The sequence below is a fragment of the Aliiroseovarius sp. PrR006 genome (assembly GCF_010500215.1).
GTDB lineage: Bacteria > Pseudomonadota > Alphaproteobacteria > Rhodobacterales > Rhodobacteraceae > Aliiroseovarius.
The window spans coordinates 934733-991857 of sequence record NZ_JAAGOY010000007.1 but is presented as its reverse complement, the minus strand read 5'-3'; the positions used below and the strand labels follow the sequence as shown (position 1 = coordinate 991857).

55 protein-coding genes (2 of these 55 running past the window's edge) are annotated in these 57125 nt (G+C 58.2%); 29 read left to right on the top strand and 26 right to left on the bottom strand.

Annotated elements, in window-relative coordinates; translation table 11 throughout:
• From hemH to G0Q00_RS13325, 4 genes are all read left to right on the top strand, one after another.
• Window positions 1-443, top strand: the 3' portion of a protein-coding gene (hemH, locus tag G0Q00_RS13340; protein ID WP_163040088.1) for a ferrochelatase. The gene continues 592 nt to the left of window position 1, outside the view; 443 of the gene's 1035 nt are visible here — the last part of the coding sequence; its start codon lies beyond the left edge, outside the window; it ends in the stop codon at window positions 441-443.
• Between the two features lie 99 nt (window positions 444-542).
• The gene (hslV, locus tag G0Q00_RS13335; protein ID WP_163040086.1) at window positions 543-1100 is read left to right on the top strand and encodes an ATP-dependent protease subunit HslV; all 558 of its coding nucleotides are present in this window, start codon (window positions 543-545) and stop codon (window positions 1098-1100) included.
• The gene (hslU, locus tag G0Q00_RS13330; protein WP_163040084.1) at window positions 1097-2404 is read left to right on the top strand and encodes an ATP-dependent protease ATPase subunit HslU; all 1308 of its coding nucleotides are present in this window, start codon (window positions 1097-1099) and stop codon (window positions 2402-2404) included. Before hslV ends, hslU begins: the two co-directional genes overlap by 4 nt.
• Before the next feature lie 231 nt (window positions 2405-2635).
• Window positions 2636-3553 (top strand): alpha/beta hydrolase, encoded by a 918-nt coding sequence (locus tag G0Q00_RS13325; protein WP_163040082.1) that lies wholly within the window; start codon window positions 2636-2638, stop codon window positions 3551-3553.
• Here G0Q00_RS13325 and G0Q00_RS13320 read toward each other — a convergent pair.
• From G0Q00_RS13320 to G0Q00_RS13310, 3 genes are read right to left on the bottom strand one after another with little or no spacing between them, the layout of a single operon-like run.
• Complete coding sequence (locus G0Q00_RS13320; protein WP_163040080.1) at window positions 3550-4152, bottom strand: Smr/MutS family protein; 603 nt, start codon at window positions 4150-4152, stop codon at window positions 3550-3552. The two genes, G0Q00_RS13325 and G0Q00_RS13320, sit on opposite strands and share 4 nt — an antisense overlap.
• A gap of 1 nt (window position 4153) precedes the next feature.
• On the bottom strand, window positions 4154-5182 hold the full coding sequence (locus G0Q00_RS13315; RefSeq protein WP_163040078.1) for an MltA domain-containing protein: 1029 nt from the start codon (window positions 5180-5182) through the stop codon (window positions 4154-4156).
• The gene (locus G0Q00_RS13310) at window positions 5182-5841 is read right to left on the bottom strand and encodes a Tim44/TimA family putative adaptor protein (RefSeq protein WP_163040076.1); all 660 of its coding nucleotides are present in this window, start codon (window positions 5839-5841) and stop codon (window positions 5182-5184) included. The genes G0Q00_RS13315 and G0Q00_RS13310 overlap by 1 nt, the downstream gene beginning before the upstream one ends.
• A gap of 105 nt (window positions 5842-5946) precedes the next feature.
• Here G0Q00_RS13310 and G0Q00_RS13305 point away from each other — a divergent pair, with 105 nt between their 5' ends.
• Window positions 5947-6450 (top strand): FxsA family protein, encoded by a 504-nt coding sequence (locus G0Q00_RS13305; RefSeq protein WP_163040074.1) that lies wholly within the window; start codon window positions 5947-5949, stop codon window positions 6448-6450.
• Here G0Q00_RS13305 and idi read toward each other — a convergent pair.
• A complete protein-coding gene (gene idi / locus G0Q00_RS13300; RefSeq protein WP_163040073.1) occupies window positions 6430-6951 on the bottom strand; it encodes an isopentenyl-diphosphate delta-isomerase in 522 nt (173 codons plus the stop codon). The genes G0Q00_RS13305 and idi overlap by 21 nt on opposite strands.
• A gap of 104 nt (window positions 6952-7055) precedes the next feature.
• Here idi and secB point away from each other — a divergent pair, with 104 nt between their 5' ends.
• Window positions 7056-7547, top strand: coding sequence for a protein-export chaperone SecB (secB, locus tag G0Q00_RS13295; protein WP_163040071.1), 492 nt, complete (start codon window positions 7056-7058; stop codon window positions 7545-7547).
• Window positions 7548-7559: 12 nt separating this feature from the next.
• Here secB and dnaQ read toward each other — a convergent pair whose 3' ends face one another.
• The 4 genes from dnaQ to G0Q00_RS13275 are packed head-to-tail and all read right to left on the bottom strand — an operon-like array spanning window position 7560 to window position 10309.
• A complete protein-coding gene (gene dnaQ, locus G0Q00_RS13290) occupies window positions 7560-8291 on the bottom strand; it encodes a DNA polymerase III subunit epsilon (protein WP_163040069.1) in 732 nt (243 codons plus the stop codon).
• A complete protein-coding gene (coaE, locus tag G0Q00_RS13285; RefSeq protein ID WP_163040067.1) occupies window positions 8284-8880 on the bottom strand; it encodes a dephospho-CoA kinase in 597 nt (198 codons plus the stop codon). Before coaE ends, dnaQ begins: the two co-directional genes overlap by 8 nt.
• Window positions 8877-9713 carry a shikimate dehydrogenase gene (locus G0Q00_RS13280; protein ID WP_163040065.1) on the bottom strand — a complete coding sequence of 279 codons (837 nt, stop codon included), beginning with the start codon at window positions 9711-9713 and terminating at the stop codon, window positions 8877-8879. The genes coaE and G0Q00_RS13280 overlap by 4 nt, the downstream gene beginning before the upstream one ends.
• Window positions 9710-10309: a Maf family nucleotide pyrophosphatase gene (locus tag G0Q00_RS13275; protein ID WP_163040063.1), complete on the bottom strand. Its 600-nt coding sequence runs from the start codon at window positions 10307-10309 to the stop codon at window positions 9710-9712. The genes G0Q00_RS13280 and G0Q00_RS13275 overlap by 4 nt, the downstream gene beginning before the upstream one ends.
• A gap of 393 nt (window positions 10310-10702) precedes the next feature.
• On the opposite strand from G0Q00_RS13275, the gene G0Q00_RS13270 reads away from it, so the two are divergent.
• The 7 genes from G0Q00_RS13270 (at window position 10703) to G0Q00_RS13240 (ending at window position 18065) form a co-directional block, all read left to right on the top strand.
• Window positions 10703-11152: a CopD family protein gene (locus G0Q00_RS13270; protein ID WP_163040061.1), complete on the top strand. Its 450-nt coding sequence runs from the start codon at window positions 10703-10705 to the stop codon at window positions 11150-11152.
• A 125-nt stretch (window positions 11153-11277) separates the two neighbouring features.
• Complete coding sequence (gene rho / locus G0Q00_RS13265; RefSeq protein ID WP_163040059.1) at window positions 11278-12549, top strand: transcription termination factor Rho; 1272 nt, start codon at window positions 11278-11280, stop codon at window positions 12547-12549.
• A 28-nt stretch (window positions 12550-12577) separates the two neighbouring features.
• Complete coding sequence (gene mnmE, locus G0Q00_RS13260) at window positions 12578-13867, top strand: tRNA uridine-5-carboxymethylaminomethyl(34) synthesis GTPase MnmE (RefSeq protein ID WP_163040057.1); 1290 nt, start codon at window positions 12578-12580, stop codon at window positions 13865-13867.
• A 27-nt stretch (window positions 13868-13894) separates the two neighbouring features.
• Window positions 13895-15763: a tRNA uridine-5-carboxymethylaminomethyl(34) synthesis enzyme MnmG gene (gene mnmG, locus G0Q00_RS13255; protein WP_163040055.1), complete on the top strand. Its 1869-nt coding sequence runs from the start codon at window positions 13895-13897 to the stop codon at window positions 15761-15763.
• A complete protein-coding gene (gene rsmG / locus G0Q00_RS13250) occupies window positions 15760-16380 on the top strand; it encodes a 16S rRNA (guanine(527)-N(7))-methyltransferase RsmG (protein WP_163040053.1) in 621 nt (206 codons plus the stop codon). The genes mnmG and rsmG overlap by 4 nt, the downstream gene beginning before the upstream one ends.
• Window positions 16373-17164 (top strand): AAA family ATPase, encoded by a 792-nt coding sequence (locus G0Q00_RS13245; RefSeq protein ID WP_163040051.1) that lies wholly within the window; start codon window positions 16373-16375, stop codon window positions 17162-17164. Before rsmG ends, G0Q00_RS13245 begins: the two co-directional genes overlap by 8 nt.
• 13 nt (window positions 17165-17177) lie before the next feature.
• Window positions 17178-18065 carry a ParB/RepB/Spo0J family partition protein gene (locus tag G0Q00_RS13240; RefSeq protein WP_163040049.1) on the top strand — a complete coding sequence of 296 codons (888 nt, stop codon included), beginning with the start codon at window positions 17178-17180 and terminating at the stop codon, window positions 18063-18065.
• On the opposite strand, the gene hemW is transcribed toward G0Q00_RS13240, so the two are convergent.
• The 3 genes from hemW to rph are packed head-to-tail and all read right to left on the bottom strand — an operon-like array spanning window position 18062 to window position 20530.
• Window positions 18062-19219: a radical SAM family heme chaperone HemW gene (gene hemW / locus G0Q00_RS13235; protein WP_163040047.1), complete on the bottom strand. Its 1158-nt coding sequence runs from the start codon at window positions 19217-19219 to the stop codon at window positions 18062-18064. The genes G0Q00_RS13240 and hemW overlap by 4 nt on opposite strands.
• Window positions 19212-19820 carry an RdgB/HAM1 family non-canonical purine NTP pyrophosphatase gene (gene rdgB / locus G0Q00_RS13230; protein ID WP_163040045.1) on the bottom strand — a complete coding sequence of 203 codons (609 nt, stop codon included), beginning with the start codon at window positions 19818-19820 and terminating at the stop codon, window positions 19212-19214. The genes hemW and rdgB overlap by 8 nt, the downstream gene beginning before the upstream one ends.
• A complete protein-coding gene (gene rph, locus G0Q00_RS13225) occupies window positions 19820-20530 on the bottom strand; it encodes a ribonuclease PH (RefSeq protein WP_163040043.1) in 711 nt (236 codons plus the stop codon). The genes rdgB and rph overlap by 1 nt, the downstream gene beginning before the upstream one ends.
• Window positions 20531-20600: 70 nt before the next feature.
• Between rph and hrcA the strand changes: the two genes are divergently transcribed.
• A complete protein-coding gene (hrcA, locus tag G0Q00_RS13220; RefSeq protein ID WP_163040041.1) occupies window positions 20601-21662 on the top strand; it encodes a heat-inducible transcriptional repressor HrcA in 1062 nt (353 codons plus the stop codon).
• Between the two features lie 81 nt (window positions 21663-21743).
• Complete coding sequence (locus G0Q00_RS13215; protein WP_239058459.1) at window positions 21744-22247, top strand: nucleotide exchange factor GrpE; 504 nt, start codon at window positions 21744-21746, stop codon at window positions 22245-22247.
• A gap of 53 nt (window positions 22248-22300) precedes the next feature.
• Here the strand turns inward: G0Q00_RS13215 and mutS are convergent, their stop codons facing one another.
• Window positions 22301-24922: a DNA mismatch repair protein MutS gene (gene mutS / locus G0Q00_RS13210; RefSeq protein ID WP_163040405.1), complete on the bottom strand. Its 2622-nt coding sequence runs from the start codon at window positions 24920-24922 to the stop codon at window positions 22301-22303.
• Between the two features lie 95 nt (window positions 24923-25017).
• On the bottom strand, window positions 25018-26028 hold the full coding sequence (gene galE / locus G0Q00_RS13205; protein ID WP_163040037.1) for a UDP-glucose 4-epimerase GalE: 1011 nt from the start codon (window positions 26026-26028) through the stop codon (window positions 25018-25020).
• Window positions 26029-26260: 232 nt separating this feature from the next.
• On the opposite strand from galE, the gene G0Q00_RS13200 reads away from it, so the two are divergent.
• From G0Q00_RS13200 to G0Q00_RS13190, 3 genes are all read left to right on the top strand, one after another.
• Window positions 26261-28522, top strand: a complete 2262-nt coding sequence (locus G0Q00_RS13200) for an NADP-dependent malic enzyme (RefSeq protein WP_163040403.1) — start codon at window positions 26261-26263, stop codon at window positions 28520-28522.
• A gap of 150 nt (window positions 28523-28672) precedes the next feature.
• Entirely contained in the window at window positions 28673-29641 is a 969-nt protein-coding gene (locus tag G0Q00_RS13195) for a glutathione S-transferase family protein (RefSeq protein ID WP_163040035.1), read from the top strand.
• A gap of 42 nt (window positions 29642-29683) precedes the next feature.
• A complete protein-coding gene (locus G0Q00_RS13190; RefSeq protein WP_163040033.1) occupies window positions 29684-30547 on the top strand; it encodes a hypothetical protein in 864 nt (287 codons plus the stop codon).
• Window positions 30548-30599: 52 nt separating this feature from the next.
• On the opposite strand, the gene G0Q00_RS13185 is transcribed toward G0Q00_RS13190, so the two are convergent.
• Both G0Q00_RS13185 and G0Q00_RS13180 read right to left on the bottom strand, forming a co-directional pair.
• A complete protein-coding gene (locus tag G0Q00_RS13185; RefSeq protein ID WP_163040031.1) occupies window positions 30600-32816 on the bottom strand; it encodes an NADP-dependent isocitrate dehydrogenase in 2217 nt (738 codons plus the stop codon).
• A gap of 171 nt (window positions 32817-32987) precedes the next feature.
• A complete protein-coding gene (locus G0Q00_RS13180) occupies window positions 32988-34004 on the bottom strand; it encodes an isocitrate/isopropylmalate dehydrogenase family protein (RefSeq protein WP_203564984.1) in 1017 nt (338 codons plus the stop codon).
• A 174-nt stretch (window positions 34005-34178) separates the two neighbouring features.
• Here G0Q00_RS13180 and G0Q00_RS13175 point away from each other — a divergent pair, with 174 nt between their 5' ends.
• Window positions 34179-35051 carry a ribokinase gene (locus G0Q00_RS13175; RefSeq protein ID WP_163040030.1) on the top strand — a complete coding sequence of 291 codons (873 nt, stop codon included), beginning with the start codon at window positions 34179-34181 and terminating at the stop codon, window positions 35049-35051.
• Window positions 35052-35057: 6 nt separating this feature from the next.
• Here the strand turns inward: G0Q00_RS13175 and G0Q00_RS13170 are convergent, their stop codons facing one another.
• From G0Q00_RS13170 to G0Q00_RS13160, 3 genes are all read right to left on the bottom strand, one after another.
• Entirely contained in the window at window positions 35058-35345 is a 288-nt protein-coding gene (locus G0Q00_RS13170; RefSeq protein WP_163040028.1) for an SCP2 sterol-binding domain-containing protein, read from the bottom strand.
• Between the two features lie 76 nt (window positions 35346-35421).
• Window positions 35422-36669 (bottom strand): argininosuccinate synthase, encoded by a 1248-nt coding sequence (locus G0Q00_RS13165; protein WP_163040026.1) that lies wholly within the window; start codon window positions 36667-36669, stop codon window positions 35422-35424.
• A 139-nt stretch (window positions 36670-36808) separates the two neighbouring features.
• Window positions 36809-37606, bottom strand: a complete 798-nt coding sequence (locus G0Q00_RS13160) for a hypothetical protein (RefSeq protein WP_163040024.1) — start codon at window positions 37604-37606, stop codon at window positions 36809-36811.
• Window positions 37607-37826: 220 nt separating this feature from the next.
• Between G0Q00_RS13160 and ilvA the strand changes: the two genes are divergently transcribed.
• On the top strand, window positions 37827-39074 hold the full coding sequence (gene ilvA / locus G0Q00_RS13155; RefSeq protein ID WP_163040022.1) for a threonine ammonia-lyase IlvA: 1248 nt from the start codon (window positions 37827-37829) through the stop codon (window positions 39072-39074).
• Here the strand turns inward: ilvA and G0Q00_RS13150 are convergent.
• The gene (locus G0Q00_RS13150) at window positions 39071-39385 is read right to left on the bottom strand and encodes an Hpt domain-containing protein (protein ID WP_163040020.1); all 315 of its coding nucleotides are present in this window, start codon (window positions 39383-39385) and stop codon (window positions 39071-39073) included. The two genes, ilvA and G0Q00_RS13150, sit on opposite strands and share 4 nt — an antisense overlap.
• Window positions 39386-39602: 217 nt before the next feature.
• Here G0Q00_RS13150 and G0Q00_RS13145 point away from each other — a divergent pair, with 217 nt between their 5' ends.
• Window positions 39603-40838 carry a PP2C family protein-serine/threonine phosphatase gene (locus G0Q00_RS13145; RefSeq protein WP_370458572.1) on the top strand — a complete coding sequence of 412 codons (1236 nt, stop codon included), beginning with the start codon at window positions 39603-39605 and terminating at the stop codon, window positions 40836-40838.
• Here G0Q00_RS13145 and G0Q00_RS13140 read toward each other — a convergent pair.
• The gene (locus G0Q00_RS13140) at window positions 40820-41263 is read right to left on the bottom strand and encodes an NUDIX hydrolase (protein ID WP_163040016.1); all 444 of its coding nucleotides are present in this window, start codon (window positions 41261-41263) and stop codon (window positions 40820-40822) included. The genes G0Q00_RS13145 and G0Q00_RS13140 overlap by 19 nt on opposite strands.
• Window positions 41264-41333: 70 nt before the next feature.
• Between G0Q00_RS13140 and G0Q00_RS13135 the strand changes: the two genes are divergently transcribed.
• From G0Q00_RS13135 to G0Q00_RS13115, 5 genes are read left to right on the top strand one after another with little or no spacing between them, the layout of a single operon-like run.
• Window positions 41334-42335 (top strand): Hsp33 family molecular chaperone HslO, encoded by a 1002-nt coding sequence (locus tag G0Q00_RS13135; protein ID WP_163040014.1) that lies wholly within the window; start codon window positions 41334-41336, stop codon window positions 42333-42335.
• Window positions 42319-42924, top strand: a complete 606-nt coding sequence (locus G0Q00_RS13130) for a CoA pyrophosphatase (protein WP_163040013.1) — start codon at window positions 42319-42321, stop codon at window positions 42922-42924. The genes G0Q00_RS13135 and G0Q00_RS13130 overlap by 17 nt, the downstream gene beginning before the upstream one ends.
• Window positions 42921-44066, top strand: coding sequence for a CCA tRNA nucleotidyltransferase (locus tag G0Q00_RS13125; protein ID WP_163040011.1), 1146 nt, complete (start codon window positions 42921-42923; stop codon window positions 44064-44066). The genes G0Q00_RS13130 and G0Q00_RS13125 overlap by 4 nt, the downstream gene beginning before the upstream one ends.
• A complete protein-coding gene (locus G0Q00_RS13120) occupies window positions 44063-45286 on the top strand; it encodes a class I SAM-dependent RNA methyltransferase (protein WP_370458571.1) in 1224 nt (407 codons plus the stop codon). The genes G0Q00_RS13125 and G0Q00_RS13120 overlap by 4 nt, the downstream gene beginning before the upstream one ends.
• 34 nt (window positions 45287-45320) lie before the next feature.
• Entirely contained in the window at window positions 45321-45815 is a 495-nt protein-coding gene (locus tag G0Q00_RS13115; protein WP_163040009.1) for a murein L,D-transpeptidase family protein, read from the top strand.
• Between the two features lie 51 nt (window positions 45816-45866).
• Here the strand turns inward: G0Q00_RS13115 and G0Q00_RS13110 are convergent, their stop codons facing one another.
• The gene (locus tag G0Q00_RS13110) at window positions 45867-46361 is read right to left on the bottom strand and encodes a CAP domain-containing protein (RefSeq protein WP_239058438.1); all 495 of its coding nucleotides are present in this window, start codon (window positions 46359-46361) and stop codon (window positions 45867-45869) included.
• Between the two features lie 169 nt (window positions 46362-46530).
• Between G0Q00_RS13110 and G0Q00_RS13105 the strand changes: the two genes are divergently transcribed.
• The 3 genes from G0Q00_RS13105 (at window position 46531) to G0Q00_RS13095 (ending at window position 49515) form a co-directional block, all read left to right on the top strand.
• Window positions 46531-47133 (top strand): L,D-transpeptidase, encoded by a 603-nt coding sequence (locus tag G0Q00_RS13105; RefSeq protein WP_163040005.1) that lies wholly within the window; start codon window positions 46531-46533, stop codon window positions 47131-47133.
• Window positions 47134-47481: 348 nt separating this feature from the next.
• Entirely contained in the window at window positions 47482-47943 is a 462-nt protein-coding gene (locus G0Q00_RS13100; RefSeq protein WP_163040003.1) for a hypothetical protein, read from the top strand.
• Window positions 47944-48912: 969 nt separating this feature from the next.
• Complete coding sequence (locus G0Q00_RS13095; RefSeq protein WP_163040001.1) at window positions 48913-49515, top strand: prolipoprotein diacylglyceryl transferase family protein; 603 nt, start codon at window positions 48913-48915, stop codon at window positions 49513-49515.
• Window positions 49516-49766: 251 nt separating this feature from the next.
• Here the strand turns inward: G0Q00_RS13095 and trxA are convergent, their stop codons facing one another.
• The 5 genes in view from trxA to G0Q00_RS13070 are tightly spaced (at most 33 nt apart) and all read right to left on the bottom strand, a layout consistent with a single transcriptional unit that may run on beyond the window.
• On the bottom strand, window positions 49767-50087 hold the full coding sequence (gene trxA, locus G0Q00_RS13090; protein ID WP_163039999.1) for a thioredoxin: 321 nt from the start codon (window positions 50085-50087) through the stop codon (window positions 49767-49769).
• A 33-nt stretch (window positions 50088-50120) separates the two neighbouring features.
• Window positions 50121-53489: a double-strand break repair helicase AddA gene (addA, locus tag G0Q00_RS13085; protein WP_163039997.1), complete on the bottom strand. Its 3369-nt coding sequence runs from the start codon at window positions 53487-53489 to the stop codon at window positions 50121-50123.
• Entirely contained in the window at window positions 53486-56431 is a 2946-nt protein-coding gene (addB, locus tag G0Q00_RS13080) for a double-strand break repair protein AddB (RefSeq protein WP_163039995.1), read from the bottom strand. The genes addA and addB overlap by 4 nt, the downstream gene beginning before the upstream one ends.
• The gene (locus tag G0Q00_RS13075; protein WP_163039993.1) at window positions 56424-57107 is read right to left on the bottom strand and encodes a nucleotidyltransferase family protein; all 684 of its coding nucleotides are present in this window, start codon (window positions 57105-57107) and stop codon (window positions 56424-56426) included. Before G0Q00_RS13075 ends, addB begins: the two co-directional genes overlap by 8 nt.
• On the bottom strand, window positions 57092-57125 hold the final stretch of the coding sequence (locus G0Q00_RS13070; protein WP_163039991.1) for an aminoglycoside phosphotransferase family protein. It continues 959 nt past the right edge of the window; the window shows 34 of its 993 coding nt (coding positions 960-993); its start codon lies off the right edge, out of view — the gene reads right to left on this strand; its stop codon occupies window positions 57092-57094. Before G0Q00_RS13070 ends, G0Q00_RS13075 begins: the two co-directional genes overlap by 16 nt.

Here is a 57125-nt window from a genome sequence, read left to right as displayed (position 1 = left end):
ATACCGCGATGGACAAGAAACCCGATCTGCTGGTCGTGTCCTATCACGGGATGCCGGAACGCTATCTGCAGCAGGGCGATCCCTATCACTGCCAATGCCAGAAAAGCACTCGTCTGCTGAAAGAGCGTCTGGGCTGGGATGAAAGCGAAATCACCACGACCTTCCAGTCGGTCTTTGGCCCGGAAGAATGGCTGAAACCCTACACGGTCGAGGAAGTCGCGCGTCTGGCCAAAAGCGGCAAAAAAAACATCGCGGTCATCGCGCCTGCGTTCTCGGCCGATTGCATCGAGACGCTGGAAGAAATTCAGGAAGAAATCCAAGAGGCCTTTATCGAGGCTGGTGGCGAAAGCTTCACCTATATTCCCTGCCTGAATGACGACGACGCCCATATCGACGCGCTGATCGGCGTGGCCGAACGCAATCTGGGCGGCTGGCTAGGCTAATCAGCCGTAAATCCGCAAGAACATCTACTTCGCGCAGGCCCAAGCTTGTGCGCCGTGTCGCCCGTGTCCATATAGGATGAAACCGAATTTGGAGGCGACATGGCAGAGAACGAATTTCCCGGCTGGCATGGCACGACGATTATTGGCGTGCGCAAAGGTGGCAAGGTTGTGATTGCAGGCGACGGGCAGGTCAGCTTGGGTCAAACCGTGATCAAGGGCACCGCGCGAAAAGTGCGCAGGCTGTCCCCCGGCGGGTTTGATGTCGTGGCTGGATTTGCCGGATCGACCGCGGATGCGTTTACGCTGCTGGAACGTCTAGAAACCAAGCTGGAAGCCACACCCGGCCAACTGGCCCGTGCCTCGGTCGAGCTGGCAAAGGACTGGCGCACCGACAAATATCTGCAAAAGCTGGAAGCGATGCTGATCGTCACCGACGGCAAGGATCTGTTCGTGATCACTGGCGCGGGCGACGTGCTGGAACCGGAACATGATGTGGCCGCCATCGGGTCGGGCGGAAACTTCGCGTTGGCCGCCGCACGCGGCTTGATGGAGGGCGACTTAGACGCCGAAACCATCGCCCGCAAAGCCATGGCGATTGCTGCCGATATTTGTGTCTATACCAACGGAAACCTGACGGTTGAGGAGATCAGCCAATGACCGATCTGACCCCGCGCGAGATTGTCTCGGAACTTGACCGTTTCATCATCGGCCAGAACGACGCCAAACGCGCCGTCGCCGTGGCGCTGCGCAATCGCTGGCGCCGCAAACAGCTGGCGGATGACCTGCGCGATGAAGTCTATCCGAAAAACATCCTGATGATCGGACCCACTGGCGTGGGAAAAACCGAAATCAGCCGCCGCTTGGCAAAACTCGCCCGCGCGCCGTTTCTGAAGGTTGAAGCCACCAAATTCACCGAAGTCGGCTATGTGGGCCGTGACGTTGAACAGATCGTGCGCGATCTGGTAGACGCCGCCATCATCCAAACCCGCGAGCATATGCGCGAAGACGTGAAGGCCCGCGCCGAAGAAGCCGCCGAAGATCGCGTGATCGAGGCCATCGCCGGCACCGACGCCCGCGACGCCACCCGCGAGATGTTCCGCAAGAAACTGCGCACCGGAGAGCTGGACGACCACGAGATCGAGCTGGAGGTTGCCGATACCTCGAATCCGATACCGATGATGGATATTCCAGGACAGCCGGGGCAGGGCATGGGAATGCTGAACTTGGGCGACATGTTTGGCAAAGCATTCGGACAGCGCACCGTGACGAAAAAACTGACCGTGCGTGACAGCTATGAGGTGCTGATTTCCGACGAAGCCGACAAGCTTTTGGATGACGAAACAGTCACTAAATCAGCGCTAGAAGCGGTCGAGCAGAACGGAATCGTCTTTCTGGACGAGATCGACAAGGTCTGCGCGCGCACCGAAAACCGGGGCGGCGATGTCAGCCGCGAGGGCGTTCAGCGTGACCTGCTGCCGTTGATCGAAGGCACGACCGTTTCGACTAAGCACGGAGCAGTGAAAACGGACCACATTCTGTTCATCGCCTCGGGCGCATTCCACGTGGCAAAGCCCTCGGATCTGCTGCCGGAACTTCAGGGTCGCCTGCCGATCCGCGTTGAATTGCGCGCGCTGACGGAAGAGGATTTCGTCCGCATCCTGACCGAAACCGACAACGCGCTGACCCGCCAATACACGGCCTTGATGGGGACCGAGGATGTGACGGTTAGCTTCACCGATAACGGCATCGCGGCCTTGGCCAAGATCGCTGCCGAGGTGAACCAAAGCGTGGAAAATATCGGTGCGCGGCGGCTTTACACCGTGCTGGAACGTGTGTTCGAAGAACTCAGCTTCTCGGCCCCGGATCGTGGTGGCGAAGAGGTTGTCGTGGACCAAGCGTTCGTCGACAAACATCTGGGCGCGCTGATGACCTCGACCGACGTCAGCCGCTACGTGCTTTAATCTAGGCAGGGGCAGTCCCGTCGGCTATCCAATAGGTGTGTCCGAGGAGACTGCCCCGTGCGATTTTTAGTTTTATCAGTTGTTTTAGTCCTTTCAGCCTGTGCCCCGCGCGGCACCATCACTTATTTTCCCGGCGCCGGAGAAATAGGTGATCTGCAAAGCATCTTCGTCGCCTCCACCCGCGAACTTGATGAAGATGGTGCACCTACGAGCAATCGAGGTGGCGCGCTTTTGTTTGGGCGTGTTGGAGTTTCGATCCCCGAAACCCGCGAACCCGGCGAGGTCAATTGGCCAGGACGCCAAACCCCCGATCCCGCGAAACACTTCCTTGTCGACAATTACGAACAGTACACCTCTAGCCGGGCATTCGAGGCCGCAATGTCGCGCGCCCTGCGCGGGCGACGCGGGGAAGGGCGCACGGCAACTGTATTTGTGCATGGCTTCAACAACCGGTTTTCGGAAGGGCTGTATCGTTTTGCTCAGCTGAACGCGGATCTGGATCTGCCTTTCCTGCCAGTTCATTACTCCTGGCCCAGCGCGGGGCATCCGCTTGGATACGGGTATGACCGCGACTCGATGCTGTATGCCCGCGATGGGCTTGAGGCGACGCTGCGATCCGTATCTAAATCTGGCGCGGACGAGGTTTTGTTGGTCGGCCACTCGATGGGCGCCCTTCTGTCGATGGAGGCCTTGCGCCAGATGGCCATTGCCGATGGACAAAAAGGACTTTCAAAGATCGGCGGCGTCGTCTTGATCTCGCCAGATATTGATCTGGACCTGTTCCGTCAGCAGGCAAAACGCATCGGCAAACTGCCGCAACCGTTCTTTATTTTCACGTCTTCCCGTGATCGGGCGTTGCAGCTGTCTGCCCGACTGACGGGCCAGACCACACGGCTTGGCAACAATACCGATGTGGAGGAATTGGCCGAACTGGACGTTACGCTTGTTGACTTGTCGGCCTTTACCGATGGCGTGGTGGATCACAACGTGGCCTTTGCCTCGCCTGCGTTTCTGCGGTTGATCAACAGCATACCAAACCTTTCGGCCGCGATCAGCTCCAGCCCAACCGTTCAGCCTGGCTTGTTGCCGGGAACGATCTTGGTGGTTCAGAACGCAACACGCTTGGTGATCCCGAACGGCACGCCTTAACGCTGTCTGCGCAGATAGACATAATAGGCGCCTTGTCCGCCATGCTTCAGATGGGCCTCGGTGATTTGCAGGACATGCTGGCGCAGAGGGGCGGTGTTCAGCCAATGCGGCACTTGGTGGCGCAACACGCCGTGGCGCACCGGGATGGGGCCGCCCTCGTCCTTGTGTTTTCCCTTGCCGGTGATCACCAGAACCAAACGTCGATCCGCGTCAATCGCATTCAGAATAAACCGCGTCAGCATCGGATGCGCCTGCGCGATTGTCATGCCGTGCAGGTCGATTTTGGCTTCGGGCGACAGACGGCCTTTCTTCATCTTACCAAAAGTTTTGCGATCCATCGCCACCGGATGCGTGGCAAGGTGATCGCGCATGGATGGCGCCAAATCGTTCGGGTTTCCGGGTTTTTTTGCCCGCTCGCCCACGCGGAACCTCGGGTGCTTTACCTTGACCGGTTTGGGCGGCTGTTGGATGGGTTCGGCGGGAATAGTCTCTGTTTTCTCACGCGACGGCTTGGGTTGGCGCAGCCGGATCGTGCTGTCCGCCACCTTCTGCCACAGCACCTTATCATCATCGCTCAGCTTTTTGGGTCGCTTCGCCATGTCACTGATCCTCGGGCAACAGTGCATAGGCGCGTTGGATGGGAAGCAGCACATACATGCGCCCGTCATCTTTGATTTTGCCCGCCAACTTTCCGGCCTGATCGCCAGTGCCCCAGAAGATGTCCGCCCGCTGCGCGCCCTTGACCCGAGACCCGGTGTCCTGCGCGACCATCAACCGGCGAAATGGCTCGGCCCCGTCTTTTTCGAGCCAGATCGGCGCACCCAGCGGCGTGTATTTCGGGTCAACCGCCAGCGACCGGTGCGCCGTGATGGATCGGTTCATCGCGCCAAGCGGACCTTTGCTGGCGGAAACATCTCCGATCTTGCGAAAGAACACATAGGACGGGTTGGACATCAACAGGTCATGCCCTGCTTCAGGATTGCGCCGCACCCAGTTCTTGATCACCGCCTGCGAGACTTGATGTTCGTTATAAACACCGCGCCGGACCAGCTCTTTCCCCAGCGACATGAAACTGTGCCCGTTCGATCCGCCGTAGCCCAGCCGGATACTGCCGCCATCTGGTAGACGAATACGGCCCGAGCCTTGGATTTGCAGGAATTGAAGGTCTACAGGGTCCGCAACCCACGCGATTTCCAGCCCGCGCCCCCTTAGGGCGCCACCTTCTTCGATGCTTCGACGCGGTAGCCACACCCGCCCCGTGGCCTCGCGCGGCTTAGCATAAACTGGATAGCGATAGACCGAGGTCTGAACCCGCGAGCCTTTCAGCTCGGGTTCGAAATATGCAGTAAACAGGGGGGTGTTGCCGTCCTCGATCAGCAGGGGACGAAAGAACAGCTCGAAAAAGGCTTTTCCGTCGTCCTGCGTTTTTGCCAAGGCACAGATCGGACGCCATTGCGGGTCGTCCAGATCGCGGCAGGTGTCCAGAAACACGCGCAGCGCGTCTTGATGGTTGTCGTCGTTCCAACCATCAAGTTCTTCAAAAGGAACAAGAGTTACGCGCGCGTCATCCAGACCCGCATAGGCAGGCATGGCCAAAAGGGCCAGCGCACATGCCAGCCCCCGAAGCATCAGCCACCCGTGGCGACAAGTTGCCAGTTCGGGTTGTCCGAGCCCATGATGCGGGCGAAGGTCCAAACGTCTTTCTGACGTTTCACCTCGTTCGGATTACCCTCGATGATGTCGCCGCCTTTGTCACGTACAACCGAGGTCAGCTCGCCCACGAATTTCACCGTGATCTCACCTTCGCGAGTGGTGGTGTCAAACGCGGCTTCTTCCAGCTTCAGCTCGCGGACACCAACAAAATTGGCCTCGACCGACAAGCCTTGTGCTTCACGTGCTTCAACAACACTGGCGAAGGTTTCGTACACCTCTTCGGACAGGAAGGGCTGGATTTTGGACATCTCGCCCGCCTCGAACCCCATCAGGATCATTTCATAAGCACCGCGCGCGCCGCCCAGAAACTCACCAACATTAAAGCTGGGCTCGTTGGTTTTCATCGCAGCAAGCGCCAGCGCCGAGGGGCTGCCCTCTTCGGCGTGATCTAGAATATCCCGATCCGGGCCACCCTCGATCACTTCAAGGTTGCTGCGGTCCAGTCGCCGATTGTCCTGACGCGGCACAACGGGCTTCTCGAACCCCTCGCGCGTGCCAAGCACATCGCGCAGGCGCAAAATCAAAAACAGGGCAATACCGGCCAGTACAAGAAGCTGGATCAGGGAAGAGCTCATGGATACCTCTTTTCAAGCGCCATATGGAAACGCGTTCATCGGTGACATATGTAGGTGCAGTACCGGGCCAAGTCCACCGGTCACACGAAAAGGAGATCGCTTGCCATGTGGCTTTTTGCACTGTTCATCGCCGTTCCGCTGATTGAAATCGCCCTGTTCATTCAAGTTGGCGGTGCGATCGGGTTGTGGTGGACCCTTGGTATTGTTGTTTTGACCGCGATTGTCGGCACCCAATTGATGCGCGCACAGGGGGCACTTGCGATGTCTCAACTGCGTGACAGCTTCGGGCAGTTGAATGATCCGACCGAGCCTTTGGCCCACGGTGCCATGATCCTGTTCTCCGGTGCGCTTCTGCTGACGCCCGGCTTTTTTACCGATTTCGTGGGCTTTGCGCTTCTGGTTCCCGGTGTTCGCAGCGCCGTGTTCAACTGGGCCCGGTCGCGGGTGAAGGTTCAGACGTTCTCGATGGGGGGAGTGGCGGGTGAAGAAATGCACCGCCAGCCGCGTCCGGATGAAGACGTGATCGACGGGGATTTCACCGACGTGGCCCCCGAGAAACGCCCGAACCATCGCAGTGTTGAAGGCCCGTCAGGCTGGACCAAACACTGAGGTCGAATGCTTCGACATATAAATCTGTAGCCACGGGGTGAACTGATCGGGAGTTTCTGCGATTTTCGTCTCTAACTCTGCGCGATCAAGCCAATCCACCGCCTGAACCTCGTCCGGGTTCAGGTCCATACCGGGGCGGGTGTAGCAGTGAATGACGAACAGGTCGACGACCTCGTGTTCGATCAGGCCTCCGCCCACATCGGCGCGATATTCAAGGTTCTCGACCCAGACCGGATCAACGCCTTTGATCCCCAACTCTTCCTCCAAACGGCGGATCGCACAGAAACGCGGGTCTTCCCCCCAGTATGGATGGGTGCAGCAGGTGTTCGCCCACAGGTTCGGAGTGTGATACTTCCCCGCCGCGCGCTGCTGGATCAGCACCTGACCATCGCAGATCAGAAACACGGACACGGCTTTGTGCCGAAGCCCTTTCACATGTGCTTCAAGCTTTTCGACCGGGGTCAGGGTGCCGTCCACCCAAGTGGGGATCATTGTCGTCATGGGGCGCTGATAGCGTCAAATTCGCTCTGACGAAACCCTTTGTTGAGGGTCCCCTCCCAACCTGATAAGGACATTTCCGACAGATTTTCCTGAAGGAGATAACCATGGCCGACGAAGCCACCCCACAGACTCCCCCCACTCCGCCTAAGATGCAGGTTCTGGGTCAGTTCATTCGCGATATGTCGTTTGAAAACATTCTGGCGCAAAAAGGCATTCAGGGCGAAGTACAGCCCGACATCAGCGTCGAAGTTGCGCTGGACGCCAAAAAACGCCCGACGGATCACCAGTTTGAAGTGATCACGAAATACACAATCGGCTCGAAAAACAAGGCAAGCGGCGAACAGCTGTTCCTGATGGAGCTGGAATATTCGGGCATTTTCCACGTGGAAAACGTACCGGAAGAGCAGCTGCACCCGTTCCTTATGATCGAGTGCCCGCGCATGCTGTTCCCGTTCGTGCGTCGCATCGTGTCGGACGTCACCCGTGATGGTGGCTTCCCGCCGCTGAACTTGGATACCGTCGACTTCCTGGCCCTGTACCGTCAAGAAATCGAGCGCCGCGCTGCGGCCGAGGCGGCTGAAGCTCCCGTTAGCTAAGCTGCCAAGAAGTTACTGAAACTTCTTCCAAATTGCGCCGTCGCCCAGCTTTTCCACAAAAGCATCATGGGCGGCGGTTTCTTTTTCATGGATTCGAGGTGGCAGCGGTTCCGGACGCGGGCGCGGGCGCCAATCGTCATTCGCACCACCAGAACCCGAGGTCGCCTGATTTCCCGCCAGAACAAGGTCAGGCTGACGACCCCCGATCAGCTCCAGATAGACCTCGGCCAGAATTTCACTGTCCAAAAGTGCGCCGTGCAGCGTCCGGGACGTGTTGTCGATTGCATAACGGCGGCAGAGTGCATCCAGTGACGCGGGCGAGCCGGGAAATTTGCTGCGGGCCATCGCCAGCGTATCCAAAGCGCGCTCCCACGGGATCAGCGGCAGGCCCATCCATTTCAGCTCGGCATTCAGGAATTTCATGTCGAAGCTGGCGTTGTGGATCACCAGCCGGGCGTCGCCGATGAAATCGAGAAAGGCCTGTCCGACCTCTTTGAAGATCGGCTTGTCTTTCAGGATCACCTCGCCCGGTTCGGCAGGGCGGGGGCTGGCCAACAGGTCGGGGCCAATACCGTGCACGCCAAACGCCTCGTCCGGCATGCCGCGTTCTGGGTTGATGTATTGGTGATACGTCCGCCCGGTCGGCATGTGGTTCATCAGCTCGAGGCACCCAATTTCCACAATCCGGTCGCCGCTTTGAGGATCAAAGCCGGTGGTTTCGGTGTCGAGGACGATCTCACGCATCCAACTGCTCCTTCACATGGGCGATAACCTCGTCCACTGCGGCGCGCGCGCCGTCCAGTGTTTCGGTCGGAATGATCACATCTGCGCGGGCGCGTTTGTCGGCATCTGGGACCTGTTTGGCCAGAATAGTCTCGAATTGTGCTTCCGTCATGGTGCCGCGCGCCAAGACGCGTTCGCGCTGCAATTCAGCGGGGGCCGAGACAACGACGACCAGATCCACATGTTCATGCGCGCCGATTTCAAACAGAAGCGGCATGTCCAGAAGAACGATGGGGGAAGTGCTGTTGGTCAGAAATTCGGCGCGATCCTGTGCGACCAGTGGATGCACGATCTCTTCCAGTTTTTTTAAGGCACCTGTTTCTTTCGACATCCAGTCTTTCAGCGCATCGCGGCTGACTGCTCCGTCGATGATCGCGTCGGGACAGACGTCGCGGATCGGCTCGACCGCTGCGCCGCCAACGTCATAAATCCGATGCACCGCTGCATCCGCGTCCCAGATCGGAACGCCAGCATCGGCAAACATTTTCGCGGTGGTGGATTTCCCCATCCCGATCGAGCCAGTCAGCCCGATGATAAACGGCCCGCTCATACGCTCAGAACCGCGTGGCGGAGGGCGTAATCGACGATGGGGCGTGTGCCGAACCAGCGTTCGAAGCCGGGAACGGCTTGGTGCAACAACATTCCAAGCCCATCGACAACGTGACAGCCGGCATCCTCGGCCTGTTGCAGGAAATCGGTTTTCAGCGGCGAGTAAACCAGATCGTTCACGACCGCGCCGGGCTTCAGCCCATCCAGCGGCACGCGAAACTCGGGTTTGCCGGTCATGCCCAACGACGAGGTGTTCACCACGGTAACCGCATCGTCCAGCATGTTGCCCGCCTGAACCCAGTCATACACCACGATCCGGGCGCCAAATTCCGCGCGCAACGCATCCGCGCGGGCGCGGGTACGATTGGACAGGCGGATTTCGGGCACACCCAGTTCAATGAGCGACGCCAAAATAGCGCGCGCGGCGCCGCCTGCTCCGAAAACAGCGGCGGGTCCGGTTTCCGGTGCCCAGTCCGGTGCAGATTGGCGCAGGTTCTGCGTAAACCCATAACCATCCGTATTATCTGCATGGATTTTTCCATCTTCGCGGAAAATAAGCGTATTCGCTGCCCCGATCAGCGCCGCGCGGTCGGTGACGATGTCAGCCAGCTTCAACACGGCTTCTTTGTGGGGGATCGTGACGTTCAGACCGACAAACCCGGCCTTTGGCAGCGTCCGAATGACCGTTTCCAAGTCATCCTGTTCGACCCGCATCGGGATATAGTGACCCGCGATCCCCATCGTGCGCAACCAGTGGCCGTGCAACCGGGGGGACAGAGAGTGCTCGATCGGGTTTCCAATGACGCCCGCCAGGGGAATTCGTGTGTCGCTCATATCTTCAGATCTCCTCGCACGATCAGATATGACAGAAGCTCGGTCAGGGGCAAACCCAACACGTTGAAATAGTCGCCGTCCACTTTGGCAAACAAACGCACGCCTTCTTCTTCCAGCTTATAGGCGCCGACCGAGTGGCGGATGCTGTCCCAGTTTCGGTTCACATAATCCTCGATGTAGTCGGTAGACAGGTCGCGCATTTTCAGGCGCACCAAACCCACATGACGCCAAATCGGCTTGCCGTCTTCATAGAGCACAGCGGCGGACAGCAGCCGATGCACTTTGCCGGACATCGCGACCAGCTGAGCGCGGGCCTCTTCTTTGTCTTTCGGCTTGGACAGCACGTTCTGCTCCAACTCAGCCACCTGATCACAGCCCAAGACCAGAGACCCAAAATGTTTCTCGCTGATCTTGCGGGCTTTGAACTCGGCCAGCGCATCGGCCAGATCCCGCGGGCTGGCGCCTTCGGCCTCTAATGAGGCGCGGATCATTTCTTCGTCGATGCGGGCGGGGATGATGGCGAAGTCGATACCTGCGTTTCGCAACAGATCGGCGCGGATTTGCGAGGCGGACGCCAGGATCAGGGAAGCGGTCATGTGATAACCCTGTGGAAAAACTCTGTGTAATCCTGTTCTGGAATCGGCAGATAACTCGGCTCTCGCCAGAACAGCTGGATAAGTCCCACCTTTACTAAGGTGATTTTCACAGTTCTTCCACTGTTGGTTTTTGCCAAACGCACCCCGTGGGCGAATCCTCCACGCGCTATTTCATCCCTGCACTTATCCCCAGATGGAAAATGCGCAGAGACCCCTGAAACAAAGGCGAGAAGATTCCATCCAGAATCCCAGTCCCCAATTGTCCACCTGTGGACAAGTCACGGGACAGATCAATAATCCCCGTTATCCACAGGCCTAACAACAACTACATCTTTTCTTCTTCTTTATATTAATTATGAAGATCGAAGCGGCATCGCATGTAAGGGGCTTAGAATGGGTGACTTTCTGTCAGACGCGTATTTCTGGACGAAATCGCTGCACATCGTATCGGTGATCGCATGGATGGCGGGCCTGTTCTATCTGCCGCGCCTGTTCGTCTATCATGTCGAGGTCGTGGGATCGGGCAATGAAACGGATGATCTGTTCCAAACGATGGAGCGCCGGCTTCTGAAAGCCATCATGAATCCAGCCATGATCAGTTCGTGGATCTTCGGTCTGTGCCTTGTGGCAACGCCCGGCGTAGTGGACTGGTCGCTGATCTGGCCCTGGACCAAGGGGATCTCGATCATCGGCATGACATGGTTTCACATGTGGCTGGCTGCGCGACGCAAGGATTTCATGTCGGGTACCAATACGCTGACTGGTCGGCGCTATCGCATGATGAACGAGTTGCCGACGCTTTTGATGATCGTCATCGTCTTCTCGGTCGTGTTCAAATACTGATTTTGTTGACTCGCGGGCGTCCAGCGCGTATCTGACCTGCCAAGCAGGCCGTCCGGCCATGTGTTTTTCCCAACTTGACATAGACCGCGTGTAAACGCCGTCGTGATCTATTTCCGAGATATTCCATGTCTGAAAACCGTCTGAACCTGTCCGATCTGAAAGCCAAAAGCCCGAAAGAGCTGGTGACGATCGCTGAAGAGCTCGAGATCGAGAACGCCTCGACCATGCGTAAAGGGGACATCATGTTCTCGATCCTGCGTGAACGTGCGGATGAAGAGTGGATCATCGGCGGGGACGGGGTGCTGGAAGTGCTGCAAGACGGCTTTGGCTTCCTGCGCTCGCCCGAGGCAAACTATCTGCCCGGTCCCGATGACATCTATGTTTCGCCTGACATGATCCGCCAGTATTCGCTGCGCACCGGTGACACGGTAGAGGGCGTCATTCAGGCCCCCGGCGAGAACGAAAACTATTTCGCGATCACCAAGGTCGAAAAGATCAACTTCGGCAACCCAGAAGATGCCAAGCATAAGGTTGCGTTCGACAACCTGACGCCGCTTTACCCGGACGAGCGTCTGAAGATGGAGATCGAAGATCCCACCATCAAAGACCGTTCGGCCCGCGTGATCGATCTGGTCGCCCCGATCGGGAAAGGCCAGCGTTCGCTGATCGTGGCCCCACCGCGTACGGGTAAGACGGTGATCCTGCAAAACATCGCCCACTCGATCGAAAAGAACCACCCGGAATGCTATCTGATCGTGCTGCTGATCGATGAACGCCCGGAAGAGGTGACGGACATGCAGCGGTCGGTGAAAGGCGAGGTTGTGTCCTCGACCTTTGATGAACCCGCGACCCGTCACGTTGCTGTGTCCGAGATGGTGATCGAGAAAGCCAAACGCTTGGTCGAACACAAACGCGACGTTGTGATCTTGCTGGACTCGATCACCCGTCTGGGTCGCGCGTTCAACACGACCGTCCCGTCCTCGGGTAAGGTTCTGACCGGTGGTGTGGATGCCAACGCGCTGCAGCGCCCCAAACGTTTCTTCGGGGCCGCCCGTAACATCGAAGAGGGCGGTTCGTTGACCATCATCGCAACCGCGCTGATCGATACCGGATCGCGCATGGACGAAGTGATCTTTGAAGAGTTCAAAGGTACCGGCAACAGCGAGATCGTGCTGGATCGTAAGATCGCCGACAAGCGCGTTTTCCCGGCCATCGACATTCTGAAATCCGGTACCCGGAAAGAGGATCTGCTGGTCGATCCGAAGGACCTGCAGAAAACCTATGTCCTGCGCCGCATTCTGAACCCAATGGGCACCACGGATGCCGTCGAGTTCTTGCTGTCGAAGCTGAAGCAGACCAAGTCGAATTCGGAATTCTTCGACTCGATGAATACGTAATATATAACTAAAACAATAGGTTAGTCCAATGGACACAATCTATGCTCTTGCCAGTTCCCGCGGGAAAGCGGGTGTCGCAGTGGTCCGGATTTCCGGGCCACATGCGTTTTCGGCGGCCCGTGCGTTGGGCGGAGACCTTCCTGCGCCGCGCCGTGCCGGATTGCGCCGCCTGACAAACGCGGACGGAGCGCTGTTGGACGAGGCCTTGGTGCTGGTGTTTGAAGCGGGTTCCAGCTTCACGGGCGAAGACGTGGTTGAGCTTCAGTTGCACGGGTCCACCGCCGTCGTCCGCGCGGTGTTGGCCGAGCTGTCCAAGCAGGATGGGGCACGCCCGGCAGAGCCCGGAGAATTCACCCGACGCGCGCTGGAAAACGAATGCCTCGACCTGGCGCAGGTAGAGGGCTTGGCGGACCTTCTGGACGCCGAGACCGAGGCACAGCGCAAGCAGGCCGTGGGCGTCCTCTCTGGCGCTCTGGGCGACCTTGCAGAGGCATGGCGCACCGACCTGATCCGCGCTGCGGCTTTACTGGAAGCCACCATCGATTTTGCAGATGAAGACGTGCCCGTCGACGTCTCGCCCGAGGTGAACGCGCTGCTGGACACCACGCTGGAAAGCCTCGAGCGCGAGACCGCTGGCACCCGAATTGCCGAGCGTATCCGTGAAGGATTTGAAGTCGCCATCGTCGGCCGTCCCAACGCCGGGAAGTCCACTCTTCTGAACGCTCTGGCGGGGCGTGAGGCGGCAATCACTTCGGACATTGCGGGCACCACCCGCGACGTCATCGAGGTCCATATGGAGCTTGCAGGGCTTCCTGTGACCGTGCTGGATACGGCCGGGGTTCGGGATACTGAAGATCAAGTTGAAGCCATCGGCGTCGCCCGTGCGCTTGAGCGTGCACAGGCGGCTGACCTGAGGGTCTTCCTGCTGGAAGGGGCCGATGATCAGCCCGCGATGGACCCGCTGAATGACGACCTTGTGGTGCATGGAAAAGCCGATCTGGGCGCCTCTGGTGATCTGCTTGTCTCGGGAAAGACCGGGCAGGGGATGGACTTGCTGGTGCAAAAGATCTCGTCCGTGTTGGAAACTCGTGTTCAAGGGGCAGGGATCGCCACACGCGAACGGCATCGCATCGCGATGGAGCGTGCGCTGTTCTCTTTGGAAGATGCGCGAATCGAGGTACAACACGGCCCCGAACGCGCCGAATTTGCCGCAGAAGAAATCAGAACTGCCATCCGGGCCCTTGATAGTCTTGTCGGCCATGTCGATGTAGAGCATCTGCTGGACGAGATCTTTTCCAGCTTCTGTCTGGGAAAATAGCGTGTGCGTAGCGAAGGAGTGTTTCACGTGAAACATCTGGATTTCGATGTAATTGTTGTTGGGGGCGGGCACGCGGGTGCCGACGCCGCCCATGCTTCTGCGCGTATGGGCGCGAGGACCGCGCTGATCACTTTGCGCAAGGAAGACCTTGGCGTGATGTCCTGCAACCCCGCTATCGGTGGGCTTGGTAAAGGCCACTTGGTGCGCGAGATCGATGCGCTTGACGGCTTGATGGGCCGTGTCGCGGATCAGGCTGGCATCCAGTTCCGCCTGCTCAATCGGCGCAAAGGCCCCGCTGTTCAGGGCCCCCGTGCGCAAGCAGACCGTGCAATCTATCGCAAAGCCATGTCTGCCGAGATCCTATCAACCGAAGGCCTGACCCTGATCGAAGGCGAAACGACGGACCTGATCATGGATGGCAACCGCGTCAGTGGTGTCGTACTCCAAGATGGATCGCAGTTGCATGCGGGCGCTGTCGTGCTGACCACAGGAACGTTTCTGCGCGGAATTATCCATATCGGCGACAAGCAAAGTCAGGGTGGCCGGATGGGGGATCGTCCATCGGTCAAACTTGCTGAACGCATCGATTCCTTTGGTCTTCCGCTCGGTCGCCTGAAAACTGGCACTCCGCCGCGTCTGAATGGGAAAACCATTAATTGGGACATTCTGGCGTCGCAGCCCGGCGATGATGATCCTGCGATGTTTTCCTTTATGAATAGGGCGCCCATTGCGCGGCAGATTTCCTGCGGGATCACCCATACAAACGCGCAAACGCACGAAATCATTCGGGCTAATCTGGACCGCTCGGCCATGTATGGCGGGCATATCGACGGTGTTGGCCCGCGCTATTGCCCGTCGATTGAAGATAAAATCGTGCGCTTTGCGGACAAGGAAAGCCATCAGGTGTTCCTCGAGCCGGAAGGTCTGGACGATGACACGGTCTATCCGAACGGGATCAGCACCTCTCTGCCGGTTGAAGTGCAGGAGGACTATGTGCGCTCCATCGTCGGGCTTGAGAATGTTGAGATTCTTCAGCCCGGCTATGCCATCGAATATGACTACGTCGATCCACGGTCTTTGACGGAAACGCTGTCTCTGCGCGATGTTCCGGGGCTGTATCTGGCAGGTCAAATCAACGGAACCACCGGCTATGAAGAAGCTGCTGCGCAAGGTTTGGTCGCTGGCACCAATGCTGCGCTGGCGGTGCAGGGCAGGGACCCCGTAGTTTTCTCGCGCTCGAATTCGTATATCGGTGTGATGATCGACGATCTGATCACGCGTGGCGTGACCGAGCCCTATCGCATGTTCACCTCGCGCGCCGAGTATCGCTTGTCGCTGCGTGCGGACAATGCGGATCAGCGCCTGACGCCTTTGGGGATCGAGCTTGGCTTGGTAAAAGACGCGCGAAAATCGGCGTTCGAGGCCAAGCGTGACGCCCTGTCGCGTGCGAAAGAGCAGCTGAGGGAGACTACGTACACCCCACAAGATCTTGTGGGTCTTGATCTAAACGTACGTAAGGATGGTACCCGCCGCACCGCTTACGAGCTTTTGGCCTTCCCCGATATGAGCTTTGAAAAGCTGGTTCAACTGGACGCCGCATTGGATCAGATTGACGATGAAGTGAAGCTTCAGGTCGCACGCGATGCGCTTTATGCGAACTATATCGAGCGTCAGCAAAAGGATGTTGAGGCCCTGAAGCGGGACGAGGCACACGTGATTCCCGAAGATTTCGATTATTCTGCGCTCAGCGGTCTGTCGAACGAGCTTGCTTCGAAGCTTCAGGCCGCGCGCCCGCGCACTTTGGCCCACGCTAGCCGTGTCGAGGGAATAACTCCGGCCGCCCTGACTCTGCTTTTGTCGAAGATTCGCCAGTTCGAGCGGAAGCGCACAGCATGAATCACGCCGAATTTCAGCGTCACATCGATGTTTCACGTGAAACATTCGAGCGACTCGAGGCCTATGTCGCTCTGATGAAGAAGTGGAATTCGGCGATTAATCTGGTTTCGCCCAGTACGATCTCTGAAATCTGGACGCGCCATATTCTTGATTCGGCGCAGATATATGGCCTTGCGCCAGAGAATCCCAATATATGGTGTGATCTGGGATCGGGCGGGGGGCTTCCGGCTTTGGTCGTCGCGATCATGGCGAAGGAAGCTAATCCGGATCTTTCTGTAATCTGCATCGAAAGCGATTTGCGTAAGGCGACCTTTTTGCGGACCGCCGCACGCGAGCTGGATCTGAACTTATCTGTCCGGTCTGAGCGAATCGAAAAAACCGAGCCACAAGACGCGGATGTGCTTTCAGCCCGTGCTTTGGCGTCTCTTGATGCACTTTGTGGCTTTGCTGAGCGCCACTTGAAGCCGGGAGGCGTTGCCATTTTCCCCAAGGGTGAAAACTATCAGCAAGAAATCGACGAAGCCCTTGAAAACTGGTCGTTTCAGCTTGATACATATTCCAGCAAGACCCATCCACACGCCGTTATTCTGAAGATTAAGGAAATCTCACGTGTCTGACCCATTCCAAGTACGCGGGCCGAAGATTATTGCCATCACCAACCAGAAAGGCGGGGTTGGAAAGACAACCACAACAATCAATCTGGGCGCAGCGCTGGCGGAAACTGGAAAGCGCGTTCTTCTGATTGATTTGGATCCTCAGGGCAACGCGTCGACCGGTTTGGGCGTTTCCGCCGATGACCGCGATATGAGCACCTATGATCTTCTTTTGGAAGAGGCGTCAGTTTTGGATGTCATCCAAGAAACCACCATCGACAATCTGCTGATCTCGCCCGCGACGACGGACCTGTCGTCGGCAGATATCGAGCTGGTCTCGAACGAAAAGCGCAGCCATCTTCTACGCGATGCATTGCGAGATGTAGCGTTGGCGCAGTTGAACATCGACTATATCTTGATCGATTGCCCGCCTTCTTTGAACCTTCTGACCGTCAATGCGCTGGTCGCGGCCGACAGTGTTCTGATCCCGCTGCAAAGCGAATTCTTCGCGTTGGAAGGTTTGTCACAGCTTCTTTTGACGGTGCGCGAAGTGCGCCAAGCAGCGAATCCTGACCTGCGAATCGAAGGTGTTGTGTTGACCATGTATGACAGCCGCAACAACTTGTCCCGTCAGGTTGAGGCGGATGCGCGCGAGAATCTTGGCGAACTGGTTTTCGAGACCATGATTCCGCGCAATGTCCGCGTCAGCGAGGCGCCCTCTTTCGCGCTTCCTGTGTTGATGTATGATCCGACGTCCAAGGGCAGCCGCGCCTATCGCAATCTGGCCGCGGAACTGATCAAACGATAATCGGAGGCGAGTAATGAGCAAACCAACCAAAAATCGCGGCCTGGGCCGTGGCTTGTCGGCCCTGATGGCGGATGTTGTTGTCGAGGAAACGCCCAAGGGGGCCACGTCCGAACCGCGCCGCGCCGACATGATGGTTCCGATTGAAAAGATCAAACCGAACCCCGAACAGCCGCGCCGTACCTTTACGCAGGAACAGCTGGATGATCTGGCGGCCTCGGTGAAGGAAAAAGGGGTTATCCAGCCCCTGATTGTGCGTCCGCGCCCCGGTGTGGAAGACGAATACGAGATCGTCGCTGGCGAACGCCGCTGGCGCGCCTCGCAGATGGCGAAGCTGCATCAACTTCCTGTGGTCATTCGAGAATACTCCGATACCGAGGCGCTGGAAGTCGCGATTATCGAAAATATTCAGCGCGCTGACCTGAACGCGATTGAAGAGGCGGCTGGATATCGCGATCTGATGGATCGGTTTGGCCACACGCAAGAGAAAGTCTCGGAAGCGCTGGGGAAAAGCCGTTCGCACATTGCGAACCTTCTGCGTCTTCTGAACCTGCCTGATGATGTACAGGCCTTTGTGCGGGACGGACAGCTGACAGCTGGCCACGCGCGAACCTTGGTTACGGCGGACAATCCCTCGGCCTTGGCGCGCGAGATCATCAACAAAGGCTTGTCGGTGCGCGCGGCAGAGAAGCTGGCGAAGGGGCCCACCCAAAGCAAACCTCGCGCGGCAAGCCCGAAGGCCGAGAAAGACGCCGACACCAAAGCGCTGGAAGGCGACCTGTCGGCGACGATGGGCATGAAAGTTCAGATTGACCACAAAGCCGGGGGCGAGGCCGGGACAGTCACAATCCGCTACCAAAACCTGGATCAGCTGGACGATATCTGCGGAAAACTGTCCGTTTAGTCCGGCAAAAGCTCTCGCAAAATACCATTCAAAACGGGGCGGCCATTTTTGGTCGCCCTAAGTATTTTCTGATCGATAGAAACCAGATCCAGTTCGATTAAGTCTTTGATTTTATTTGTATTTAGTTGGGTATCGAACTGGGTCTTTAGCCGCTCTAGGTCGATCCCTTCGACGGTACGCAAACCCATCAAAAGGTATTCTGTTACCTGTTCCGACGGGGGAAGAGGTGCTCTCTCGCGTCGGTCAGCGTCCCCCAGTGCGTTCTCTAACCATTTGCTCGGTGAGAGAGGGGTTTCCGTTCCCCACCTGTTCCCCCCAAAGGACAGACGTCCATGTGCGCCGGGACCGATCCCGATCCAGTCGCCGCTGCGCCAATAGATCAAATTGTGCCGACTTTCTTCGCCAGAGCGCGCGTGGTTCGACACTTCGTAGGCGGGCAGGCCGGCGGCTTCGGTGGTTTCCTGCGTGTGGAAGAACATGTCGACGGCCAGTTCTTCTTCGGGTAGGCCGGATAGTTTTCCGGCCTCGAAGCGTGCGCCGAAGGCGGTGCCGGGTTCGATGGTCAATTGGTAAAGCGACAGGTGATCCGGCGCAAAGCTGAGCGCGCGGTCAAGCTCGGCTTGCCAGTCGGATAGGCTTTGATCCTGCCGCGCATAGATCAGGTCGAAATTCACGCGGTCGAAATGGGTGCGGGCAATGTCGAGCGCGCGCAGGCCTTCGTCGACCGAATGCATGCGACCGAGTTTTCGCAGGTCGGCGTCATTCAGCGCTTGAAACCCCATCGACACGCGATTTACGCCAGCCTCACGATAGCCCGCGAAGTTTTGTGCCTCGATCGAAGTTGGGTTGGCTTCCAGCGTGATCTCGATGTCGTTGGCGAACGTCCACAGATCAGCCGCCTTATCGATGATCGCGCCGACCGTTGCGGGGTTCATCAGGCTGGGCGTGCCGCCGCCGAAATAAATCGAGGACAGCGTGCGTCCCGGCGTCTCGGCCCCGTAACGCGCCAGATCCTTCAGATAGGCCGCCGCCCATTCATCTTGGTTAATGGTTGCCGAGACGTGGCTGTTGAAATCGCAATAGGGGCATTTGGCGGCGCAGAAGGGCCAGTGGACATACAGCCCAAAGCCCCCGATTTGCCAATTCTCAAGCAAAAGCGCCCTTCACCAGCTTGGCAAACGCGTCGGCGCGGTGGCTCATCTGGTGCTTCTTGTCGGGGTCCATTTCGCCAAAGGTGATGTCAAAGCCTTCGGGCACGAAAATCGGGTCATAACCAAAGCCTTGATCTCCGCGCATCGGCCAAGTCAGCGAACCTTCGACTTTGCCCTCAAAGACTTCATCATGTCCGTCAGGCCAGGCCAGACACAGGGTGCAGCAAAAGCGTGCGGTGCGGGGCAGGGGGGCGGATTTTTCTTCCAAAAGCGTCCAGGTTTTCTCCATCGCCATGGGAAAATCGCGCCCGTTCGGCGTTTCGGCCCAGTCTGCGGTGTAAACACCCGGCGCGCCGTCCAAAGCGTCAACCATAATGCCACTGTCATCCGACAGCGCTGGCAGACCGCTTTCTTTGGCGGCGAAGTGTGCCTTGATCCGGGCGTTGCCGACGAAGGTGTCTTCGGTCTCTTCCGGTTCTTCCAGTCCCAGCTCGCCAGCCGAGGTGACGGCGATGCCAAAAGGCTCTAACAAGGCGGAAATCTCGCGTAATTTGCCCGCATTGTGGGTCGCGACCACCAGTTTATCGCCGTCAAACTTCCGCATTACGATGTGGCCTTAATCTGGGCAGCGTCCAGCTCGGACACGCCTTTGTCGGCCAGATCCATCAGCTGGTTCATTTGATCACGGGTAAAGGTCGAACCCTCGGCAGACATCTGTACTTCGATCAGTTTCGGGCCACACATGACAAAGTTGCCGTCCACGCCCGCTTCGCTGTCTTCCGGATAGTCCAGATCCAGCACCGGCTGACCGGCATAGATGCCACAGGACACGGCAGCGACCGGATCCATCAGCGGGTCGGTGGTAATGTCGCCAGCTTTCAGCAGTTTGTTCACCGCCAGACGCAGCGCAACCCAACCGCCGGTGATCGCAGCACAACGGGTTCCGCCGTCTGCTTGGATTACGTCGCAATCCACGGTGATCTGACGTTCTCCCAGAGCAACCAGATCAATGCCCGCACGCAGCGAACGGCCGATCAGGCGCTGAATTTCGACGGTACGACCACCTTGTTTGCCAGCGGCAGCCTCGCGACGCATCCGCGATCCGGTCGAACGCGGCAGCATGCCGTATTCAGCGGTCACCCAGCCCTTGCCGGTGTTGCGCAGAAATGGGGGAACGCGCGCTTCAAGCGATGCGGTGCACAGCACATGCGTGTCGCCCACGCGGATCATGCAGGATCCCTCGGCGTGTTTTGTTACCCCGGTTTCGATTGAAATCGGGCGCATTTGATCTAAATCTCGACCAGAGGGACGCATGGCTTCTTCCTTTGTTTCCGCTTTGAAAGCGTGATAGCCATGGGTCCGGCAAAAAGGCAAGGCTAAGCTGATGGCAGACGCTTCTGATTTGATGGAAGACATGAACGATCGCTCGCGCGAGGTCTTCCGCTGCATCGTTGAAAGCTATCTGGAAACGGGCGCGCCGGTTGGTTCGCGCAGCCTGACCCGCAGCCTGACCGAGAACGTCAGCGCAGCGACCATTCGCAACGTGATGCAAGACCTCGAGTATATGGGGCTACTGGACAGCCCGCATGTCTCGGCCGGGCGGATCCCGACGGAACTTGGCCTGCGCATGTTCGTGGATGGGCTGCTTGAAGTGTCGGATTTGACCACCGATGATCGCCAGAAAATTGACGCAACTGTCGGAAATGAAAGCAATATCAACTCGATGATGGACCGCGTGGGTGCGGCCTTGTCGGGGATTACTGCGGGGGCCAGCTTGGTTCTGACGCCCAAGCACGAAGCGCCGATCAAGCACATCGAATTTGTGTCGCTCGGTCCGGATCGCGCGCTTGCTGTGTTGGTCTTTGCGGACGGCCACGTGGAAAACCGCGTGTTTGAACCGCCCGTCGGGCAAACCCCAAGCTCGATGCGGGAAGCGGCGAATTTCTTGAATGCTTTGGCCGAGGGCCGCACGATTTCCGAACTTCAGCACATTATCGCGACCGAAGTTGCAAATCGTCGGCAAGAGCTCAATACACTGGCGCAGGCCCTAATCGAAAGCGGCGCCGCGATTTGGGAGAACGAGGGGCAGAATTACGAGCGCCTGATCGTGCGCGGACGCTCGAATCTGCTGATGGAAGACGGGCCCGAGGTCGATCTAGAGCGTATTCGCACGTTATTTGACGACCTTGAACGTAAGCGTGATATTGCCGAATTCCTTGATCTGGCGGATCAGGGCGAAGGCGTGCGCATTTTTATTGGGTCTGAGAACAAACTTTTCTCACTTTCGGGTTCCTCTTTGGTGGTTTCCCCTTATATGAACGCTGATCGAAAGATCATTGGTGCTGTGGGTGTGATTGGCCCAACGCGGCTGAACTATGGGCGGATTGTTCCCGTTGTGGACTATACCGCGCAACTGATCGGCAAAATGATCTCGGATCGAGGATAAAGGCCGAGGATAGAGGCGAAGACTATGACGGACGCGAAAACCGAACGCGCAGAAGATCTGGAACCGGGCATCGATAAACTGATGACCGAAGAAGTGTCCATGGAAGACGAGGCTAGCCTGGAAGACGAGCTGATCGCCGCACGTGCCGAGCGTGACGAGATGAAAGATCGTTTCATGCGTGCGCTGGCGGATGCTGAGAATTCCCGCAAACGTGGCGAACGCGATCGTCGCGAGGCTGAGAACTATGGTGGTTCCAAGCTGGCACGCGACATGCTGCCGGTATACGACAACATGAAGCGTGCGCTTGAGGCCGCTGGTGAGGCAGGCGAAGCAGATAAGGCATTGTTGGAAGGCGTTCAGCTTACCATGCGCGCGCTGCTGGGCATTTTCGACAAGCACGGCATTCACCTGCTGTCGCCCGAGATCGGCGACAAGTTTGACCCGGAAGTTCACGAAGCCATGTTCGAAGCCCCGGTACCGGGCACCAAGGCTGGCGACATCATTCAGGTTATGGCTGAAGGTTTCATGCTACATGACCGACTGCTACGTCCGGCACAGGTTGGCGTGTCGTCGACACCCAAATAACGGCTCTAATTCACCGGAAAACGCTTAGAACGCCCTCGGATTTCCGGGGGCGTTTACTTTTCTGCTGCCAGCTCTTTCAGCTCATACAGCAGGTTCAGCGCCTCGATTGGTTTCAGGTCATCGGGGTGGATATCCTTTAGCGCGCGATCAAGGTCACTGGGGCCAGCAGGTGTGGCTTGTGCCGGCTCGGCAACGGCGGAAAACAGCGGAAGATCGTCGATGATGGCTTTCTGGCCCGACCCTTCACGTTCGCCCTTCTCCAAAGCCTCAAGAACCACGTTTGCACGGGCAACGACACTGTCTGGGAGTCCGGCCAACTTGGCGACCTGCACACCATAGGACCGATCGGCGGCGCCTTTGCGCACTTCGTGCAGGAAGATCACCTCGCCTTCCCACTCTTTCACCGCGATCGTGGCGTTTTCGACACCGTCCAACTTCTCAGACAGCTGGGTCATCTCGTGATAGTGGGTGGCGAACAGCGCGCGGGACTTGTTGACGTCGTGAAGGTGTTCCAGCGTCGCCCAAGCGATGGACAAACCGTCATATGTCGCCGTTCCGCGCCCGATTTCGTCCAGAATGACAAGCGCGCGGTCGTCGGCTTGGTTCAAAATGGCGGCGGTTTCGACCATTTCGACCATAAATGTGGATCGTCCCCGCGCCAGATCGTCCGAAGCCCCTACGCGGCTGAACAATTGCGAAACCAAACCGATATACGCAGATTTTGCCGGAACAAAGCTACCCGCCTGCGCCAGCAGCGCGATCAGGGCGTTTTGGCGTAGGAAGGTCGACTTACCGGCCATGTTCGGGCCAGTCAGAAGCCACACATCGGCGGCTTTTGCACCATCCGCAAGGTCGCAATCATTGGCCACGAACGCGTCGCCCGTCTTGCGCAGGGCCGCTTCGACCACGGGGTGACGCCCGGCCTCCACGTGAAACACGCGGCTGTCATCGACGGTCGGCGCGGACCAGTTGTCGGACCGCGCCAGATCGGCAAAACCGGTGGCAACGTCGATCTCGGACAGGGCGCGGGCAGTGTCAGACACGGCGCCCACTTGATCCAAAATCGCTGAAGTTAGGCTGGAATAGAGACGTTTTTCGATCTCAAGCGCCCGGTTGCCTGCGTTCAGGATCTTGGTTTCCATATCGCTGAGGGCAACGGTCGTGAACCGCACCGCATTTGCCGTTGTTTGGCGGTGGATATAGGTTTCCGACAGCGGCGGGTTCAGCATCTTTTCGGCATGGGTGGCGGTCGTCTCGATGAAATAGCCCAGCACATTGTTGTGCTTCACTTTCAACGATCCGATCCCCGTATGCTCGGCATATTGCGCCTGCATAGCGGCGATCACACCGCGGCCTTCGTCGCGCAGCTGGCGCGCTTCGTCTAGCTCTTCGTCATAGTCGGGGGCGATGAAGCCTCCGTCGCGGGCCAGAAGGGGTGGTTCGGCGACCAGCGCCTGATCCAAGAGATCGACCAGATCGTCATGTCCGCGCAGGCTTTGTGAAGCTTCCGCCAGTTTGGCGGGCAAATCAGACCGCGAGAGGCTGTCAGCAAGATCATTTGCCGCCGCAAGTCCGTTGCGAATAGCGCCCAGATCGCGGGGGCCGCCGCGATCCAACCCAAGGCGTGACAAGGCGCGATCAATATCGGGGACGTTTCGGAGGAAATCGCGCGTACTCTCGCAAATTAGTCTCTGTTCCACCAGAAAATTCACCGCATCCAATCGCGCGTTGATTTCCGATAGGGTGCGCGACGGGCTAGAGATGCGTCGTTCCAGCAGTCGTCCACCACCTGCGGTTACGGTGCGATCAATGATGGAGAGAAGCGATCCCTCGCGTCCGCCGGACAGGCTGTGGGTCAGCTCCAAATTGCGGCGGGTGGCGGCGTCGATTTGCATCGTGCCCTGCGCGAGTTCCTTCACGGGCGGTCGCAGAAGGGGCAATTTGCCCTTCTGGGTGATGTCCAGATATTCGACGATGGCCCCCATCGCGCCCAGTTCAGCGCGCGAGAAGCTGCCGAACGCGTCGAGCGATCCGATTTTATACAGGTCTAGAAGTCTTTTTTCTGCCCCGGTACTGTCAAAGGCCGCACGGCCCAATTCGGTCGGAGAGGCACCGGAATCAGTCACTATTTCGGCGCAATCCTGATAACTGGCCTCTGACAACACAACCTCGCGTGGGGCAAGACGGGCGAGTTCCGGTCCGAAGCGGACGGGCGGACAGGGCATCACACGGAAGGCACCGGTCGAAATGTCGACCCAGGCCAACGCCGCCTCGTTGCGCACCACATTATAGGCCGCTAGGAAGTTGTGGCGGCGCGCGTCCAGCAGGCTTTCTTCCGTCAGTGTGCCCGGCGTGACCAGCCGCACCACGTCACGCTTCACAACGGATTTCGAACCGCGCTGTTTTGCTTCGGCGGGTGACTCCATCTGTTCGCAGACCGCCACGCGAAAACCCTTGCGGATCAGTGTCAGCAAGTAACCTTCGGCCGCGTGAAATGGCACGCCGCACATGGGGATGTCTTCGCCCAGATGCTTGCCGCGCTTGGTCAGGGCAATGTCCAAAGCTGCAGCCGCCGCGACGGCATCGTCAAAGAACAGCTCGTAAAAATCGCCCATGCGATAGAACAAAAGGGCGTCCTGATAGCCCTGTTTGATCTCAAGAAACTGCGCCATCATTGGCGTGATCTTGGCTGGTTTATCGCTCACCTGCTGCCCCCCGGCGTTTTGCTTTGCGACAGACTAGAATGTCGTGCGTCGGGGTGAAAGAGGGGTCAGCTATTTTTGCGGCGCGAGACCCAATTCCAGCTGCTTTCGCACATCTCATCCAGCCCACGCTCGGCTTCAAACCCCAGCACATCGCGGGCCTTGGTCGGATCTCCGTACACACTGGCCACATCGCCCGTGCGGCGTGGAGACATTTGATAGGGAAGCTCTTTCCCAGCAGCTTTTTCATAGGCGTGCAGCATGTCCATAACGGAATACCCGGTGCCTGTGCCAAGGTTCACAGTGTGACCTTCGCCCGTTTTCAAAAGCGCATCCACCGACTGCACATGCCCGCGCGCCAGATCCATCACATGGATATAGTCGCGCACGCCGGTGCCGTCGGGCGTGTCGTAGTCGTTGCCAAAGACGGAAAGCTCCTCCAACTCGCCCGTCGCGACCTTTGCAATATACGGCATTAGGTTGTTGGGGATGTCGTTCGGATCTTCGCCGATCAGCCCGGTTTCATGCGCGCCAGCGGGGTTGAAATAGCGCAGGATGCCAAAGGCCCAGCGGTCATCGGCGGCGGCGACCTGTTCGAGCGATTGTTCGCAAACCAGCTTGGTATAGCCGTACGGATTGTTGAAGCTGCGCGGGGCGGTTTCCGGTACGGGCAGCTGATCGGGCTGTCCATAGACGGTGGCCGAGGAGGAGAAGACCAGCCGGAACACGCCCGCCGCCTTCATCACGTTCAGAAGCGTATACAGGCCCGAGATGTTGGTTGTCAGATAGTCCAGCGGCTTTTCGGTGCTTTCACCCACAGCTTTCAGTGCGGCGAAGTGGATGACGGCGTCAAACTCGTGCTCGGCAAATACGTGGGTCAGCAGGTCTTGGTCCAGCACATCTCCGTCCACGTGGAAGACTTTTTCACCGCTGATGACCTCGAGCCGGTCCAGCACGCCACGATCCGAATTCGAGAAATTATCAAGGATCACAACTTGATACCCGGCTTTGGTCAGCTCAACGAAGGTATGCGAGCCAATGAACCCTGCGCCGCCGGTCAAAAGGACTTTTTGTGCCACGTGAAACCTCCAAATCTATTGATCGAGATATAGGATGGATCGGGTCGAAAGGCACGCGGGAATGAATTTTGGGTGGAAAATTGCGATTGTTGCGGCAATCTTTGGAAATATTTTTCAAGAATTACCCAAAAACCCCCAATAAAAGACAGATTAATAGCTGAATACTGGTTGAGGCCCGGATTTTCCCCCTGTAAGGGTTTGACTTCGACAGAAGATGACAAAGGCCCCCGATATGCCCAAAGCCAAGATCACAGATGAAGAGGCGCTTGCCTTCCACATTGACCCCACGCCGGGCAAATTCGAGGTCACGCCGTCGGTCCCGATGACCACGCAGCGCGACCTGTCCCTGGCCTATTCGCCGGGTGTTGCGGTCCCCTGTGAGGCAATCGCCGAGAACCCGCAGACGGCCTATGACTATACCAACAAGGGCAACCTTGTGGCGGTGATTTCAAACGGGACGGCTGTTCTTGGGCTGGGCAATCTAGGTGCGTTGGCATCGAAGCCTGTGATGGAAGGCAAGGCGGTTCTGTTCAAGCGATTTGCTGATGTGAACTCGATCGACATCGAGCTGGACACCGAAGACCCCGAAGCCTTCATCAACGCGGTGAAGCTGATGGGCCCGACTTTCGGCGGCATCAACCTTGAAGACATCAAAGCGCCCGAGTGTTTCATCATCGAGCAGCGCTTGAAGGAAGAAATGGACATCCCCGTCTTCCACGACGACCAACACGGCACGGCGGTGATCTGCGCGGCGGGTCTTCTGAACGCGTTGCATCTGTCGGGCAAGAAAATCGAGGATTGCCGCATCGTTCTGAACGGCGCTGGCGCGGCTGGTATTGCTTGTATCGAGCTGATCAAGGCGATGGGCGCGAAGCATGACAACTGCATTGTCTGCGACACCAAGGGCGTCATCTATCAGGGCCGTAAAGACGGCATGAACCAGTGGAAATCGGCCCACGCCGCCAACACAGAACTCCGCACGCTGGAAGAGGCGATGGATGGGGCAGACGTGTTCCTTGGTGTGTCGGTCAAAGGTGCCGTGACACAGGACATGGTGGCCTCGATGGCCGATAACCCGGTTATCTTTGCCATGGCAAACCCGGATCCGGAAATCACTCCGGAAGAGGCCCACGAAGTGCGTAACGATGCGATCGTGGCGACCGGGCGTTCGGACTATCCGAACCAGGTGAACAACGTGCTGGGCTTCCCGTACCTGTTCCGTGGTGCGCTGGACATCAACGCCCGCGCCATCAATGACGAGATGAAGATCGCCTGTGCGCAAGCGCTGGCAGAACTGGCCCGCGAGGACGTGCCGGACGAAGTTGCCATGGCGTACGGTAAGAAGCTGACCTTTGGTCGCGACTATATCATTCCGACGCCGTTCGACCCGCGTCTGATCCACGTGATCCCGCCGGCGGTTGCCAAAGCTGGGATGGACACGGGCGTTGCACGCCGTCCGATCATCGACATGGATGGGTACGAGCAAAGCCTGAAAGCACGGATGGACCCGACAGCCTCGATCCTGCGCGGCATCACGGCGCGTGCGCGCAAGAACCAGGCAACGATGATTTTTGCCGAGGGCGACAACTCGCAAGTGCTGCGTGCCGCCGTTCAGTATCAACGCAATGGCTATGGTCAGGCGCTGGTTGTTGGCCGTGAAGACGACGTGAAAGCCAAGCTGACCGCCGATGGTCTGGGCGACGCTGTGCGCGAGCTGCGCATTGTGAACGCCGCGAATACCGAACACTTGGAGACCTACAAAGATTTCCTGTACGAACGCCTTCAGCGTCAGGGTTTCGACCGTCACGACATTCACCGTCTGGCTGCGCGCGACCGTCACGTGTTCGCATCGCTGATGCTGGCACATGGGCATGGCGACGGTCTGATCACCGGCGCGACCCGCAAATCGGCTTACGTTCTGGACCGGATCAACCATGTGTTTGATGCGCGCGCCTCGGATGGCGCCGTTGGTGTGACCGCCGTTCTGCACAAGGGCCGCATCGTTCTGATGGCGGATACCTTGGTGCATGAATGGCCCGAAACCGAAGATCTGGCCAATATCGCCGAGCGTGCTGCCGCCGTTGCACGCGGTCTGGGGCTTGAGCCGCGCGTGGCTTTCGTCAGTTTCTCGACCTTCGGCTATCCGATATCGGAACGCGCCTCGAAACTGCATGAAGCGCCAGCTATTTTGGAAGCACGCGGCGTGGATTTCGAATTCGAAGGCGAAATGACTGCTGATGTGGCGTTGAACGCGGACGTGATGGCGCAGTATCCGTTCTGCCGCCTGTCTGGCCCAGCTAACATTTTGGTGGTTCCGGCCAGACACTCGGCGTCGATCTCGGTCAAGATGATGCAGGAACTGGCAGGGGCAACCGTCATCGGTCCGATCCTGTCGGGCATCGATCAGCCGATCCAGATCTGTTCGACCAACTCGACCTCGAACGACATTCTGAACATGGCGATGCTGGCTGCGACCCGCTTGGGTAAGCGCTAATTCCGCCAAGTTAGAGACTGAAACGGCCCGTAGGACATCCCGCGGGCCGTTTTTCGTTCTGTGCAGGTTTGAACAGATAGGATGCGTATCTCGCTGAGTTGTTCGGTGGCTGAGCGGTGTTATCTTTTCTGATGAAGATAGGAGACACCAATGGGTCAGCTTGTGGATGGCGTCTGGCAAGACGTTTGGTACGATACCAAAAAAACCGGCGGCAAATTCAAGCGCGAGGATGCGCGGTTTCGCAATTGGGTCACGGCGGATGGTGCGGCGGGCCCGACGGGCGATGACGGGTTCAAGGCCGAGCCCGGCCGGTATCACCTTTACGTTTCGCTCGCCTGCCCGTGGGCGCACCGCACCCTGATCTTTCGCAAGCTGAAAGGGCTGGAAGATCTGATCGGTGTGACCGCCGTGCATCCGCATATGTTGTCCAACGGATGGGAGTTTGACGCCAAGGATCCCGAGCCGCTGTTCGGGCACAGCTTCATGCATCAGGTCTATACGACAGATAAGGCCGACTACTCTGGTCGCGTGACCGTACCTGTTCTGTGGGACAAAGCGCAAAATCGGATTGCCAGCAACGAAAGCTCGGAAATCATCCGCATGTTCAACTTAGCCTTCAACGGGCTGACTGGGAACACGCTGGATTTCTACCCCGAACTGCTGCGCGATCAAATCGACGCGATCAACGACGATGTCTATCGAAACATCAATAATGGTGTCTATCGCTGCGGATTTGCCACCACACAAGAGGCGTATGAGCAGGCGTTCGACGCGCTTTTCGAGGCGCTGGATCGTGTTGAAACCATCCTATCCGAAAGCCGCTATTTGGTCGGCAACCAACTGACCGAGGCTGATTGGCGTCTATTTACAACGTTGGCCCGGTTCGATGCGGTCTATCACGGGCACTTCAAAACGAACCTGAAACGGATTGAGGATTTCCCGAACATCTCGAACTATCTGCGTGAACTCTATCAACATCCCGGCGTGGCCGAGACGGTGAACATGGAGCACATCAAATCGCACTACTATTACTCGCACGAGACGATCAATCCGACGCGGGTGGTGCCAAAGGGGCCGGCGCTGGATTTTACCCGCCCCCATGATCGCGATCGGTTCTGACGCAGTTTGACTTGCACGCTGAGGCGGCCCTAGGCTTGTCCGATGCGGTATTTTCTGAACCATCTGCGCGGGCAGCATCCGCTGTGGCAAAGCTTTTTGGTGAATGGCGTTGGCGTGCGGCTGGCGCTCTATGTCCTTATTTTGCTGGCTCTCAGCGCCGCCCCGATTTCGATTTTGGTGGCTGCGGCGATGATTGGCGCTGATGCGCTGTGTCTGCTGTGGCAAAGCGTCGGCTATTTCCGCGCGGCCGAGGCGCGGGTGCGCGATACCGGGTCTATGCTGCCCACATGGGGCGGGATGATTGGTTTGGTCATTGCTGTGTTCGTCGTGGTGTCGCAATGGTGGGCCTTGGGACTGGCGACGCGTCCGATTGACGATGGTCCCAGTTTTGCTGAGCGCAAGGCGCTAGAACGGCAGGCCGAGTACCAGATCATACGACAACCTGATGGAAACCTGCTGTTCCAAGGGCAGATTGTGTTGGGCGTGACCAAGGCGCTGGGCCGGGAACTGGCGCAAGGGCCGATCCCCGCACGCATCACCCTGAAAAGCGACGGTGGGAATGTGTTCGAAGCGCGGGGTTTGGCGAAGTTGATCGCGACGCTTGGGATGACGACCCATGTGGACGATACGTGTAGCTCGGCCTGCACTTTGGTGTTCATCGCAGGAGGGCAGCGGCAGCTTGGACCAGACGCGCGGTTGGGATTTCACGGCTATCTACTGGAGAACGCGCAGCGGTTGCCAGGATTCAATATCGAGGTCGAGCAAGCGCGGGATCGGGAGTTCATGCTGGGGCAGGGCGTTTCGGAGGATTTCGTCGCGCGCGTGTATGACACCCCATCTAGCGACATCTGGTTTCCGGAACACGGGTTCTTGCGCCAATCCGGCGTCGTGACACAGACCCCCTAAAATAGAAAACCCCGCCACGAGGACGGGGTTTTCAGGTGATTTAGAGACTAACTTAGTCGATGATCGCGTTCAGCGTGGCCGAGGGGCGCATCACTTTGGCTTTCAGTTCGACCGAAGGGCGGAAGTAGCCGCCGATATCGGCTGCCGGACCCTGAGCTGCTGCCAGCTCGGCCAGGATGGCTTCTTCACCGTCGGCCAGCGCCTTTGCAACCGGAGCGAACTCGGCCGCTAGATCTGCGTCATCCGACTGTGCGGCCAAGGCGTCTGCCCAGTAACGTGCGAACCAATAGTGGCTGTCGCGGTTGTCCGGCTGGCCAACTTTGCGCGACGGCGAGTTGTTGTTGTCCAGAATGCCTTGGGTCGCAGCTTCGGCAGCGGCACCCAGAACACCCGCTTTGGCGTTGCCCTTAACGTCTGCCAGGAAGTTCAGGCTTTCACCTAGCGCACAGAACTCGCCCATCGAGTCCCAACGCAGGTGGTTTTCCTCAACCAGCTGCTGAACGTGCTTCGGAGCCGAACCACCCGCGCCGGTTTCGAACAGACCGCCACCTTTCATCAGCTTCACGATCGACAGCATCTTGGCCGAGGTGCCCAGTTCCAGGATCGGGAACAGGTCGGTCAGGTAGTCACGCAGCACGTTGCCGGTGATTGCGATGCTGTCGTTGCCAGCCGTGATGGTTTTCAGCGACTGCGCGGTAGCTTCACGCGGGGCCATGATCTGGAACAGGTCGGCTTTGCCAGCAGCTTCCAGTGCCGGGGTCACGTATTTGATCAGCTCAGCATCGTGTGCGCGGTTTGCGTCCAGCCAGAAGATCGCTTCCGAACCGGTCAGGCGCTGACGGTCAAGGGCCAGCTCGATCCAGTTTTCGATCGGAGCCTTCTTCACGGTGCACGAACGCCAGATGTCACCGGCTTCAACGTCGTGGCTGTGCAGCGTGTCGCCATTGGCGGTCACGACGCGGATGGTGCCATCAGCAGGAGCTTCAAACGTGGTCGGGTGCGAGCCGTACTCTTCCGCTTTCTGAGCCATCAGGCCAACGTTTGCCACCGAACCAGCGGTGGTCACGTCCAGCGCGCCGTTGGCTTTGAAGAAGTTGATGGTTTCGTCATAGACGGTGGCATAACAGCGGTCGGGGATCACGCAGTTGGTGTCGCCTTTCGCGCCGGTCTCGTCCCAGCCTTTACCGCCAGCGCGGATCACGGCAGGCATCGAGGCGTCGATGATCACGTCCGACGGCACGTGCAGGTTGGTGATGCCTTTGTCGCTGTCGACCATGTACATCGACGGACGATCCAGAGCAGCGATTTCCGCGTTGATTTCGTCTGCGTTGTCCAAGCTGTTGATGGCGTCCAGAACCGCACCCAGACCCGAGTTCGGCGAACCGCCGGCAGCGGCAATCGCCTCACCGTGCTTGTCCCAAACCGGACCAAGCCATGCTTTGACAGCGTGGCCAAAGATGATCGGGTCCGACACTTTCATCATGGTCGCTTTCATGTGAAGCGAGAACATGGTGCCGTCTTTCTTGGTGTCTTCAATGGCCTCGGCCAGGAAAGACCCCAGAGCTTTCGCCGACATGAAGGTCGCATCCGCGATGGTGCCTTCTTCCAACGGCCAGCCGTCTTTCAGAACGGTGGTCGAGCCGTCTTTGCCGACGAATTCGATTTTCGCGTCACCCGCCTGAGCGGCCGAGATGGTGGCCGAAACTTCGTTGGCGTAGAAGTCGTTGCCCGGCATGGACGACACTTTGGTCTTCGAGGACGATTCCCAAGCACCCATCGAATGCGGGTTGTTCTGGGCAAAGTTCTTAACAGCGCGGGCCGAACGGCGGTCCGAGTTGCCTTCGCGCAGAACAGGGTTCACAGCGGACCCCTTGATGCCGTCGTAGCGGGCGCGGATGGCTTTTTCTTCGTCGGTCGAGGGATCTTCCGGGTAGGACGGGATGTTGTAACCCTGACCCTGCAGTTCTTCGATGGCGGCAACCAGCTGCGGGACCGAGGCCGAGATGTTCGGCAGCTTGATCACGTTTGCACCGGGGGTTTTCACCAGCTCGCCCAGTGCGGCCAGATCATCCGACTGGCGCTGATCGTCGGTCAGGTTCTCGGGGAAGGTCGCGATGATGCGGCCGGCCAGAGAAATGTCCGGCGTGCCAACGGTGATTCCCGCGGCGGAAACGAACTTGCGGATGATCGGCAGGAACGAGGCCGAGGCCAGTTCGGGCGCTTCGTCTACAATTGTATACAGAATGTCTGCTTGCGATTTATCGGTCATTTTAGAACACCTCTTTTTTCGCGGAAAACTTCGCCACGGGGCCAATGCCCTGAACGGCGAAAGGTGGGATTTCCCCTTTCCCTTACACAAAACCCGTGAAGAAAAAAAGGGCGGAGCGCTAACAGCCCCAAGAAAAAGGGTCGCAGCCCAAGCCGCGACCCCAATGAATGCTTAAAGTCGATCCATGATCGCTTCGGCAATCGACATCGTGTTGCCGGTGCCGCCCAGATCAGGGGTCACGCGGTCTTTCGCCTGTACGGTGTCGATCACCGCTTTCTTCAGGCGCTGGGCGTCTTCGGGTTTGCCCACATGCTCCAACATCAGGCCCGCGGCCATCAGGAAGGCACAGGGATTTGCCTTCTGCTGGCCTGCGATATCGGGGGCTGATCCGTGGACGGCCTCGAAGATGGCGGCGTCTTTGCCGATGTTCGCGCCCGGGGCTAGACCCAGACCGCCCACCAGACCGGCGGCCAGATCCGACAGGATGTCGCCAAACAGGTTGGTGGTGACGATCACGTCGAACGCGTCGGGGTACATAACCATCTGCATGGCGCAGGCATCTACGATGCGCTCGTCGAAATCGACGCGGCCTTCGTATTCTTGGGCGATTTTGCGGGCTTCTTCCAGAAACATGCCGGACAGCAGCTTCAGGATGTTCGCCTTGTGCACGATGGACACTTTCTTGCGTCCGTTCGCCAGCGCATATTCGAACGCCGCGCGGGTGATGCGCTGTGCGCCTTCCTTGGTGTTATAGCCGGTCGAGAACACCTTCCCCTCGGGATCGCCATTGTGCTCCATGTAGCCTTCGTCCGAGATGTAATACCCTTCCAGGTTCTCGCGGAAGATCACCATGTCGACGTTGTCAAAACGCCCATCCAGCTTGATCGTTTTGGTCGGGCGGACGTTGGCATACAGGTTGAACGCCTGGCGCAGTTGCAGGTTGATCGACTTGAAGCCACCGCCAACGGGCGTGGTCAGCGGACCTTTCAGCGCCAGCTTGGTTTTGCGGATGCTGTCCAGCGTGGCTTCGGGAAGGGGGGTGCCCTCAGATTCAAATGCGGTCATGCCCGCCTGCTGCACATCCCATTCAAACGGGCTGCCCATCTTGTCCAGAATGGCGGTTACGGCTTCGGTGATTTCGGGGCCAATCCCATCGCCGGGGATCAAGGTGGCTTGGATCTTTGTCATGGTCATCTCCATGGTGATGCGCGCGTTTGCGCCTGATATATACGGTATACAATGGAATACAATAGCGAAATGACATTCAGAAAGGTGAATAAAACAAGGCGTTTCCCCGTCATGCTACGCGCGACTTGCGCCTGCGGGCAAGCGCGCTAACGTGGACAGGCAAGGAGGCGCCGCGTGACCCTATTCAACCTCGGATCTATCAACATCGATAACTTCTATCGCGTCCCGCATATGCCCGCACCGGGGGAAACCTTGGCCGCAGAGGAGCATTCCGTCGGATTGGGCGGGAAGGGCGCAAATCAATCTGTTGCCAGCGCGCGCGCCGGAGCGCAGGTGCGCCATATCGGGGCGGTTGGTCCCGAGGGCGATTGGTGTATCGAGGTGCTGACGAAAGCCGGGGTTGACACGCGCCACATCACGCGCGCCGAGGTTGCAACAGGCCACGCAAACATTCTGATTGATCCCGAGGGCGAGAACCAAATCATTCTCTATCCCGGCGCAAATCGCGCATTCTCTCAGGATCATGTGGCGGGGGCTTTGTCCGATGCTGGGCCGGACGACACGCTGATTTTGCAAAACGAAACCGCCCTGACGGTCGAGGCGGCAACGCTTGCAAAGTCAAAAGGCATGCGTGTCATCTATTCTGCCGCGCCCTTTGTGGCCGAGGATGCGAAAGCAATGCTGTCTGTCACCGATATGTTGGTGCTGAACGAGGTGGAGGCGCAGCAGCTAACCGACGCGCTGGGCGTGGGGCTTGCGGACCTTGAGGTGCCCGTGGTGTTGATCACCAAAGGAGCGGACGGAGCAGTTTGGATGGAATACGGGGTGGAGACCGCGCGGGTTCCGGCTTTCTCCGTGACGCCTGTAGATACGACCGGCGCGGGGGATTGCTTTATCGGCTATGTTGCCGCGGGGCTGGATCAAGGGATGTCACCGGAAGAAGCCATGCGGCTTGGTTCCGCAGCCTCAGCCATCAAGGTCACGCGGTTTGGCACCGCAGATGCGATCCCCACACGGGACGAGGTGGACCACTTTCTGCAGAAATAGGGTCTTTTAGCCCTTCAAAAGCTGCCCCAGACGCATCGCGATCGACACATCGCCCGAGACTTTGATCTTGCCTGTCATGAAGGCGGTCATCGGGTTCAGATCGCCCTTCATCAGCTTCTGCAAATTGGCATGCGACATGGCGATGGTGCAATCCGTGTCCACGTCTTCCCGCGACAAAACCCCGTCCTGCAGAACGATCACGCCGTCCTCGCCGCAGTCCAGCTTCAGGCTATCCTCGAACGACACCTTGGTCAGGCCACGTTCGATTTTTTCGACGATAGGGGTTAGGGGCATTGGAAGTCCTCATGTAAAAACGCCCCCGCGTGATACGGGGGCGTTCGAACGCGGTCCACAGTGACGTGGCGCGAGTTTACTTGACGCGTTTGTTGCGCATCGCGATCAGCTTCAGACGCAGCGCGTTCAGCTGGATGAAGCCGGCGGCGTCGGTCTGGTCGTAAGCGCCCATGTCTTCTTCGAAGGTCACGTGCTCTTCCGAGTACAGCGAGTGATCCGACCAGCGGCCAACCACGCGGGCCATGCCTTTGTACAGCTTCATGCGGACGGTGCCGGTTACGTGCTCTTGGCTCAGGTCGATGGCGGCCTGAAGCATTTCACGCTCGGGCGAGAACCAATAGCCGTTATACAGAAGCTCGGCGTATTTCGGCATCAGCTCGTCTTTAAGGTGCATCGCGCCGCGGTCCATGGTGATCGACTCGATGCCACGGTGGGCATCCAGAAGGATCGTGCCGCCGGGGGTCTCGTAGATGCCGCGCGACTTCATGCCAACATAGCGGCCTTCCACCAGATCCAGACGGCCAATGCCGTGCTTGCGGCCGTATTCGTTCAGCGCGGTCAGGATGGTCGCGGGCGACATCTTTTCGCCGTTGATCGCAATGGGATCGCCTTTTTCGAATTCAATCTCGATGAATTCGGGCGTGTCCGGTGCATCTTCCGGGTGCACGGTGCGCTGATAGACATAGTCCGGTGCATCCTCGGCCGGGTCTTCCAGAACTTTACCTTCCGACGAGGTGTGCAGCAGGTTTGCGTCGACCGAGAACGGCGCCTCGCCGCGTTTGTCCTTGGCGATCGGAATCTGGTTCTTCTCGGCGAAGTCCAGCAGTTTGGTGCGCGAGCCCAGATCCCACTCACGCCACGGGGCGATCACGACGATCTCGGGGTTCAGCGCGTAGGCCGCCAGTTCGAAACGAACCTGGTCGTTGCCCTTGCCGGTCGCACCGTGGCTAACCGCATCTGCGCCGTGCTCGGCGGCGATTTCCACCAGACGCTTCGAGATCAGCGGACGTGCGATCGAGGTGCCCAGCAGGTACAGGCCTTCATATTGCGCGTTGGCGCGGAACATCGGGAAGACGTAATCGCGCACAAATTCTTCGCGCAGGTCTTCGATGTGGATGTTCTCAGGCTTGATACCCAGCAGCTCGGCTTTCTTGCGTGCGGGCTCCAGCTCTTCGCCCTGACCAAGGTCAGCGGTGAAGGTGATTACTTCGCAGCCATACTCGGTCTGCAGCCATTTCAGGATGATCGAGGTATCAAGGCCACCGGAATAGGCCAGAACAACCTTCTTAGGTGCCTTTTGCGGTGCGGTATTGGACGAAATCATCGGTTTCCCTTTCACGAGCGTATCGCGCGGCGATTATATGTTTTTAAGGGAAAGAGCAAGGATCACAGGGCGTGTTCTGCATGGAAAAGGGCGGCCCACTGGACCGCCCTTCGTAATTTTCGCGCTACGGCGGATCGGATCAGAGCCCGAGGTTGCCGTGCAGCTCTTCCATGGCGGCTTCGTCCTCGGAAATATCACGGCCGTCGGTCAGCACCAGAAGCGAGTCGTGTTGCGCTTCTGCCGCTGCTTCTGCCTCTGCTTCAGCCAATGCAGCTTCGTCCTCGAGGCGTGCCAGCTCTTCCTCGTAGGCCTGGGCAGTCGCAAGATCGTCTTCTGCGGCAGTCAGATCGGTCTGGGTTTGCGTAATCTGATCGTCTTTGGCGGTCAGTTCACCTTCCAGCTCGGTAACGCGGGCCGCTTCTTCGTCGGTCAGCTCGGTCTTGGCATTGAGCGTATCCAGCTCACCCTGCAGTGCTGTTTTCTCATCATTCAGGGTGTTCAGCTGGCCATTCAGCCCATCAACCGCTACCTGAGCGTCGGCCTCGGTGATGCCGGGGTCGGTTTCTTTGTGGGTCTCGACAGCAGCAGCTGCAGTCGCTGCGGCGGTTTCTGCTTCGTCAGCGGCAACCGTTGCATCGCGATAGGCGGCAGCCTTACCAACACGGCTGTTGGCGTTGGCGACTTCCAGTGCGCGCGCGCTGGCGTTCGAGGCATTAGCACCTTTCAACGTGCTGCGAACCGCGCCGTTTCCGTTCGATGCTTTGGCTCCGCCCTGCGATTTGGAACCGCCGCGTTTTTCCTTGCCACCGCCTTTTTCTTTATCTTTGCCCTTGGCAAGTGCTGGCTTGGCGGACACAAGCATGATCGACGTGCTTGCGACGGGTACTGCAAGTGTGGTGACAAGTGCTGTCATGACGGCTTTGGTGAGTGTTTTCATTGCGCTCTCTCCGTGAGTTCAGAGTTTGGGGGCCTCGCTATAATAGAACAGGCACGCTAAAGGGTTAGGGGAAACTCGCAAGCATTTCATGTAAATATGCGCACAATTTCGCCGGGTTAGGGGTGACTGTTTCCAAACAGACACATCTTTAAGGCGTATTTAAGGCATCCGTTTGTGGGTTTGGCTTGCCAAGCTGCACCTCTTGATGGAGAGATCACGCATGAGCGATTTTTTGAAAAGAGCCCGCGTCGCCGAACAGCAAATGCGCGCGTTGTTCCCCGCCACGCCCTTGCAGCGGAATGACCATCTGTCTGCGATGTATGGCGCTGATATCTGGCTGAAACGCGAAGACCTCAGCCCCGTGCGCAGCTACAAGATCCGCGGCGCGTTGAATGCGATGGGCAAGGCTTTGGCTGCGGACCCGTCGCGCGACTTGTTTGTCTGTGCATCTGCGGGCAACCACGCGCAGGGTGTGGCCTTTACCAGCCGCCACTTCGGCGTGCGGGGCGTGATTTTCATGCCGGTGACGACACCTCAGCAGAAAATCGAGAAAACCCGCATCTTCGGCGGGGACAGCATCGAGATCCGCTTGGTTGGGGACTATTTCGACGACACGCTGAAAGCTGCGCAAGAGTATTGCACCGCCGAGGGCGGCCATTTTCTGTCGCCCTTTGACGACACGGATGTGATCGAAGGCCAGGCCAGTGTCGCCGCCGAGATCGTGTCGCAGCTTGGTCGCGCGCCGGATCTGGTCATTCTGCCTGTTGGTGGCGGTGGGCTGTCGTCGGGGGTCACCAAATATCTCAGCGAAACTGCGCCGGAAACCGCCCTGCGCTATGTCGAACCCGCCGGGGGCGCCAGCCTACGCGCCGCGTTGGAGGCCGGGCAGCCGGTGACGTTGGATTACGTGGACAATTTCGTCGATGGTGCGGCCGTCGCCCGGATCGGCGCGATGACCTTTGAGGTCCTGAAAACAATCGATCCGGCGCATCTTCTGGCAGTGCCCGAGGATCGTATTTGCCTGACCATCTTGGACATGTTGAATGTCGAAGGCGTCGTGCTAGAGCCCGCAGGCGCAATGTCGATTGACGCCCTGAAGGATCTTCGGGACGACATTCGCGGCAAGACGGTGATCTGTGTCACCTCGGGTGGGAATTTCGATTTCGAACGCCTTCCCGATGTCAAAGAACGCGGTCAGCGGTTTGCCGGGCTAAAGAAATATTTCCTGCTCCGCTTACCGCAACGCCCCGGCGCGCTGAAAGACTTCCTGCAGATCCTTGGCCCAGACGATAACATCGCCCGGTTTGAATACATGAAGAAAAGCGCACGCAATTTCGGCTCGGTCCTGCTGGGCATTGAAAGCAGCCGACCTGAAAACTTCGACCTGCTAGAGCAGCGGCTAGAAGAGCACGGCTTTGCCTTCTCGGACATTACGGATGATGAAACCATTGCCGAGTTCGTGGTCTAGCACTGCGCCAAAAACTCGGCCTTGGACTGATCATAGGCGGTGAAGATGGGCTCTAGCTGGATCTGGTTGTTCTGACCATTCGCGGCGGCTTGTTCGTTCTGTCCGCAGATAACAGACAAGTCCCGAAACCCCAGATTCAGGGCCGAGCCCTTCAGGAAATGCATGTCCTGTTCGTACTGCGTAGGGTCGGGGTTGGATTTCAGACGGGCAATCACCTCGTCCACTTCTTCTAGAAAAATTTCGGCCACTTCGCCGAAGTCCTCTTCCCCGATTTCATCTTTCAACTCGTTCACACGACCCCAATCAATCACGGGCGCCCCCTACTTGTCCGCGGTGATCATGCGCAGCGCAGGTTAACATACTGTTATAAGTACAGATAATGTTGAATTTTAACTTTAAAGACCTGTTAAATCGCACCCCCTAAAGATGATGTGGAATGTCGCATGTTTTAAAAGTCTTGGGGTAATCTTGGGTGTAGCAAAACCACATAACACTGAAGCAATCAGCACACGCGCCGCGCAAGAAAACGTGGTCAGGCCTGATTCGATTCAGCGTATCCTGCTTGTCGATGACAGCCGCGCCCAACGCAGCCTGATGTCGCGATCCCTTGCAAAACAGGGCTATCAGGTGACCGAGGCCGGATCTGGGTTGGAAGCGATAAAGTTGTTCGCCGCGAATGATTTTGACTTGGTCCTTAGCGATTGGATGATGCCCGGAATGAACGGTCTGGAACTGTGCCAAGCCGTCCGGGCGCAAAATGCAAAGGGCTATGTTTATTTCATCCTGCTGACGTCGAAATCGGACAAAGACGCGGTGTCGCGCGGCTTGGATGTGGGGGCCGATGATTTTCTGGCCAAACCTCTTAACCCGGACGAGTTGCGCGCCCGCATCGCGGCCGGTGGGCGCATTCTGTCGATGGAGCGGGAGCTTCAGGAAACGAACCGGCTGGTGTCCTCGGCCCTGGCTGAACTGAAGTCGCTGTATGACTCTCTCGATCGCGATCTGGTCGAAGCACGGAAGATGCAGCAATCTTTGGTGCGGGATTCTTTCCGCGACTGGGGGCGGGCGGAAGTGTCCGTGCTGTTGAAGCCCTGCGGGCATGTGGGCGGTGATCTGGTCGGGTTCTTTGACGCTGGGCAGGATCACATCGCGTTCTATTCGATTGATGTGTCGGGACACGGGATCGCCTCGGCGCTGTTGACCGCGCGGCTTGCGTCCTACCTGTCTGAAGGTTTACCCACGCATAACATCGCATTGATCGAGTGCGAGGATGGCAATCACCACAGGCAACCGCCCGAGATGGTGGCGGCACAGCTGAACACGCTTTTGACCAAGGACATGCTGTCCGAGCACTATTTCACCATGCTGTTTGGCTATCTGGACATGACCACGGGCCAGGTGGAATTTACCCAATGCGGGCATCCGAACGCCGTGGTGCTGACCCGAACTGGCCAGTCCCGTTTCATCGGGGATGGCGGGATGCCAATCGGCCTGATCTCGGCCGCTGAATTTGAACGACAAACCCTGCAACTGCACCCCGGAGAGCGTCTGATCTTCTACTCGGACGGCTTCACGGAATGTGAGAACGCGCAGAAAGAACAGATTGACGAACAAGGGTTTGGAGAGATTCTCGAGAAAAACAGCGGGCTAACGAATGAGATGCTGTTTGACGCGATGGTCTGGGATCTGGACCGCTTTGCGGGCGGGGAGGAGTTCGGCGATGATCTGTCCTGTGTTATGGTGACTTACAAGTCTCCGATATAGGTCTGGACGAAATGCCGGTCGCCCGGGCTGTGCAGGATTTTTGCAGCGGTGCGGGCAGTGCTCCAGACCGCATCATGATCCGGCTCGATCGGCATGCCGATCCGCCGAACGGGCGCGGCCAGAAAGATGTGACAGATCTTCTCGGCCCTCAGGTCATATTCCGGCATGAAGGTGAACCGGCGATACGCACCCAGACGCACAGGATTGCGGATGGTCCAGCCAGTTTCTTCCATGACTTCGCGATGCAGGGCGGCAATCGGGCTTTCTCCGGCATCAATGCCTCCACCCGGCAGTTGGTACTCGTCAAAGCCTCCACCCTGATGGGTCAGCAGCAGATCCTGCCCGCGCACAAGGATCGCATATGCGCCTGGACGCGGGGTATAGACCCGATTTCTTCGCTTCGGTGCGCCAAATCTTCGGATCATCCCTTTTCCATTCGGTTGCTGCCACCATATAGACGCGGTATGCCAAGCTGAACGCCGATAGGAAACCCCAATGACTCTTGGATCTCAAATCGCATGGGATGACACCATTCTGCCATTCCAACTGGACAACAGCGACATCCGTGGCCGCCTTCTGCGCCTTGACGGAACGCTGGACACGATCCTGTCCCAACACAACTATCCCCCCGCGATCGAAGCGCTGGTGGCGGAAGCCGCCATGCTGACTGCGATGATCGGACAGACCATCAAGCAGAGCTGGAAACTTTCGCTGCAAATCCGTGGCGATGGTCCCGCACGGTTGATTGCGACCGACTACTACGCGCCGAAAGTGGCAGGCGAGCCCGCCGAAATCCGCGCCTATGCCAGCTATGACGAGGAACGACTGGACCCGACCGGACCCAGCTTTCCGCAGATCGGCAAAGGCATTTTCGCGATCTTGATCCAGCAGAAGGAAGGCCAGCAGCCTTATAAAGGCATGACTCCGCTTACGGGCATTTCCTTGTCAGACTGTGCGCAAGCCTACTTTGCGCAGTCCGAGCAGCTGCCGACCCGCTTCCACCTGACCTTTGGCAAATCGGTTTGGGCCGGTGGGCAAGAAGGTTGGCGTGCGGGCGGCGTGATGCTGCAACACATGCCGAAATCTTCGCCGCATGTGACCGGTGAAGGTGGGTCTGGCGAAGGCGGTCTTCTGACCCCCAGCGATTTGCTGACCGACGAAGACAGCGAAAACTGGAGCCGCGCCAACATCCTGCTGGATTCCGTGGAAGAGTTGGAACTCGTCGGCCCCTCGGTTCAACCGACCGAGCTGCTGGTCCGCCTGTTCCATGAAGAAGCGCCGCGCGTTTATGATCCTCAGCCCCTTAGCTTCGGCTGCCCCTGCTCGGAAGAACGCGTGCGCGAAAGTCTGTCGATCTATTCTGAGCGTGATATCGGCCACATGACCAATGACGACGGCCGCGTGACCGCAGATTGTCAGTTCTGCGGAGCACACTACGATCTGGATCCGGCCACGGTCGGCAAGGATGCGAAGGGCGTGGATGGTGACAGCGCCTGATCAAATCGCGCGCCTTCGGGCGGCCCTGTCCCTGCCGGGGACGGGAAGCTCGGATTTTGACCTATCGCCCGGTGTGAAACCTCTTGTCGGGCGAAAATTGCGCCCGGCCGGCGTGCTGATGCCCTTTGTCGAAACCCGAACTGGGTTGGAATTGGTGCTGACCAAACGGTCCTCTGCCTTGAAGCACCACCCTGGACAGATCGCCTTTCCGGGCGGAAAACGCGATGAAATAGACACTGATATTCGCGCAACAGCCCTGCGCGAGGCACATGAAGAAATTGGACTGAGCCCAACCCATGTCGAAGTTCTGGGCCAGTTGCCAGAACATGAGACCGTCACTGGCTTCACAGTGACCCCGGTCTTGGGTTTGGTGACCACCGAGTTCACCCCAGTCGTCGAACCCGGCGAGGTCGAGGAAGCCTTCCGTGTGCCCTTCGATCATGTCGCGGACCTTGCGAAATTCAGCAAGCAGGGGCGGTTTTGGCAGGGCCAAATGCGCTGGTACGAAACCGTGCCGATTGGTCCGTACTATATTTGGGGCGCAACCGCACGGATGCTGCGTGGGCTGGCTGAAAGGCTGGCGCAATGACGCGTGTTCAGGGTGATTGGATAAACGACCCGGGCGCTCAGCGTGTCTGCGCCTTGCTGTCTGATGCGGGATATCAGGCCTATTTCGTCGGCGGATGCGTGCGCAACGACTTGTTGGGGGTCGGGATCTCGGATCTGGACATGTGCACGGATGCGCGGCCCGCGCGCGTGATGGAACTGGCCGAGGCTGCGGGCCTGCGCGTTCTGCCCACGGGGATCGAGCATGGCACGGTGACGATTGTCATTGATCACGAACCGTACGAGATCACGACCTATCGCAAAGATGTCCAGACCGATGGGCGGCGCGCGGTTGTGGCGTTCTCGGATCGGATCGAGGATGACGCACACCGTCGCGACTTTACGATGAACGCGCTGTATGCCGATCCGGCGGGGCAGGTTCTGGACCCGTTGGGCGGACTTCCCGATCTGAGCGCGCGCCGTGTGCGGTTCATTGATGATGCGGGCGAGCGGATCCGCGAGGACTATCTTCGCACGCTGCGATTTTTCCGATTTCACGCGTGGTATGGTGATGAAACGGCGGGCATTGATCCCGACGGTTTGGCAGCCTGTGCAGCGAATTTGGCTGGGTTAGAGACACTTTCCAAAGAGCGTGTCGGGCTTGAGATGCTGAAAATCCTGTCCGCGCCTGATCCTGCGCCGGCCATGGCGGCGATGGCGCAGTCGGGCGTTTTGGCGTGTATTTTGCCCGGTGCTGATGCCTCGAAGTTGGCCGTTTTGGTGCATCTGGAAGCAGATTTGGCCGCAGACCCCTTGCGGCGACTGGCGCTTTTGGGGGGGCAAGGCGTCGCGAAGGCGCTGCGCTTGTCTAAGAAACAGGCGAAGCAGCTTGAGAACTTGCGCGATGAGATCGGATCATCCGCCACTATCGGAGAGCTGGCCTTCCGGTTGGGCCCCGACCAAGCACGTAACATTGCGCTTCTGCGCGCTGTGATGCTTGAAATGCCGCTGGCCAATGGGCTGGAACGCCAGATTGACGCCGGAGCCGCAGCCAAGTTCCCCATCAAGCCCGCCGACCTGATGCCGGGCATCACCGGACCCGCGCTGGGCGACAAGCTGCGTGAACTCGAAACCCGTTGGATCGCATCGGAATTTACCCTGACGCGTGAGGAACTGTTGAAATGAGCGATATGACGCACACCATCACCCGTCTGGGCCATTTGGGCGATGGGATCGCTGACGGTCCGATCTTCGCGGCCCGCACCCTGCCAGGTGAAGTCGTGCGGGGTGAGGTGACAGGCGACCGGATCGAGACACCAAAGATCGTCACGCCCTCGTCTGATCGGGTCAAACCGGCTTGTACCCACTACAACACCTGCGGGGGGTGTTCTTTGATGCATGCCTCGGATGAATTCGTGGCGGGTTGGAAGACCGAGATTGTCCAAAATGCGCTTAATTCCCACGGGATAGAGACTGATTTCAGACCGATCCACACCTCTCCTGCCCGGTCCAGACGCCGCGCCGTGCTGTCTGCTCGGCGGGGGAAGAAAGCTCCGATCGTTGGGTTCCATGGCCGCCGCTCCGGCACAATCACCGAGATCTCGGACTGTCATCTGATCCACCCCGAGATCCTGCAAGCCCTGCCTGCGCTGGGCGAGTTGACCGTGATTGGCGGCTCGCGCAAGGGCGAGTTGTCGATCAATGTGACGGTTTCGGATGTGGGGTTGGATGTGTCGGTGACGGGGGGCAAGCCGCTGGATCGCGCGCTTGAATCCGAGTTGGGGCAAGCCGTTCATCGCTTCGGTTTCGCCCGTTTGTCTTGGGATGGCGAGGTGATCGCGATGGAAACTCCGCCGACGCAAAGTTTTGGACCGGCCGCCGTGACGCCCCCGCCCGGCGCCTTCCTACAAGCCACCCGTGAGGGCGAGGCCGCTTTGCTGGCAGCAGTCCGCGAGGCGGTTGGCGACGCGGACCACATTGTGGACCTGTTTGCAGGCTGCGGCACCTTCGCGCTGCCCTTGGCGGAAAACGCCTTTGTCCACGCGGTTGAAGGTGTGGATAGCATGTTGAAAGCGCTGGATGCCGGCTGGCGCCATGCGCAGGGACTGCACAAGGTCACCACCGAAACGCGCGACCTGTTCCGAAATCCGCTTTATGCCGAAGACTTAACCCGGTTTGACGCCGCCGTCATCGACCCCCCACGTGCTGGGGCCGAGGCGCAGATCGCGCAGATCGCGGCCTCGGACTTGTCCGTTGTGGCAATGGTGTCGTGCAATGCGGTCAGTTTTGCGCGAGATGCCAAGATTTTGCTTGATGCAGGGTTTGAAATGGAGTGGATACAGGTCGTAGATCAGTTCCGCTGGTCCACACATACCGAGCAGGTGGCCAGTTTCCGGCGCAAATAAGCCGGATCTGCCCAATAAAAACTACGGGTGACCCATGAGGATCGTCGTCGCAATTGCAGCAGTGCTTGCCCTTCTTTTCACCGCGTCCTGCGGCGAGAAGGTAACCCGCTATGACGGACCCGAGGTCACGCGGATCGTTGTGAATAAGGGCGCTCGGAAGATGTATCTTCTGCACGGCACAAAAGTCCTGAAACGCTATAACATCGACCTTGGCTTTGCCCCCAACGGGCACAAACAGTTCGAAGGCGACGGCAAGACGCCCGAGGGGCGCTATGTCATCGACCGCCGCAATCCCAACAGCGCCTTCTATCTGTCGATTGGCATTTCCTATCCCAATCGAAAAGACGTGGAATATGCGCGGGCACGCGGAAAGCCGCCCGGTGGCGAGATATTTATCCACGGCGGGCCGCGCCCCAAGGACCCGAATGGCCCGGATTGGACGGCGGGCTGTATCTCGGTCAAGAACCGTGAGATGCGCGAGATTTATACGATGGTGCGGCTGGGAACGGTTATCGACATCAACCCCTAAACGAAAAAGCCCGCCAGATTTGGCGGGCTTTTTTATTTTTGTCGCAAGGGTTTAGGCGCCAACTTCCAGAACCCACCAAATCTTGCCGTTGTCTTCCTGATGCCACGAGAACCCCAGATTGCGTGCGCGCGGATCCATGATGATACGGCGGGTTTCGGGGTTCGCCATCCATGCAGACAAGGTGGCAAGCTCGCTTTCGAACGTCTCTGAGATCGTTTCACCCAGATACAGCCCCGGATAGCCGACGCGATTGGCGCGATCCAGCGGCGACGACCCATCCGAGCCGAAGTGCCATGGGCGGTTCTGCATGGCCATATCCTGCGCATGGGTTTTGGCGGCGGCGTTCAGCTGGCTGTTCAGCTGCAAGGGCACGGCACCCGACGCGCCACGCAGTTCGTTTACGGAATCCAGCATGCGGTACTGAATACGCGACGTTTGCGACGACGAAATCCGGTACACGCGTGTGCCGTCTCCGATATTGCCCGTGGTGGTCGTACAAGCTGTCAGAGCTGTTGCTGCGGCCAAGGCCAACAAAATCGCGCGCATGGGTACTCTCATCAAAATAATCTTGTTCTGGCGCTTCACTATAGACACTATGAAGCGAATTCAAACAACGGCTGCGTGATGTTGCCGATTCACGCCGGTTTGATTTGCGACTGATGCTGTCGCGCAATATAGGATACGTTAACAAAAGTAAGTTCATTGGAGTGGCAATATGAGTGACACCCCCAAAACACAGATTGGCCGTCGTACGTTTTTGACAGGTGTTGCTGCCGCTGCGGGCGGTGTGGCGTCGCCTGCGATTGCACAGTTTGATAACTCAACCGCGGTTGAGCGCGACTTGACCGAAGTGGTGAAGCGCAACATTTCCAGCTTCCGGACGTTGGACTGGCAGCCCTACTTCAGCAACACCAAGAACGGTGTTATTTTGGTCGATATCAGTTCGCGGGTGTTGCATTATTGGTCGGAAGATCAGTCGGTTTACCGCCTGTATCCGACTTCGGTCCCACTCAGTGAAGACCTGACCCGCCGTGGTCGTACCAGCGTGATCCGCAAGGTGGAAGGTCCGTCTTGGGCGCCGACGCCTGCGATGCGCAAGCGGAACCCGGAATGGCCGTCCTTTGTTGGTCCCGGCCCCGACAACCCGCTGGGCACCCATGCGCTGTATCTGGGGTGGAAATACTATCGCATTCACGGGACCCACGACACGCGCAAGATCGGGCGTCAGTCTTCGAATGGCTGCATTGGCCTTTATAACGAACACATCGCCGAGCTTTTTGAACTGACCAAGAACGGCGCGCAGGTTCTGTTGATCTGACCGGACACTACACCGGAAACGAAAAAAGCCCCGCAATTCGCGGGGGGTATAGAGATATCCGGCAGAAAATAATCTGGGGGTCTCAATTTGGAGCTCGCGCAGGAATGTGCGGGCTCTTTTCAATTTTATCTCTCCACCCTGCGAAGATTTGCTTTGAGCCCAGAGCAGCCGATCAACTGGTGGCGTAGTGTGTCTACACAGCGAAAGGCCGCGCTTTCTCAGCACCGATGTATCACGCCGCAGAGTGGAAGGACGGGGCTTCTGACGTCCAGGGATGAATGACCTAAATCAAGTCGAGTTGGTCTGCTTCGTGCTATGGTATTTGGGGCAAGAAGGGAAAAAACGACCATGAAGAAGATCTACGTTACGATGGCAGCAATCATCGCTGCGTCGTCTGCTATGGCCTTCGACCGCGAAGTTACTCAGCATGTTTCCAAGCGCTTGACGCCTGAAGCCTTCGGTCCTGTTGAAGTCAAAATTGAAGATCTGGCGACCAACGGTTGTTGGACGAATATTGAGGAAGTTCGCTCAAATGCCGTAGCATCCTTGGGGCGAGAAGGATTTGAGGTAATTGCCAATTCCAAGGGAAAATTTTTAGTCAAAGTGGAGGCTTCCAGACGAAACGGGGCGTGCTTGGGTAGAATGACGTTTAGATTTAGCAAGACTAGTTCCTATGGCGACATCGAACTGGGTCATCGGTCGGCGAATTGCTTGGAAACTCAAATCTGCAACCCATCAGTAAGTTATGAGCTTTTACTATTCATTGATGCGATAAAGTTCGCTCGACAAGGATATAATGTAACTGAGTAATCTTCAGACCGCATGAAGATTTGCCTCTGAGCGGATGAGTCGCCGCCACTATGAACGAAAGCCATCGACCAAAGGCAACGCAATAGGTATTTCCAGTTCGACCCTACTTTGGCTTCGGCATTGGAATCCGGGCTGACGTCCTACTTTAAATGTCTGAACCGTCCCGCGCCCCGGTTGCTAGGGCATCACCATGGCTCAAAAACCGGACTGAAAGCCTCAGGTGGCCAGGGTGAGCCCGAAAAGTTCATTCATCGAATTCACTTATCGCCACCGTTTCTAGTAGTGGCCTGAGTAATTTGCGGATGGGAAATCCGTTGTGCAATCAGCCAAACAATAAACTCCGAAGTACACAGCCATGTGCTTAAAATCCGCATTGTGGTCGTCGGAGAGAAAAACATGAAGCTCTTGATACTCTGGCACTTCGCTCCCGAGTTGCTCGATAAAAGTTTGGCGAGCCCAAACCAGCCAATAGCCAGTAGGACTTGACGAAACGTTCTCTCCGTACTTGAGAACAGAGAGCGGTTTTCCAATTTTTTCTGCCTCTTGGACTAATTTTTATTGCTTGAACGTCGCGCACTTCTCGCGAGACCTCGGCCGGAAGCCAATCGTATCGGTTTTCGGGGTGGCTATTTACCTCGAAACCGACCCAAACATATAGGTCGCCCTCAGCGGTATCTATCCGGCGCGAAACGTTGACCCATCTTTCGCCCGCTCCACTTTGCTCATACCAGTATCCCCCGGTGGGAAGCGAAATCTCGAAGCGGTCAATTCGGTGCTGTTTTAGCTCGGTCCACTCTTGCGCGCGTGATTGGCCGCACGCCAATAACGTCAAACAAGCAGCAATGAGAAATGCGCGACCCATATAGGGTTTTCAACTTTGCTCTCCGCTGGGCTTTGGGGGCAGTTTGTCAATGGTTCAGATAAGCTACTCCGCCCCTTCGGCTATTATGGGGGTGTTCTGGGGCAACTGTGGGGGTGGTCCTGGCTGAGGTATTTTTCGATCAGGATGTCACCCTGCTAATGGCGGCGCTGTGCGTGGCGGCACCATGGATACAAGCCACTGGGCGCCTGCGTTGCCTGGTGCAGGGGCGTTGCCACGGCTCTAAGACACAAGAGAACATGGGGATACATTATCGCCATGCTCGCTCTCGGGTTTGCCAAATTGCGCATTTGGGTGGCCAGGCACTGCACCCGACTCCGCTCTACTCAATAATCGGCAATATTTTGATTGGCTTGGTATTGCTGCGATTGCTGTTGATCGGGGCTCCTTGGAGCGCGATAGCAGGAAGCTATCTGATACTCAGCAGCTTGGCGCGCTTTGTCGAAGAAGCCTATCGCGGTGAACCGCAAACTCCTGTTTTTGGCACGCTTAATCTCTGTCAGTGGGTATCAGTAGCAATCTTTGCATTGGGTAGTGTGTTGACCATGCTGCAAAGCGCTCCACCGGACATGCAAAACTCCGGATTAACTATGTCATTAGTGTCAGGATCAATTGCGTTGGGATTGCTGGTCACAATTGCGATGGGGGTGGATTGGCCCAAATCCAACCGACGGTTTTCGCGGCTGACCTAGTTATCGGATGCTCTAGGTGTGAGCCAAGCATCGCGTTCTATCAGCCGACCTGAGATGGGAACCGGCCATGAAGCAAGAACAGGGTCTTTCTTGGGCTTGAAGTAGGCATTTCTCGAACGGCTGGTCCAAAAGATAAAGAGCCCGCACATTGCTGCGCGAGCTCCAAATTGAGATCCACAGATTATTTTCTGTCGGATATCTCTATACCCCCCCGCGATTTGCGGGGCTTTTCTTTTGGCGATGTGCCGGGATCAGACGCTTTCGTCGATCCACGACTGCAGGGCCGCTTTCGGTGCAGCGCCAACTTTGTTCGAGATCACTTGACCGTCTTTGAACATGAACAGCGCCGGAATGCCGCGCACGCCCATTTGGGCTGGCGAGTTCGGGTTTTCGTCCACGTTTACCTTCACGATTTTGACCTTGCCTTCATACTCGGTCGACAGCTCTTCCAAAGCCGGGCCGATCTGTTTGCAAGGGCCACACCATTCGGCCCAGAAATCTACAACAACGGGAACATCCGCGTTGCGGACTTCTTCATCAAAGGTGGCATCGGTGACAGCGACGGTTGCCATGTGTGTTCTCCTAAAAATTTGGTTGGACAGAACCTAGGTAGCCTGACCCCCAGCGTCAAGGCGACCAAATGCGTCATCGACAAGATGGTCGTCCAAAGGCATCAGCTCGCGCGATTGTGTCCACAGGATTGCGGTGTGGACGGGGCGGTCGGGGTAGATCGCGCGCAACATCCAGCGATAGGCGCCCAATTGGCGCAACACGCCCTCGGGCGTTTGGGTGGGGCGATCCGGGGTGATGCGATTGGATTTGAAGTCTACCGCCAGCACGTGATCATCGGTGATGATCAGCCGGTCGATAAACCCGTGCAGAATGCGCGACGGATCATCTGGCAGATGCCCGGTGATGGGGGCCTCGGCGATGCTGCGTTCGTCGAAGAGATGCGCCAGCGCCGGGTCCGTCAGCAGGGCCGAGACCTCGTTGGTTAGCGCGTCGATAACGTGTTGTTCAGCCGCATCCGGGCCGCTGGACAGCAGGTGTTGGGCTACGCCCGCCCAGCTCTCGGGGGCAACATTTGGAAGATGTTCCAGAAGCGCGTGAATCTGACGCCCGCGGATCAACGGATCCTGCCCGTCCGCCAGCTCCGCCTCACCCGGAAGCGCCTTCGCGCCGCCCAGATCGGACGGGGACAGTGGCTTGGGCGCGCTCACCGGAGGTGCGGCCTGCGTGGTCAGCCAATCTGGAAGGTGGGGCTGCTCGGCATCCTGCGCGGTGGGGTCGTTCACCCCCGGTTCTGGCCACTCGCTTGTGGCATAGCGCTTGCCCGTACCGGTCGGGAAGGCGCAATCAGCCCCACCCGCGCGTTCCATCGCGGCTTCGGCCACGCGATACCATCCGGTATCGGCTTTCCCAAGGTCCCCGGCGGCGGCAAGGATCAACCACTGCTCGGCGCGGGTCATGGCGACGTACAGAAGCCGCGTGCGCTCTTCGATCTCGGCCTCTTTCAGGCTCTCAGCCACTTCGTCAATCGCCTCGGTCCGGTCGGCTTTTGCCGGGAACCAGAAAGGCTGATCAGGCGACAATTTACCAACCTGCGGCGGGTCCGAGGCGCGCCGTGCGGCCAAATCCGGCAGCAAAACAATCGGCGCCTCAAGCCCTTTCGATCCGTGGATCGTCATAACCCGCACCAGATGACCTTTGCTGTCCACTTGCCGCTTGATCGTGATGTCGCCTGTCTCCAACCACGTGATGAAACCGGTCAGGCTGGGGATCTCAAGCCGCTCATAATTCATCGCCTGATGCAGCAGCGCATCAATGCCATCCTCGGCCTCTTGTCCCAGTCGCGCCAGCAGTTTTTTGCGGCCATCGTGACGGGTCAGGATACGTTCCAGCAGCTCGTAAGGCCGCAAGAAATCCGCACGGTCGCGCAGGTCATGAAGTGTCTCTAACGTTGCGGAATATTGCTCTGGCTGATCTGACAAGGCGCGCCACAGGAAGGTCTTCTTGCCGCGATAATGGGCCAGTCGGAACAGGTCATCCTCGCTCCACCCGAATAAGGGCGAGCGCAACACCGTAGCCAGTGACAGATCATCCTCGGGCGTGGCAAGGAACGATAAAAGGGCAGTTAGATCTTTCACTGCCAGCTCGGCCCCGATGCGTAGCTGGTCCGCCCCAGCAATCGGAATGTCCCGCGCTTTGCAGGCGCGGATCAGCTCGTGAAACAGCTCGCTTCGAGACCGGACCAGCACAAGAATGTCGCCCGGATCAACGGGGCGCGAACCCCCTTTATCGTCGGGCAAGCGTTCCTCGCGGATCATCCGCTGAATTTCATCCGCCAAGTTATCCGCCAGCTGCACGCGATGATCGCGCGGCGACGGTTGGTCAACGGGATCGTTCCAATCGCGGTCTTCCTCGTGCTTTACGGGATCGATCGATGGCCAAAGGTCCACGCGCCCGGGCTTATCGCCAAAAAACGCCCGGTGCTTGAAGCCGCCACCAAGCCCCGAACGGCCCTCCAGCGCCATATCGACGAACCCCAGCACCGCAGGTGAAGATCGGAACGAGTATTCCAGCGGCTGAACCGCCAGCGCCCGCCCAACTTGCTGTAAGCGATCTGCAAAACTGTGCTGCATGCGCTGAAACTCGGCCGGTTCTGCGCCTTGGAACGAATAAATCGATTGCTTCGGGTCGCCCACTACGAAAATCGTGCGCTCCACATCGTCGCGGGCGCCTGATCCGGTGGTGAATTCACGCGCAAGGCTGTCGATCACGCGCCATTGGACGGGGCTGGTGTCCTGTGCCTCGTCCACCAGAATGTGGTCGATGCCGCCATCCAGTTTGAACAGCACCCACGCGGCGACCGACGGATCAGTCAAAAGCGCGCCTGCCTTCAGGATCAGATCGTCAAAATCCAGCCAGCCGCGCGCCAGTTTGGCGGCCTCGTACTCCTGTACGAAAACATGTGCAAAACGATACAGAACCTGTGTCCGTCGCGCGTTGTGCAGGGCCAATCGCTTGTGCCGCGCATCCTCGACCCGCGCCATCAAATCATTCAGCTGATCCATGATCGGTGCGCAGGCTCCGGACTGTAGCGCTTTGGTCGGAACAGACCCTATCTTGGCGGAAAATGGTGCAGACTGCTTCAGGAAGATCTTTTCGAGCCGCTGAAGAAGATCCAGATTAGGTTGGGAAAGATCTGCCCCCTGAAGCGCTTCGGCGCGCTTCTGATCCTGCGCACTGCCGGTCGCAGATCCCGCCCGGAACTTCGCCAGCACATCCAGATCATCCGGCGCAAAACACTCTTGAAGCATGGCGTCCAAGCTGTCGCCCGCGGCAATGCCAAACCAACTACTGATTTGCGCCGCGTCTTTGTCTTCTGCGTACATCATCCGGGCCGAGGTGATGCCCGCCGTCAGCCGCATCAGGTCTTCGCCCGTGAACAATTGCGCCAGATCCTGCACCAAGCTTTTGTGCGGCCCGTCGCTCATCTGTTCCAGAATCGTGGCGCGCAGATCGTTGGCGGCGCGGTCGTCCATCTCGGTAAACTGGGGCGAGACACCGGCTTCGGTCGGAAAACGGCGCAAAAGCGAGGCGCAATAGGCGTGAATCGTCTGGATTTTCAAACCGCCGGGTGTTTCGATCGCGCGGGCGAACAGTTGACGGGCCAGCGACAGGTCGCGTGCGCCCTGAACGCCAAGTTCGGTCAGCGCCTGCGTCAGGCTGGCGTCATCCTTCATCGCCCATTCACCCAAACGCTTGAACAGACGGTTCTGCATCTCGCTTGCGGCGGCCTTGGTATAGGTCAGGCATAGGATGTTTTGCGGAGACACGCCGTCCAGCAGCAAACGCGCAACGCGGTCTGTCAGAACACGGGTTTTTCCCGACCCCGCATTGGCCGACAACCAGGTCGAGACCGTGGGGTCCGCCGCGCGGATCTGGGCGCGGGTTGCGTCGTCAAACTTCATCGCCCGACCTCCGTTATCACAGGGGTATCGCTGTCATCCCATTCGCCGTAGCGCGCCAGATGATCATAGTCGCCAGCGAAGCGCTGCATATGCATGGCGCGACGCGAGGTATAGCCCTGTGCGTCGTCATTATAGGCTCTAATCAGGCCCAAAAGCTCGGATTTGATAGTTGCGATGTCGGCGGGCAGCAGATCGGTCGAGACCTCTTTCTGGGGCGTCAGGCCGATATAGCTGACCAAGGAAACGGGCGCGGTGTCGATGTTTTCGAACCCGCCGACTTCGGCAATCACAGCCTCGAGCAACAGCTGTTTGTCGAAGTGCTTCTGCTGTTTCTCGTTCGGAGGTGCGCCGGTTTTATAGTCGTAGATCAGCAGCGACCCATCGTGATGACGGTCAATCCGGTCCGCCTTGGCGACCAGCTCGAAATCCGGGTCATCAAACCGGGCGCGCCCCCAGGTTTCGTTCGCCAGATTGGACGAGAATGCGCCGCGCGACAGCTCTTGCTGAACGAACCACGGCGCAATCCGGTCAATCCGCGCTTTCCACAGGATGCGCGTCGCAAGGTTGGGCACATGCTCGGCAAGGATGTCATCTGCGATCTGGCGTAAACGACCCTGTTCGTGCGCAGGGTCGGGGTCGTCTGGCAACGATGCCACATAGTTCTCGAACACATCATGCAGCACCGTCCCGCGCATTAAGGCATCCGATCCGCGCAGAAGAGGGTCCAGCGCGCGCAGATGTAGCACCTTGTCCGCGTAGATCGCAAAGGGATCACGGATCAGTTTGGTCACGCCCGTGGCCGACAGCTGACGAGGGCGGGTGGACAGGGGCGGGGACGGAGATGGCCGTTTTTCAGGCGGAATAGTCTCATTCGACTGATCAAACTGGCGCGCGAATATCAGCCATTGCACGCCTTTTGCACGCATATCTTGCAGGGCTTGCGCGCCGTCGTCAGACATCCCGGCCATCAAGTTGCAGATGCGGTTCAGCCAACGGGACGGGATGGTTTCGCTGTCCTCATCCTTGACGGAACGAGTTAGGATCACCTCTTTCGTGGCAATTGCCTGCTGGAAATCGTGGGCCGACAGACCCACGCGACGTTCTGGAAGGGGAAGCCCCACCTGCATCCGCATCTGACGGTTCAGCCACGGATCTGGGCCGGGCAGTTCGGGCCAGATGCCATCGTTCAACCCGGCAAGAATGACACGATCCGCGCCTTGCACCCGCGCTTCGAGCGTACCCCAGAACATCACACCGGGATGGGGTGTGTTTGGATCGCGGACCTCGCCTTTTGACAGGATGGAGCGGAACAGATCGCGATAAGCGAGGGGCGAGAGATTCCCGCCATGTTTCGCATTTTCCGCCAGATTAGAGACGATTTCTTGGCATATTTGCCCCGCTGCGCGGTTCCACAGCTCTCCTGTTCCGTCTCCGGCTGGACCTCGTGCAATTTCGCGAGCCAGATCAAGATGGTGGGCCAGAAGATCTGGAAGGGGCAGTTCGCCTTCAAGCGGCGGGGCAAGGCAGATACTGGCGACCCACTCGGCCCAGATCGCGCGTTCCGGTTCTTCCTCAAACTTCTGCGCCCAGTCCAGAAGTGCCTGACGGTCTGGGATCGAGGCCGCGCCGCGCAGCACCTGAAGCTCCAGATCGCGGGTCCAGCGCAGATGGTCGCCCCGCGCATCTCCGCCCGTGTTGGTCAGTGGATGCTTCAACAACGTCAACAGTCGATCCGCCGCCGGAGCCTCGCACATCATAAGGGTGATCTGACGCAAAAAACGTCCCGGCGCGGACAGGGCCAGCGGGCGGCCTGCGCTATCATCCGGTTCTATGTTCCAGCGATCCAGCGCGGCTGTGACCTGACGGGTCAGATTTCGGTCCGGAGTGATCAAGGCAACGCTGACCCCATCTTCGACCGAGCGGCGGAGCAGCGCAGCGATCGCCTGTGCCTCGTCCCGCGGTTTTTGCGCTTCAATCAGGGTTATCCCCTCGGTGGCCCTGGCGATGTTCTCAAATCGGCGCCCTTCGATCTGCCATTGATCGGTCACTGGGGCCGGTCGCAACGCGAGTGAGATCAGCTTGTTGCGTTCCGGCGCGACGGGGATTTGCCCTGACCAGTCCTGAACAGCATTTCGGGGCAGATCCAGATGCTTCAGAAGTGCGGCAAAGCGGTATTGCGGGTGATCCTCGGCCGACAGGGCGTCTTCCAGCGCGTGCCATGTGTGGTCCGGCAGGTCCGTGTCGAACCCCGGAAGGATCAGCGCGCCCTGTGGAAGCTGCGCGACGGCCCGCATCAAAAGCGCCGTGGTGCCGCGTGATCCAGTTGAGCCGGCGATGATGATCGGGTGGTCGGGGGGTGATCTCTGCCAGCCCTCGATGATCTTGGACACCACCATCCGCTGACGCGTTTCCGCATCCGGGGCGTGTCCGGCGCTGGGATCGAAGAACGGATTGATCAGGGACAAAAAGCGCAGGCTGCGCGCCCAATGTTCGGACATATCTTGGACATCAAGTGTCTCTAACGCGGCAGGATTCACGCCTTCACCGTGCATTTCGTCCATCAGCTTTGCCACGCTTTCGGCCAAGTCAAAAGCCGCGCTTTTTGGGGCGAGGTCCGGCTCTTGATCGAGCAGGGCAAGGATCAGCTGGTGCAGCTCTAGCTGACGGCGCAAGGGGGCGACGGCAGTGGGGATCGAGCTGTCCAACGGCATCTGCGCGAGGTCGGTGATCAACCGCAGGCGCGGGACGAAACCGGGTTGGTCGTCAAACAGGCTCTGCACGCGGTTCAGCATGCGGCGAGAGTTCACGAACAGCTCGACCCGCGCCATGTCGTGTGGGGGACGGCCCTCCATGCGGAGACGCAAGCCGTGGACCAGCGCCTTGGGGAAATCGACCCCGAGCGGGACGCCGAAGACGCGAGCGGTGGATGAGGGCTCAAACATTGGCATCCCCCAACATCTGCTCTGCCAATGTAATGCCGTCAGGATGCCCGACATCACACCATGCGCCTTGGTAAGACAGCCCGAACAGGCGGTCGGTTTGGCGAATGGCGTCCCACGCAACATTCAGCGAGAAGACGTCTTCATTAACCTGCGTTACCGGATGCGTCTTGATGATCTGACATCCGGTATAGACCAGCCCCGGCCCGCGTGTCAGTTGTCCGTCGGGGGTGATCGTAAAGTCTCCTTGCCCCAAGTGACCGATGGCGTTTTCAGGTGGAACCAGCAGCATAAGGGCGTCCATCCGGTCGGGGTCCCAGGCCTGTAGAAGGGCCTGCATTGGATTGGGGCCAGACCAAACCGCATCGGCGTTGAGGGTGAACAGAGATGACGTGTTGTGCAGGGTTAGAGCCTGTTTTAGGCCCCCACCTGTTTCCAGCAGCGTATCTTCGTGTGAGAAAAGGATGTCCCGACCAGCCAAATGCGCGTGGATCTGGTCTGCCAGATAATGCGTGTTCACGATGATCTGCGAGACGCTATGGGCCCCGTCCACAATGTCCATCGCGTGGTCCAAAAGGGGTTTTCCAGCGACGGGGATCATCGGCTTCGGCTGCGCTTGTGTCAGCGCGCCCATGCGGGTGCCGCGCCCGGCGGCAAAGATCATCACTGTGTCGGGCATGACTGTCTGAGCCTTTCA

Coding starts and splice junctions, on each gene's coding strand:
- G0Q00_RS13165 (WP_163040026.1), bottom strand. CDS start 36,669: ATGATTTCGTCCAATACCGCACCGCAAAAGGCACCTAAGAAGGTTGTT.
- dnaQ (WP_163040069.1), bottom strand. CDS start 8,291: ATGCGTGAGATCGTCCTCGACACCGAAACCACCGGCTTTGATCCTCAA.
- G0Q00_RS13160 (WP_163040024.1), bottom strand. CDS start 37,606: ATGAAAACACTCACCAAAGCCGTCATGACAGCACTTGTCACCACACTT.
- G0Q00_RS13320 (WP_163040080.1), bottom strand. CDS start 4,152: ATGGCGAAGCGACCCAAAAAGCTGAGCGATGATGATAAGGTGCTGTGG.
- secB (WP_163040071.1), top strand. CDS start 7,056: ATGGCCGACGAAGCCACCCCACAGACTCCCCCCACTCCGCCTAAGATG.
- hslU (WP_163040084.1), top strand. CDS start 1,097: ATGACCGATCTGACCCCGCGCGAGATTGTCTCGGAACTTGACCGTTTC.
- G0Q00_RS13195 (WP_163040035.1), top strand. CDS start 28,673: ATGGGTCAGCTTGTGGATGGCGTCTGGCAAGACGTTTGGTACGATACC.
- G0Q00_RS13185 (WP_163040031.1), bottom strand. CDS start 32,816: ATGACCGATAAATCGCAAGCAGACATTCTGTATACAATTGTAGACGAA.
- mnmE (WP_163040057.1), top strand. CDS start 12,578: ATGGACACAATCTATGCTCTTGCCAGTTCCCGCGGGAAAGCGGGTGTC.
- addA (WP_163039997.1), bottom strand. CDS start 53,489: ATGAAGTTTGACGACGCAACCCGCGCCCAGATCCGCGCGGCGGACCCC.
- G0Q00_RS13280 (WP_163040065.1), bottom strand. CDS start 9,713: ATGAGCGACACACGAATTCCCCTGGCGGGCGTCATTGGAAACCCGATC.
- G0Q00_RS13140 (WP_163040016.1), bottom strand. CDS start 41,263: ATGATCCGAAGATTTGGCGCACCGAAGCGAAGAAATCGGGTCTATACC.
- rsmG (WP_163040053.1), top strand. CDS start 15,760: ATGAATCACGCCGAATTTCAGCGTCACATCGATGTTTCACGTGAAACA.
- ilvA (WP_163040022.1), top strand. CDS start 37,827: ATGAGCGATTTTTTGAAAAGAGCCCGCGTCGCCGAACAGCAAATGCGC.
- G0Q00_RS13270 (WP_163040061.1), top strand. CDS start 10,703: ATGGGTGACTTTCTGTCAGACGCGTATTTCTGGACGAAATCGCTGCAC.
- G0Q00_RS13315 (WP_163040078.1), bottom strand. CDS start 5,182: ATGCTTCGGGGGCTGGCATGTGCGCTGGCCCTTTTGGCCATGCCTGCC.
- G0Q00_RS13310 (WP_163040076.1), bottom strand. CDS start 5,841: ATGAGCTCTTCCCTGATCCAGCTTCTTGTACTGGCCGGTATTGCCCTG.
- G0Q00_RS13305 (WP_163040074.1), top strand. CDS start 5,947: ATGTGGCTTTTTGCACTGTTCATCGCCGTTCCGCTGATTGAAATCGCC.
- G0Q00_RS13120 (WP_370458571.1), top strand. CDS start 44,063: ATGAGCGATATGACGCACACCATCACCCGTCTGGGCCATTTGGGCGAT.
- G0Q00_RS13075 (WP_163039993.1), bottom strand. CDS start 57,107: ATGCCCGACACAGTGATGATCTTTGCCGCCGGGCGCGGCACCCGCATG.
- G0Q00_RS13200 (WP_163040403.1), top strand. CDS start 26,261: ATGCCCAAAGCCAAGATCACAGATGAAGAGGCGCTTGCCTTCCACATT.
- idi (WP_163040073.1), bottom strand. CDS start 6,951: ATGACGACAATGATCCCCACTTGGGTGGACGGCACCCTGACCCCGGTC.
- rho (WP_163040059.1), top strand. CDS start 11,278: ATGTCTGAAAACCGTCTGAACCTGTCCGATCTGAAAGCCAAAAGCCCG.
- mutS (WP_163040405.1), bottom strand. CDS start 24,922: ATGATGGCGCAGTTTCTTGAGATCAAACAGGGCTATCAGGACGCCCTT.
- hslV (WP_163040086.1), top strand. CDS start 543: ATGGCAGAGAACGAATTTCCCGGCTGGCATGGCACGACGATTATTGGC.
- rph (WP_163040043.1), bottom strand. CDS start 20,530: ATGCGTCCCTCTGGTCGAGATTTAGATCAAATGCGCCCGATTTCAATC.
- trxA (WP_163039999.1), bottom strand. CDS start 50,087: ATGGCAACCGTCGCTGTCACCGATGCCACCTTTGATGAAGAAGTCCGC.
- G0Q00_RS13240 (WP_163040049.1), top strand. CDS start 17,178: ATGAGCAAACCAACCAAAAATCGCGGCCTGGGCCGTGGCTTGTCGGCC.
- addB (WP_163039995.1), bottom strand. CDS start 56,431: ATGTTTGAGCCCTCATCCACCGCTCGCGTCTTCGGCGTCCCGCTCGGG.
- G0Q00_RS13170 (WP_163040028.1), bottom strand. CDS start 35,345: ATGCCCCTAACCCCTATCGTCGAAAAAATCGAACGTGGCCTGACCAAG.
- G0Q00_RS13135 (WP_163040014.1), top strand. CDS start 41,334: ATGACTCTTGGATCTCAAATCGCATGGGATGACACCATTCTGCCATTC.
- G0Q00_RS13115 (WP_163040009.1), top strand. CDS start 45,321: ATGAGGATCGTCGTCGCAATTGCAGCAGTGCTTGCCCTTCTTTTCACC.
- coaE (WP_163040067.1), bottom strand. CDS start 8,880: ATGAGCGGGCCGTTTATCATCGGGCTGACTGGCTCGATCGGGATGGGG.
- G0Q00_RS13130 (WP_163040013.1), top strand. CDS start 42,319: ATGGTGACAGCGCCTGATCAAATCGCGCGCCTTCGGGCGGCCCTGTCC.
- G0Q00_RS13125 (WP_163040011.1), top strand. CDS start 42,921: ATGACGCGTGTTCAGGGTGATTGGATAAACGACCCGGGCGCTCAGCGT.
- G0Q00_RS13105 (WP_163040005.1), top strand. CDS start 46,531: ATGAGTGACACCCCCAAAACACAGATTGGCCGTCGTACGTTTTTGACA.
- G0Q00_RS13275 (WP_163040063.1), bottom strand. CDS start 10,309: ATGACCGCTTCCCTGATCCTGGCGTCCGCCTCGCAAATCCGCGCCGAT.
- G0Q00_RS13190 (WP_163040033.1), top strand. CDS start 29,684: ATGCGGTATTTTCTGAACCATCTGCGCGGGCAGCATCCGCTGTGGCAA.
- G0Q00_RS13110 (WP_239058438.1), bottom strand. CDS start 46,361: ATGCGCGCGATTTTGTTGGCCTTGGCCGCAGCAACAGCTCTGACAGCT.
- G0Q00_RS13215 (WP_239058459.1), top strand. CDS start 21,744: ATGACCGAAGAAGTGTCCATGGAAGACGAGGCTAGCCTGGAAGACGAG.
- G0Q00_RS13100 (WP_163040003.1), top strand. CDS start 47,482: ATGAAGAAGATCTACGTTACGATGGCAGCAATCATCGCTGCGTCGTCT.
- G0Q00_RS13180 (WP_203564984.1), bottom strand. CDS start 34,004: ATGACAAAGATCCAAGCCACCTTGATCCCCGGCGATGGGATTGGCCCC.
- rdgB (WP_163040045.1), bottom strand. CDS start 19,820: ATGCGGAAGTTTGACGGCGATAAACTGGTGGTCGCGACCCACAATGCG.
- hrcA (WP_163040041.1), top strand. CDS start 20,601: ATGGCAGACGCTTCTGATTTGATGGAAGACATGAACGATCGCTCGCGC.